Origin of the sequence: Tissierella sp. P1, assembly GCF_002266425.1 — a bacterium.
Lineage (GTDB): Bacteria > Bacillota > Clostridia > Tissierellales > Tissierellaceae > Tissierella > Tissierella carlieri.
Map to the genome: position 1 here is coordinate 1 of NZ_NPMN01000019.1, position 57,671 is coordinate 57,671.

Below are 57,671 nucleotides of genomic sequence, written 5' to 3' on the forward strand. Positions count from 1 at the left end.
GATTGTTTAAAATCATTAATTTAAAAGAGTAAGGCAGAAAAAGTAAATATTGTCATTTATAGGAGGGATTTATGAAAAGAGACAAGCTAGGTGAAATTGCTAAATTAGAAGCACAGAAATGTTTTCATGGAAATGTTATGGGGCTTGAGTCCAACATTGAGCCAATAATTAATTTATTTCCTAAATGGTCGCTAGGAAATTGGGATGGAAAATGGTGTGCTGCATTTGTTTATTACTGCTGTATGAAGGCTGGGTTTAATATTCCAGTAAAATTCCCCGATGAAAATATAAAATGTAATTTTGCAGGTTGCTCCGCATGGGAATCATGGGGCAGTCTGCCTGAAAATCAATTTTATTATCCAGCTGAAAATAATAGTTTTATTCCAAGTAAAGGAGACATTGTAATATTTAATAATGTTTTTTTAAATGAATCTCATGATCACATTGGTATAGTTCTGGAAAATTATGATAGCTATATAGTTGTCGCTGAAGGAAATATCAATAATGTATCTGGAACTGTAAAAAGAGATAAAAATAAAAATATAAGAGGATATATCAGAATACCTGATGATTATAATTTTGTGAAATAATAAAAGCTAGAAAATTATCTGAAGAAGGGTGACTCTATTGAAATATGAGATTAGAAGAGCTATGATAGATGATGCTGAATCTCTAGCGAATATTATCGTTGAAAGCTGGAGGTCAGCTTATTCTAGTATTATACCCGAGAATGAAATAAGCAAATTCCTAGATAAGCAAAGAAGACAACAGCAGTTTGAAAGATTTATTCAGGATGGAGAAATTGTTTTGATTGGAATTTACGACGGGATACCTTGTGGTTTAGCATTTGCAAATAAAGATAATGATGAGAAGCTAGAAGAGTGTGGCTCTATTTATTCAATATATTTCCTTGAAGAATACTGGGGAAAAGGATTAGCTACTAAGATAATGGATGTAGTTATAAGTATATTGAAAGATGAGGGTTGCGAAAGGGCTTCACTATGGTTTATGAAGAGAATGTAAGGGCAAGAGGATTTTATGAAAAGTACGGTTTCACATTTGATGGCACTAAAAAGCATAGTCATTTCTCCAATAAACCTATTGAACTAAGATATATATTGGATATATGAGAATAAGAAGAATAGCCATATAAAATTGTTATGATAGGGGGAATTTATAGTGAAAAAAATCGTGGCAAGATATTTCTATGTTCCAATTTGCCCAGAGTCATTTGCTTCTTTAGATCGTCTTCGTAATTTATTTTTGAAGTATAAAGAGCAGGTTGATTTTGAATCATTTAATGTTTTTGATTGTAAATTTGAATCATTATATTCTTGGTTTCCTAATGAAGAGGAAATAATAGAAAGTATTAGAGAAAATGGGACATCCCCACTTCTTTTTGGAAAGTTATTTATTCAAGGTAATGAAATAAAAGGTTTTCCTCCATCAAAGAAATTTATATCAAATGCTTTAAGAGAACACGGTATATCCTTCGAAGAGGAAGATTACAAATTTGATTATGGAGCGATCACTAAAGAGAGACTTAAATATGATATAGATAAATTTCAGATTAAGAAATATGATGGAAAACTCCTTAGGGATAGTTGTATTATTTGTACAAAATACAATCCATATCTAGATGAAAAATCATATCTTCCAGAGAATTGGGCTAAATATGAGCAATTAAAGAGAAGCTTTTTAAAAGAAAATCTAGAGAAGGGTAGCTTAGTTGGCTATATTGAATACTATAACGACGAGCCAGTAGGATTTATTGAGGCATTTCCATTAGAGATATCAAGAATGCTAGGATTTCCAATATCAAGTAAAAGTACTAATGGTGTTATGATTACCTGCCTTTCTGTTCGCCAAGAAATGAGTGGATATGGTGTAGCTTCAAGATTAATAGAATATCTTGAAGAAGAAGTAAAAAATAGAAAATATGAATCAATAGAAGTATTGTCATTTCCAAATGAACATAATTGGCAGCCTAAATCACTATATGAAAAAAAGGGTTACAAGAAAGTTAAGGAAATAAAGGAACTATGTATTATGAAAAAGGAATTGTAATAATTTCAATTAAAGCATAGTATAAACTATTTAATCCTTTATATTTTTTCATAAAGATTCATTGACTTTGACGTCGTGTCGTACCCTATACTTATTTATTAAGTAAGGAGGAATTTATATGGAATTAAAAACTATTAGCCAAGTTTCAAATGCTTTTAAAATTTCCACAAGAACACTTCGATATTATGAACAAATAGGGCTTTTAACCAGTTCAAAAAAAGAAGGATATGCATATCGCAGCTATGATGAGGAGGCAATTTTACGTTTGCAGCAAATTGTTATTTTGAGAAAGCTACGTATTCCATTAAAACAAATTGGCGATATATTGAATAACGAAGATGTTGTTCAAGCCATTGAGGTATTTAAACAAAATATAACTAATTTAGAAGATGAAATAGCGGCATTATCAACAATCAAAGTGATTCTAAACCGTCTTATTGAGACTTTGCAGAAGAAAACAAAGGTTAAATTGAAACTTGGCATATTAAGTGATGATTATATACTTGATGCAATTGATTCCTTATCCTTACAAAAAGTTAGTTTTAAGGAGGAAAAGTCAATGGAAGATTTAAACAAGGCAGCAGAAAGTTTATCAACACTTAAAAATGTTAGGATTGTTCACTTACCGCCATTTACAGTAGCCGCAAGTCATTATATCGGTGAAAATCCTGAGGAAAATGCAGGAAAGCAGCTAGAGGAGTTTGTAAAAGCAAGTAATCTCTATGAAATTAAACCAGATGCCCGTATATTTGGATTTAATCATCCTAACCCGTCAAAGGATAGACCTGATTATGGATATGAGGTGTGGGTCACGATTCCTGAAGATATGGAAGTACCGGCCCCCCTTGAGAAAAAACATTTCACTGGTGGACTATATGCAGCACATATGATAATTCTAGGAAATTTTCATGAGTGGGAGTGGCTATTAAATTGGGTTACTATTAACAATCCTAAATATGAAGCAAATTATGCTGATGATGGTGGAGAATGTATGGGAGGATTGCTTGAGGAACATCTTAATTACCTTTACTATTGTAACCTTAATTGGCCGGAAAGTGATGAACATCAGCTTGATTTACTATTTCCAATAAAATTGAAAGAGCAAAAATAGGATATGAGGGAGGCATTTACTCCCTCGCTATACTATTGTATATTTGAAAATAAATTTTAGGAGTATAAAGATGAAACATTCATTTAATATAACAATGCCAGATTATGAGAAAACTAGTAGAGTTTTTATTGAATTACCTTTCAATGTATGGAATTTATTTAATAAAAAAGGTGCAATGAGAGTTAAAGGAAGTATAAATGAAGTGCCGTATGAATGTGCTCTTATTCCAAGAGGAAATGGTGTTTATTTACTACCCATAAGTAAAAAGATAATTGAAAAATCAAGAATAAGTGTAGGAGATACTTTGAATATAAATATGGAATTAGCTGATAATAATGAAAACAATAGACCAAAAGTTAATGAATCAGGCGAATATAGAAGGATTGAATCAGTAAATTATGTCGAACAACCTAATGCCAGAGCCTGTGGACAAGCATGTATATCTATGCTTGCAGGAGTAGATGTGGGAGATGTAATGAAGGCTATGAATACTAAAGGGTCAACAAGTATTGGACAATTAATCGAAGCTTTAGATTATTATAAAATAAAACATTCTGGTACTAACAAGAGAATTTCTAAGAAAAATCCAAACTATTCAGAAGTATGTATTTTAACTGTCCATATGCCAAATTATAATCATTGGGTTTTGCATTTCAAAGGTAAGTTTTATGATCCAGAATTTGGAGTTCTTGAAGAGTGTCATCCAGATGGTAAAATAACATCATATTTGGAGATATATAAAGATTAAAAATTTAGTGAAGTACATTTGTTTCTTCGCTGAATAATCTATGAATTAACTATTATATGACATATTAGAAGTGATGGTTGAGCATTGTACAGAAGGTTTAACTATAGAAGAAAAATAGATATATGGAAAAATCGTTAAAAGTAAATGGAGGTTATAAAATGAGATACCCATTTGATTGTATAAGTGAATTAGTTTTTGTTAAAACAGAAATACAGAAGTCGGATATAATCTTAGTATCAGGGGGAAGTCATCCGCAATTGATGGAGAAAGCAGCAGAATTATATAATCATGGGTTAGCTTCATATGTACTACCAAGTGGAGGTTTCAATTTTAAAATACCAGAGTATAATTCAGAATGGGAATTTTTGAGATCAATAGGGGTAAGATTAGGCATACCAGAAGAAAAAATATTAAAGGAAGATCAAGCAAAACATACCTTTGACAATGCAGAATTTTCATGGAAAGTAATAAAAGAGAATAATTTGTCAGTGAAAAGTGCTATTTTAGTCTGTAAAGAATATCATTCAAGGCGTGCCCTTCTAACATATCAATTAGTATTCCCAAAGGATATAGAATTTTCTGTGGCATCTGTTCCAGACAAAAGAGAAATCACAAAAGATAATTGGTTTTTAGATGAAGAAAAGATAGACATAGTTATGGGTGAAGTGGTAAAGGTAGGTAAATATTTTAGGCAGTACATTAAAAAGTTTCAAGAAGAATGATGATGAATTAATATTAAAAGATGAAGATTACTAATATGCTTTATAGGATTGTGAAGTATAGTATAATATAATAAAAAAAAGTTTCATTTATTGAGAAAATCTAAAGAATGCAAGTCTAAGAACCGAATTATATAATATGGCTAACAATACTACAATAGAGAGGAGTGGTAATATAGAAGCAGTAAATATAGAAAGACCAAAAATATTATCTCCTGTAATTGCTAGCATTCCCCATGGATCATCTTGTATTACATCCGAAATGAAAAATAGTATGATACAAAATGCATTACTTACAAATAATGATTGGTTTTTAAATGATCTTTATGATTTTCTATATAAGCTAAATATTATAAAAATATCAGCTAATTATAGCAGATATGTAGTTGATGTTAATAGAAATATTAATAAAAAACATATAGAAGGAGATTATACAGAATCTTTAATTTATCATAAAACCACATTTAGTAAAAATATTTATGAAAATTCTTTACCAAATATAGTAGTTGAGAATAGGATAAAAGAATTTTATGAACCATATCATACTTGTTTATTAAATGAAATAAATAATAGCTTGAAAGAATGGGATAAAGTCTATTTGCTTGATTTACATAGTTTTTATGCACAATCCACAGCTGATGTTGTGCTAGGGACATGTGGTGGAAGTACATGTTCATATGAATTTTTTCATAGTGTTTATAAAGCTTTTGTTGACGAAGGTTTCACTGTGAAGGTTGACGAAAAGGGTCTTAAAGGAGGATATATAGTATCACATTATAGTTCAATAGAAAATGTTGAAGCTATACAAATTGAGATACGGTATACCACTTATATAGAGGATAGGTATTTTGGAGAAGAAGAGGTATATCATAAAGATGATATGCTATTTAATAAAACCAAAGAACGTTTAGAGAGGGTCTTGAAAAATATTATGAAAATAGTTGAAAAATAGATTGAGTATGAATTATTGATTTTTATCAATTATGAAAAAAGTAATTAGGTGGAAACTATTCTCAAACAAAGATATACTAGATTTATTATATATAATAAAGGATTAAATTATTTAAAGGGGTGAAAAGAATGAGATCAATTGATATGCACTGTGATACAATTTTAAGATTGATGGATGATAAAGAAAACCTAGAATTATATGAAAATCACTTAAGTATAGATATTAAGAAACTAAAAAAGGGAAATTCATTAGCTCAATTCTTTGCCATGTGGATAGATTTAAAAAAATCAGCTGATCCTTTGGAAACTTGTCTTGAGATGATTGATAAATTCTATATAGAGATTGAAAAAAACTCAGACAATATTTGTCTAGCAACTAATTATAGGGATATAATAAAAAATGATAATGAAGGAAAGATTTCTGCTGTTCTTGCTATAGAAGAAGGTGGAGCGATTAAAGGACAAATGCATAATTTAAGAAATTTCTATAGAATAGGAGTAAGAGCAATAACTCTTACATGGAACACGGCCAATGAAATAGGATACCCTAATATAAAAAAGAACTATAGAGATAGAGGATTAACTAGTTTTGGTGAAGAAATAGTATATGAGATGAATAAATTAGGCATGCTTATAGATGTTTCCCATCTCTCCGATAAAGGATTTTATGATGTAGTAAGATTAAGTTCAAAACCTTTTATAGCATCTCATTCAAATTCAAGGACTATAAAAGAACATTCTAGAAATCTGACAGATGATATGATAAAACTTCTATCAGAAAGTGGAGGGACAATGGGTATATGTTTTGAAAGAGATTTTCTAGGTGAAAGTGAGAATGCCAGAATAGAGGATATAATAAGACATATTAAGCATATTAGAAATATAGGAGGAATAGATGTAATAGCATTAGGTTCTGATTATGATGGTTCTCATCCAAATTGTGAAATAAACAATATAGGTGAGATAGAGAAGCTTATATTTGCATTAAAGGATAACAAATTCTCAGAGGATGAAATAGATAAAATATTTTATAAAAATGCACTAAGGGTAATTAAAGACGTGTTATAGTTCTAGAAGATAGTGTATTTTGAAATAGTATATTTAAAAGCTAGGTTGAAGATATTAGTATAGAAGTATAGACATGAAAGAATGTTAAATATATACTAATAGGTGAGGTGACTTAGTTTGAAGGATTATAGAAAGATGATTTTTGTTTCTTTAATAGTCGCATTAGCATCACAGGTTAATATTGGTCTAATAAATAGTGATTTTAGAGTCTCAGCAGGGATAATATTCTTTGTAGTATTTCTTTTTTACTATCATGAGTTAAGGCCAGTTTCAACTGGCATATTATCAGGTATAATGGTATATATTTTAAGACTGATAGTTTATTACATATCAAAAGGTCATATTAATGATGTAATAATTTCATATCAGCTAGAAATATTGTTCTATGCTTTTTATTCTATTATTTATTCTATACTAATAGGCTATGGAAATAAGAATAATATAAATTTTATATTTGTTGTTATGGTTATCAGTGACTTTGGTGCTAATCTTATAGAAATATTTGTAAGAGTGACAATAGATACATCTCCTTCTCCATGGAAGGTTGGCACAACATTGTTTCTTGTAAGTATAGTTCGTTCTGCTATAGTATGGCTGGTATTAAATGCACTTAAATACTATAGAATGTTTCTTATGAAGGAAGAACATGAAAATAGATATAAAAAATTATTATGGTTGACATCTCAGCTAAGAACAGAAATGTACTGGATTGAAAAGAATATGGACCATATAGAGAAGGTTATGTCTGAGTCATATGAATTATTTGAGAAGATAAATCTTAATGAAGATAATGAAAGCTGGGCAAATAGAGCTCTAACTATTGCTAGAGATGTGCATGAGATAAAGAAAGAGAATGGATTGGTAATCCGTGGTATGAAGGAAATTACGGAAAATGAGCTTAAAGATAAGGGTATGGATTTTAAAGATATTATTAGTATACTTTCTGAGACTATGAAGAGAGAAATAAGGAGATTAGATAAGGATATAAATCTTGTATTTAATATAGGAGAAAACTTTTATACTTCTAAACATTACTATCTTATGTCTATGCTTAGGAATCTCATTATGAATAGCATGGATGCAATACCTGATTCTCAAAAAGAAGCTAAGATCATTGTAAGTCATGAAATAGACCAAGAACAGCATCATTTTATAGTATCTGATAATGGAACTGGAATAGATGAAGAAGGGTTAAAGCATATTTTCTCACCTGGTTTTTCAACTAAGATAAACTATAATACAGGCGAAGTAAATAGAGGGCTTGGGTTAAGCATAGTTCAATATATAGTAGAGGAACAATTGGAGGGTAAAGTAAATGTTAGCTCCAAGATAGGAAATGGAACTAGCTTTTATATATCCATTCCAAGAAGAACATTGGAGGAAAATTTAAAATGAAAATATTTATAGTTGAAGATGACTTCAATATTATTAGAATTCTAGAAAAGATAATAATGGATAAAGAATTAGGAGACGTAATAGGAAGAGCTGATAATGGGATAACTGCTTTAGAAGAAATAGAATTATCGAAGCCAGATATTGTATTAGTTGACTTGCTGATGCCAGGCAAAGATGGTATTAGTTTAGTAAGGGAAGCAAAAACTATACATCCTGACATTCAGTACATTATGATTTCACAAGTATCTTCCAAGGATATGATTTCTAAAGCATATCAAAGTGGAGTAGAGTACTATATCTCAAAGCCTATTGATGCTATCGAGGTACAAACTGTAATTAATAAAGTTAAAGAAAAAATTGATATGAATAAGAAGCTAGCTCAAATACAAAGCTTATTTTCCGGTGAATCTGAAAATACTAAAGTGGAAGATAATGGGGTTAATAACATGCTAGGAGTAAAAAGAGTGATGCAGAGAATTGGTATCATTGGAGAATCAGGTAGTCAAGATATTCTTGATGTAGTTAAGTATTTAATTGACACAAATCAGACTATGGCTAATTTTACAGTCAAAGAGATTTGTGGTCATTTCACTGATAATCCTAAAACTATGGAGCAGAGAATTAGAAGAACAGCAACCATTGGGATGATTAATCTTGCAAACATAGGAATAGAAGATTATATGAATGAAATATTTACAGAATACTCTAATGGATTATATAATTTTGAACAGCTAAAAATAGAGATGGATTTCATTAGAGGAAAGGGTAAAAAGAGAGGGAAAGTAAACATAAAAAAATTTATAGATGGAATAGTTTACTATAGTAAGATTTAATAAAAATTTTAGATAAGATTAGTAATTTTATCTAATTTTTTTAATTTACATATATTTCTTTGAAAAAATTCTTGTTTCCGTTTGAAACTTTCCATGGGTATTTGAAGGTCGCAGGTTATAATTAGCCTAATATATACTTAATAAAATCAATATAGGGGGCTGATTATTAAAATGTTTAAAGAATTAGTAGGTTTTGTAAATACTATTCTGTGGGACTATGTATTGATATTTGGACTTATAGGTGTGGGTGTGTTCATGACTGTAAGACTTAGATTTCCACAGTTTACAAGATTATTTCCTGCGTTAAAGAAAATGATTCAAGGAATAATGAACAAGGAAGAAGTAGAAGAAGGTAAAATGACACCTTTTCAGGCTTTATCAACAGCTGTAGCAGCTCAAGTTGGTACAGGCAATATAGTAGGAGTAGCAACAGCAATAGCAGCAGGTGGTCCAGGAGCAGCCTTTTGGATGTTAATATCTGCATTCTTTGGAATGGCTACAATTTTTAGTGAATCTGTTTTAGCACAAAAATATAGAGAAACTAAAGATGGAGAATTAGTAGGAGGACCTGCATATTATATAAAAAATGGTTTAAAATCTAAAGGTTTAGCAACATTTTTCTCAATAACCTGCATCATTGCATTAGGCGTAGTTGGTATAATGGTACAATCAAACTCAGTAGCTGGGTCAGTTAGTAGTGCATTTGGCGTGCCGGTAATTGCAGTTACCATTGGACTTGCAATTGTAGTGGCACTTATATTAATGGGTGGAATGGGAAGAATAGCATCCTTTGCAGAAACTGTAGTTCCAATTATGGCTGGTGCTTATATTCTTGGAAGTTTAGTAATTATATTTATGAATCTTGGAAATTTTGTTCCAGCAGTAAAGAGTATTTTTATAGGAGCATTTTCACCGGGGGCAATAGGTGGAGGTGTACTTGGTATTACAGTACAACAGACTATAAGATTTGGTTTAGCTAGAGGACTTTTCTCAAATGAGGCAGGAATGGGTTCAACACCGCATTCACATGCAGTAGCTGATGCTAAGCATCCAGCAGAACAAGGGTTTACTGCTATGATAGGAGTATTTATATCAACATTTCTGATTTGTTTATCAACGGTAATGGTAAATCTTGCATCAGGTGCCTATAATGGAAATATTCCAGCAGCACAGATGGTTGAAGGTGCAACAATAATGACTCAAAATGGTTTTGCAGCAGGATTTGGTACATTTGGAGGAATGTTCTTATCAATATGTTTATCATTCTTCTCCCTTACTACAATAGTAGGATGGTATTTCTTTGCTGAATCAAATGTAAAAAATATATTAAGCACTAATTCTATAACAATAAATGCATTTAAAGGTATAGTACTTACAGCTTTAGTAATAGGTACTTTAATAGATCCAACATTTGTATGGGAATTGGCAGACATGTCTATGGGTATAATGGCAGTTCCTAATATAATAGCCTTAGTTCTATTATCTAAGGAAGTCAAATTTATTCTTGATGACTATGATTCAAAGGTACTAAGAGGAAATATCCATTGGGAATATGAATACCAAAATCTTGAGGAAAAGAAGGACAAGAAAAAATCAGTATTAAGAAAAGGATTGAGTACTACAATTTTAAAATAATAAATATTATGACACAGGGATATCCGGAAGGATACTTACACAGGTTTAATATCCCAAATCAAAAAGGTGGATAGCAAGAGCTATCTACCTTTTTGTATCTATTTGTTTAGTCTTACTATTGAGATGATATAGGAATTAGTTTATTGATTTGATATAATTAGTTTTAGTATAGTAGTAAATAGAGAGCTAAATTTAAGATAAAGTTACATAGAGTTTGAGCTATAGACTTGGAGGTGATTTTTTGAAAAAAGAAATAAAAATTGAGATATGTGTAGATTCCATTCAATCTGCTTTAGCAGCACAAAATGGAGGGGCTAGTAGGATAGAACTTTGCGACAATTTAATTGGAGGAGGAACTACTCCCAGTGCAGGGATGATTGAACTAGCTAGGAAATATCTAACCATTGATATAAATGTGATGATTCGTCCAAGAAGTGGTGATTTCTGTTATTCTCCCTTAGAGATTGAGGTAATGAAGAAGGATATAGAGATTGCTAAAAGGTATGGTGTGAAGGGTATAGTAATAGGAGTGCTCAAGCCTAATGGTGAGATAGACGTAAATATAATGAAAGAACTAATAGAATTATCTAGGCCTCTTACTGTTACATTTCATAGAGCCTTTGATATGACTAAAAATCCTTTTAAATCTTTAGATATACTTATTGATCTTGGTGTAGAAAGAATATTAACATCTGGGAAAGAAAGCAAGGCTATGCAAGGTATAGATTTAATCAGAGAATTAGTCAAAAGAGCAGAAGATAAAATAATTATTATGCCGGGATCAGGGGTTAGTGAGGAAAATGTAAGGTTCATAATCGACAGTACAGGGGCAGGAGAAATTCATTTATCTGCAAAGAAAAGAATAGAAAGTATCATGGAGTATAGAAATGACAGAGTAGATATGGGTGGAAGTTTAATAGTTTCTGAATATGATAATTATTTTACTTGTGAAGAATCTGTGAGGAATATAACTAAGATATTAAATAATATAAAATGATATGAGAGGTGTACATAATGAGTTGGGGAATAATAGGTACTTGGAGAATGGCTTTAGAAGGAATAATAGAAGCACAAAAATTATTAAAAGATGGGAAGTCATCCTTAGATGCTATTGAAATTGCGGTAAAAATGGTAGAAGATTGTCCAGAATATAGGTCTGTAGGTTATGGTGGATTACCAAATCGAGACTGTGAGGTTGAACTTGATGCAGCTTTTATGGATGGAGATACATTTTCTATTGGGGCTGTAGGAAGTATTAAGGATTTTAAAAATCCAATTTCGATTGCAAGAAAACTTATGGATGAAAGATATAATATATTTTTAGTAGGACAAGGTGCTGAGAGATACGCACATACAATGGAATTCCAGAGAACCAATATGCTTACAGATTATTCTAAGAAGGAGTGGGAAAAAAAGAAAAGTGAGATTAAGTTAGATAAACTTAAGGCATATGATGGACATGATACTGTTGGAATAGTTGGGCTAGATAGAAATGGAAAGATGGCTGTTGCCACATCTACCAGCGGTCTCTTTATGAAAAGACCTGGGAGGATTGGAGATTCACCATTATCTGGTTCAGGTTTTTATGCAGATAGCGAAATAGGGGCTGCTAGTGCCACTGGAGTAGGTGAAGATATAATGAAAGGCTGCATATCATATGAGATAGTGCGTCTTATGGAAGAGGGACTTCATCCGCAGGAGGCTGCGGAAAAAGCTGTAAATAAATTAAACCAAAAGCTAATTTCTAAAAGAGGAGGAGCAAAAGATATTTCCGTAGTATGTATGAATAATAAGGGAGAATGGGGTGTGGCAACAAATATAAATAAATTTTCCTTTGTAGTGGCTACCGAAACGGAAGAACCTACAGTATATATCGCCTCATTTTCAGATGGAAAAACAACCTACGTAAAAGCAACTCAAGAATGGATCGACACTCATACGGAGTAGGATAATAAAGAGGATCTCCATATGAAATTATAATCGATAAATTAGGGCAAAAAAAATCGAGATTATTTTCATAAATTAGTATATTCTAGAGTCTAAAGGAGGAAATAAGTAGGATGGAATGGATTAAACGTGTTAACAATGTAGTTGATTATATAGAAGAAAATCTTGATAAAGAAATTTCCTATGATGAAATTGCAAAACTTGCAGTATGTTCTGTATATAATTTTCAGAGAATGTTTTCCTATATTGCAGACCAATCTTTAAGTGAGTATATTAGAAACAGACGACTTACGTTAGCAGCTTTTCATATTTTGAATAGTAAGGAAAATATAATCGATATAGCAATGAAATACGGATATACTTCCCAAGATGCTTTTACCAGAGCTTTTAGAAAATTTCATGGTGTTCTTCCATCTAAAGTACGTACAGAGGTGGTTAGTCTCAAGACATGTCCGAGGATTTCCTTCCAAATAACGATTAAAGGAGGTAATCATATGAATTACCAAATTGAACAATGGCCAGCATTTACTATTTCAGGAATAAGAAAAAGAATAGAAACAGAAAAGGCTTTTCAAATAGTTCCCCAAATATGGGAAACGGCAGGTAGAGATGGTACAATGAAACGATTATTTGAGCTTTGGAGTCAGGCAGATATGCGTCCCGTAGGACTCCTTGGGATTAGTGCAGGAGGACAATGGGGAGATTCAGAGGAAATGGATTATTATTTAGGGGTAACTACTAATGTAGATGTAGCTGAATGTACGAAGGTCATTACTCCTGGAGATATGATTGAATTACGATTGCCTAAAGCTACATGGGTAATAATTGAAGCAAATGGAGCATTACCAGATTCTATTCAGAATACTTATAAAAGTTTTTATACAGAATGGCTGCCTAATTCAGGTTATGATTTAGATGATTTACCTGTAATAGAATCTTATTTACAGGATAATAGACAAGAAGTATGGATAGCAATCAAGCCAACTTTTAAATAGCGGGAGGAAGGAAATGCAATACACATTTAGGGGAAGTTTATTGAAAGAGGGAGCAAAGATGTTTATAAGTATTCCTTTCAATGTATGGGAGGTATTAGGTCAAAAAGGACTCATACCTGTGAATGTAACAATAAATGATTTTAATTTTGAATGCAAACTAGTTCCTAAAGGAAATGGCAACTATTATATACCAATTGTAAAGGATGTGTTGAAAATTATTAATTCAAGTGAAGAATTAGATATATCTTTTGAAGTTATATCGCATTTGACCCGTATCAATAATAATAGTCCATATAGTATAGAAGATCCAATAAGAAAGATAGATAGTATTGAGATTATTAAATCAGGAGATAGATTGTGCGGACAAGGTTGCGTTGCCATGCTTGCAGGAGTATCTATAGATGAAGTTATTACTTTAATGAAAGCAAAAACGTCTTTAAGTAAGGTAATAGAGGCATTAGATTATTATGGAATTGGACATTCAGATAAAATGGCTTATAAACTAAAGAAAGATCATAAGCTTCCAAAATGTTGTATTATAAATACAAGTGGACATCTGATACTTTTCTATGACGGGAAATATTACGATTCGAGTATAGGAATATTGGAGGACTTTGATTTAAATAAAATAACAGGATACTTAGAAATAATATTGTAGTAACCTAGGAGAATCTTTTAACTTACTCGTAAGAAAGGATAATATATATGAAGAAAAAAGTCTTAATAATGGGTGGAAGTTATTTTATTGGTAAAAAAATAGTTGATGTTTTTTGTGAAAATAAATATAATGTTTTCACTTTAAATCGTGGAACAAAAAAACAGGATTATGAAAATGTATATAATTTAATATGTGATAGAAATGATAGTGAGCAAATGGAAAAGGTTCTTTCTAAATATAAGTTTAATATTGTTGTAGATGTATCTGCCTTAAATAAAGCACAGGCAGAAATACTATTCAAATCTCTAAATAAACAAGAATTAGAATCTTTTGTATTTATTAGTTCAAGTGCTGTATATGATGTAGATAACTTGGTATTTCCTTTTAAAGAAAATGATTCATTAAAAGAAAATGCCTATTGGACATCTTACGGACAACATAAGATAGAAGCTGAAAATTACTATACTAACAATTTTAAAAATTCCTTTACAGATATTATTATTTTAAGACCTCCTTATGTTTATGGAGAAAATAACTATGCTCAAAGGGAGAGCTTTATTTTTGATCATATCTGTAAAGATAGGCCAATTATCATCTCAAGTCCCAAGACATATCTTCAATTTATCTACACTACAGATTTAGCTAATATTATTATAGAATTACTTAAAACAAAAAAACAAAATATTTCTATATTTAATGTTGGAAATAAGAAACCAGTTACTATTAAAGAATGGATTGAATATTGTGCAGAAGTAGTTGGTAAAGAAGCTAAAATAATTGAATATGATTATAAAACTAAAGGACGAAAAGAGAGAGATTTCTTTCCTTTTTTTGATTATAGTAATGTATTGGATACAAGTAAAATCAATTGTATTTATAGTGAAGAAACTGACTTTATGATAGGCTTAAAGAATAGTTATGATTGGTATTTAGAAAATAGAGACAGTATACCTTTTAAAGAAAATATTATACATAACGAAGATGAAATATTTAGAGAATTAGAAATTAATGGTATTAAATAATTTAAATAATGAAGAATACGTAGAAAGTTTAAATCTAAGATAGATGGGGAAGCCCATCTATCTTGTTTTGTATGTAAAAAAATATTCATAAAAGAAGGAATTTAGAAAAATTTGTAGAATAAGTATTAAAGGCAGAATAATAAGGATACTTCCGAAAGAATCGGTTTGTAAATTATGAAGGTTATATAGATAGTGATAGGAGTGTGCTATGAAAAAAACAATATTATTGATTACACCAGAGAATAGAGAAATAAACAAATTTAGAAAAAAACAAGTCAATAACTTTATTCAAATCACTATGCCTTATTTAGCAGGATTTATTGATGAGTCAAAATACGATATTATTCTTATAGATGAATATAATCAAAAAATACCTCTTGAAGATAGATTTGATTTAATAGCTATAACAGTAAATACTTCTAACGCCTCTCATTGTTATGAAGTGGCAACTAAATTTAGAAACAAAGGATGCAAAGTTGTTTTTGGAGGTCCCCACTCAACTCTTATGCCCGATGAAGCAATAAATTACTGTGATTATATTATAATAGGAGAAGCTGAAGAAACATGGCCTCAGTTTTTAGAAGATTTTTATGAAGATAAAGCAAAGAAACGATACAAGGCCGAATATGCAACAGCGTTAAAAGGAATTCCTTTTCCAAGGAGAGATCTTATAAAAGGAAGATATTTTACAAAAGGAGCAGTTTTTGCTACAAGGGGATGTCCTTATCAATGTAGTTATTGTAATTTAAAACAAATATATTTTAATTCTTTTAGGGTTCGTCCAATTGAAGAAGTTATTGAAGATATAAAAAGTATAGATAAGAAATATTTTGTTTTTTGGGATGATAATTTTTTTGGAGATATAGAATATGCTAAAAGGTTGATGAAAGAACTATCCAGACTTAATAAGAAATGGGCGGCCCAAGTTACATTGGAGAGATGTGAAGATGAAGAACTATTAAAATTAGCTAAAAAATCAGGATGTATATATTTTTTTGTTGGACTGGAATCATTTTCTGAAATGGGCTTGGCAAGTGTTAATAAAACAATTAATAATGTAGATAAGTATAAAAGAATAATAGATTTAATCCATAAAAATGGAATTTCTATTCAAGCAGGAATAATATTTGGCTTTGATACAGACACAAAGGATGTATTTAAAAAAACACTTGAAGCATGCAATAAGTTAGGTATTGATGGCGTTACTGTAAGTATATTGACTCCACTACCTAAAACACCCATATATGATCAATTGAAGAAAGAAAATAGATTGATATCAATGGATTGGATGTATTTTAATGGAAAAACAAGAGTAGCGTTTAAGCCTAAAAATATGACACCACAAGAGCTGTTTAATGGGTATATGTGGTTTAGAAAAGAATTTTATTCTATGAAATCAATAATTAAAAGACTATCAGCTTCAAAAACAAATATAATATATAATTTTATAGTAAATTTAGGCTATAAGTTTTCTATAAGGGAAACAAGACTTAACAATATTGATGTAAACAGGTACAATACTTAACGAGTTATTATAGTCTGTTTTAGTCAAACCAAGTTTTGAAATAATCCAAATTACAAGACACTGATATATTTTTATTTAATAATATAAATTACATTCTATATAGGAGGATTAATATTATGGAGCTAGATAATATAAAAAAGCATTGTGAGAGATTAGTTAAGCAAATTGATTTTTATGTTGGAGAGGGTAAAGGAAGAGAAATCCTCTCAGGTTTATGTAATGTTACCGGGGAGGAAACTCCCCAAGGATGTGCAAAATAGGCAAATGACGTGATTAGCAGATTAGAAGATAATATTGATTCTGAGAAGCTAATACTAATTAGACAAGAATGTGCTTGCGTTAAAACCAATAAATACTCTGCATATAACAAAAAATATTTCAAAGAGCTGCGTGAAAATAATACGGACGAAAATGAATATCTAAAAGCTGTTGCAAATTTTCTAAATGGCAGACCTCGTATCGGACAAAAGGTGGAATTCGTAGATGGAAAAATAATTACTCATATGGGAATAAAAAATTCTTGTGGCTGCTTTACTGTTAAAAACGGATGGGATAAGCCAGAATCAATTACGTGGTGTAGATGCTGTCAAGGAACGTTATATAGCGTTTACCAATTTGTACTTCCTGAGAAGGCATGTCATATGGATATAGTTGAGACACATGCCATAGATGGAAGCGATTGTGTATTTTCTACTTGGTATACAGAGAAATAAATTTGGAGGGATTTGCAATGAATAAGATTTTATCTAAAAGATTAAGATTATCTATTATAATTATATTAGTATTATTGGTTTTAACAGGCTGTATGCCAGGGGATGGCTCATATAGTTTAAAGAAACCAGCTAACTTTTTGTCAGGTATATGGCATGGCTGGATAGCACCTATCTCATTAATATTTTCAATAGGCAAGAATAATATTAGAATATATGAGTCAATAAATACTGGATTTTGGTATGATTTTGGATTTTATGTAGCTATAATAAGTGGATTTGGCGGATTATCTCTATCTAGAAAAAAGAGAAAAGGAGATTAAGAATAGGGGAAGAAATTTAAGGATAGATGGCATGAGCTATCTATCTTATTTCTATATATAAAGAAAAATCCTATAAAAAGAAGGAGTTCAGTAAGATTTATAGAATATTTATATAAGATAAATAGAGATAGAGTTTTCGATTAGGAATAATTCTAGAACTGTTATGTTTTTACTGATGATTTTACTTATTATTTTGTTATTTATAAACGAATCTGATATGATAGGCAAATATCAATTTAGTTAGAATGAAAAAGCAAGGAGGGAATTATATGAACAAGATAGTAGTGGTATACAAATCAAAATATGGTAGCACAAAAAAATATGCAGAGTGGATTGCTAAGGAATTAGAGGCTGATTTATTTGAATCCTCAGAGATAAAAGGCGAAAAGTTATCTGAATATGATTCAATAATATTTGGTGGTGGACTTTATGCCAGTGGTATTAATGGTATAGGAATTATTACAAAGAATTTTCAGGATTTAAAATCAAAAAACCTTATTATCTTTACTGTAGGGCTTGCTGCAACAGATGATAAAGACATTTTCAAACCAATTATTGAAAAGAATCTTACAGAAGAAATGCGTAAGGAAGTGAAAATTTTTCATTTGCGTGGGGGAATTGATTATAGCAAATTAAATTTTTTGCATAAATCCATGATGGCAATGCTTAAGAGAATGGTAGCTAATAAAAAGCCAGAGGAATTGTCAACAGAAGATAAAATGATGTTAGAAACATATGGTGAGAAGGTTGATTTCACCAATATAGAAGCCATAGAGCCATTAGTATCATATGTCAAAGAAATTAATTAGGGGGAAAAGATGAAAACATTATTTCTAACAGGTGGCAATAATGGAATTGGATATTATATGGTTAAGGAATGGCTACAGAATGGGAATTATGCGGCTGTACTTGACATGAATTGTGGTAATATTAACAGGTTAAAAGAAATCTATCCAGAATCTCTCCTAACTTTTGAGTCTGATGTATGTAATAAAGATTCAGTAAAGATTGCAGTTAATGATACAAATGCTAAATTTGGTAGTATAGATTATGCTGTGCATAATGCTTGTTTATGTTTATTTAAGAGCTTTGAAGAACATAGTAAGGAAGATTTTAGTAAAGTAATCGATGTAAATTTTTATGGAGCCATAAATCTAACAGAAGCTGTAATCCCTATCATGAAAAGCCAAAGACGAGGTAAAATCTGTTTTACAAGCTCAGGTGTAGGCATCACTGGATTTATAGACATAAGCTCATATGCATCTAGTAAGGGAGCAATAGAAGCTTTTGCTAAATGCATGAATATTGAATATGAAGATAGTGGTGTGACATTTCATATAATGCATCCTCCTTTGACTGATACAGAATCATCTTCACCACTTCCAATCCCAAAAGAATTTAAATCATCCCCTGAGAAAGTAGGAAAAGGGTTTGTTAAAAACATAGACGGCAAGAAATTCATCATTACTCCTTCATTTGGTGATAAAATATCAGTGAGACTTAGTTATGCTTTTTCATTGCCAATGGGAAGAATGCTTGTGAAAATGACGAAGAAAGCAAGAACAGATTTAAAGTAAAAATTAGGTAATATTTTATACTAAGAAATCAAGAGAAAAGAGGTGCATTAATGACAAAATTAATTTTTGTTAGGCATGGAGAGCCAGATTATTCAAAGGTAAGTGAACGGAAATATATAGGACATGGAAGAGATTTAGCAGAATTAACTCCACTTGGAAAAGAACAAGCTAGAAAAGCAGCTAGAGATAGATTATTAGATGGTTCAGAATTGATAGTTTCTTCTCCATATACAAGAGCTTTACAAACAGCAGCAATTATTTCTAAAGAACGAAACTTAGACATTGAGATAGAGCTAGATTTACATGAATGGCTGCCGGATTTAACATTTACATTTGACTCAGATGAATTTGCAATAAATGCCAGTAGAAAGTGTGCAGTTCATAAAGGGATATGTCCTGAGAATATAGAAAAGAAGTGGGAGAATTTAGAGAACTTGTTTATTAGAGCTAACGATAGTCTAAAGAAATATTTAGAGTATAATAAAATCATTGTTATAAGTCATGGTATGCTAATGAGACAGTTTAAATTTGAAAGACAGGTACCCTATTGTGGAATTATTGAAGTAGAATATGATGAAAATTTTCAATGGTGTGGTTTTATAGAGGAAGATTAATAGATTAGTATAAAATGATGATATGAAAGGAAGTGGTTATCTGAATGTATTAAAGCATATTTATGAAGAATTGTCCTTACTAGGACTATTCCATGATAAAATAAATGATTTAGAAGAGATTAGAGATAAAAATGGGATTTATCTTTATAGGATGAAATATAACGGTAAACATTTAGTAATTAAGTATTTTGAAAAAGACGAATTTAGAAGGGAAATTGAGTATTATAAAATATTAAAAAACCTAAATATACCTACAATAGAAGTAGTAGGATATACAGAAAACACTTTGCTATTAGAGGATTTAGATAGGAGTTTATATTATCGGTTAGGGATTGAATCTGATCTTTCAGATATAGAGGTAGCAAAAGCTCTTGCATTATGGTATAAAAAGTTGCATCATAAGGGAGCAAAGTTCTTAAAAAATAATGATAGAAGATTCTATAAGGAAACAGATTATATCACAAAAGAAAATATAGAATTGGTCATGAATAAGACAAATACTAAGGATAATAAAGTATGGAAACTTTTAATTGATAATTTAGATTTAATGTTTTTAAAAATCAAAGAATTTGAAGAAACCTTTACCTATAATGATTTTTATTGGACTAATCTAGTGGTTAGTAAGGACAAAAAAGAAGCCTTTATGTTTGATTACAACATGCTTGGTATAGGATTTAGATATAATGATGTAAGAAATGTTTGTTCTTCTTTATCAGATGAAGCTAGTAAGATATTTATAAAAGAATATGGCAGAATAAATCAAGAAGAGAAAGATATAGATGATGTTATTTCAACTTTAGTTAGTTTAGCACAAGCTTGTGAAAGAGATATATTTCCAAAGTGGGCACAGGAAGCACTGGATAAGGTCAATAATGGGAAGCTGTATAATGAAATTTTAAAAATACTTTAATATATAGGAGGGAGAAAAGTTTAGGGTTAAAAGATATGATTATTTGAGGAGGTAATTAAATGAAAAAAATAAGAATAGTTATTATTTTATGTATTATTACTATGGTGTGCAGTCCTATAAATCAAGTTTATGGTAATTCACAATTTGTAAGTAAAAATCAAATATTTTATGATATAAAAGGGAAACAAGAAAATAATAGTGAATTTGATAATGGCTCAAAGATAGAAAAGATAATAGTATCTGAGGAAAGTATAAATAATCTAGTTTTATTAGGAAAAGTATGGGGATATTTAAAATATTATCATCCTAATGTTGCAGAGGGAAAATATAATTGGGACTATGAATTATTTAGGATTCTGCCTAAGGTTATAGATGCAGATAAATCCACTAGGGATAAAAGCTTATATGATTGGATAGAGAGCCAAGGGGATTTTAAAATTAGAGATAGAGTCAAGCCAGTAGCAGAAGAGATCAAAGTAGCTGCAAATTTAGACTGGATAACAAACTCAAATTTATCAAATAATCTTGTCATACAGCTTACTAATATTAAAAATGCAGAAAGAAAAGGAATTAATCGTTATGTTAGTTTAGACTGGGGAGCTGGGAATCCAAATTTTCAAAATGAAAGGTCATATGAGGCAATGAAATACCCTGATGTTGGTTATCGATTGCTATCTTTATATAGGTATTGGAATATAATTGAATATTATTTTCCATACAAATATTTAATAGATGAAAATTGGGATGATGTTTTAAGGGAATTTATTCCTAAATTTATTAATTCTTCAAATGAATTAGAATATAATCTTACTGTTTTAGAGTTAATAGAAAGAGTTCATGATACACACGCAGATATCTTTGGTAATCCTACATTACAAAATTATTTTGGGGAAAATCTTGCACCAGTGAAAATAAATTTTATAGAAGGCAGACCAGTAGTTGTAGGATATTACAATGAGGCTCTAGGGAAAAAATCTGGATTTGAATTAGGAGATATAATTACTGGAATTAATAATAGAACTATTGAAAATATAGTTGAGGATAATTTGAAATATTACCCTGCATCTAATTATCCTACAAAGTTAAGAAATATGAGCAGTGATTTATTTATGACTAATGATGACTTTTTAAATGTTGAATTTATCCGTGGAGATAAAAAACAATCATCTAAACTTCAATGTTATCCTATAGATGAAATTTTTGACAATAAGCCTAAATTGAATAAAGATTATTTTAAACTTATAAATTCTAATATTGGCTATATTTATCCCGGAACCATAAAAAATGAATATATACCAGAGGTAATGTCTAAAGTAAAAGAGACAAAGGGATTGATAATCGATTTAAGATGTTATCCATCAGACTTTATTGTATTTACTTTAGGTAGTTATTTAATGCCTAAAAGCAGTGAATTTGTAAAATTTACTCAGGGTAATATATATGAGCCTGGTGTATTTCATATGAAGCAGCCTTTGAAAGTAGGGAAGAATAATCCAAACTATTATAAAGGAAAGGTAGTTATAATAGTAAATGAAACTACTCAGAGTAATGCTGAATATACTGCAATGGCATTTAGAGCAGCACCTAACGCAACAGTTATTGGCAGTACTACAGCTGGAGCAGATGGTAATGTATCAGAGATTTATCTTCCAGGAGGGATTTATACAATGATAAGCGGAATAGGAATATATTATCCTGATGGTGGTGAAACACAGCGAATAGGTATAGTCCCCGATATAGAAATACATCCAACTATTGAAGGAATAAAAGAAGGTAGAGATGAACTATTAGAAAAGGCAATTGAAATCATAAATGGGGAATAAAAAACAAAAAAACTATTTTAAAGGGGAATAAATATGCGACTAAAAGAAATAGAACAATATATATTAGAGTTATTTACTACTAAAGACAATGAGTATTTCTATGAAGAAAGTGGAATTACTGTAAGAGGCACAGAGGATGTAAAAAGAATTGGATATTGTACAAATTTAACACTTGATACCATAGAAGAAGCAAGAAGAAATAATGTTGACTTAATGATAACACATCATGATGCTTGGGAGTTCATATATGGACTCAAAGAAACTTGTAAAGAAAAACTCTTGGAATATAATATCTCACATTATTTTAATCATCTTCCATTAGATGACTGTGATTTTGGAACTAACAATTCTTTAATTGAGAAATTAGGATTACAAATAGTTGAAAGAACCCATGAAGCAGACGGATTCTTTTGTGGACGAATAGCAGAATTTAAAGAAGAGGTTATATTCGAAGAATTAGTTAAAAAACTAGAGAATATATTAGAAGAGCCGGTACAGTCATGGAAGTTTAAGGATAGAAGAATAAAAAGAATTGGTTTAGTCTGTGGAGGTGGAGGTTCTACTACAGCTGTTAGAGAAGCAGTTAAGCGAAATTGTGATGTTTATATAACAGGTGAAAAGGTGCTATATACTATTGAATATGCAAAGCTTGCAGGTATCAATTTAATAGTAGGAAGTCATACTTTTACGGAAGTATTTGGAGTTGAAAGTCTGGCTATGAAAATAAAAGATAAGTATAAGGATATAGAGATAGTTAGATTAAAGGAAGAACATCTAGAAGCAGTCAGAAATTCGATATAGATGCCTAAATTAAATATAAGAATTTAGGCGATATGAACTAGAGTTAAAACAATTTAATGTATCTGATGAAGTATTCATGGTGTGTGAATTGATAGATGGTAAACTAGATAGAATCAAGGGAGAGTTAAGGTATCCAGATACATTTTTTAAAATATAGATAAGACAATATATACATCAAAAATAAGGGGGCTTTTACATGGAAAAATTATTTGAAATAGCAGCTAGATTAGATGAAATGCAGACAAATTTAAGTAAGCTATCATGGGTTCAATATACATCAGGATATGATTTTGGAATAGAGAAAGCTTATAAAGAAATAAATGATTTTTTAGAGGACAAAAATAACTATGAGCTAGTATCAGAGTATATGAAAAGAGATCTAGATCCGGTGAATAGAAGAAGAGTAGAAATATTTTATAATACCATTAGATCATACCATCTAAGTGACGAGCTAAATGAATTAAATGAAAAGATTCAAAAGAAGACCAATGAACTTTCTATGATACTTAATACTTTTAGATTTAAATTAGATGGAAAAGAAGTTTCCAGTGTTGAGTTAACTCAAATACTATCTAATGAAGACAATAGAGAACTTAGGAAGAAGGCATATTTTGCAAGAAATCAAATCAATCAACCTTTGGTAGAGGGCGGATTTATAGATTTAATTAATATGAGGAAAGAATATGCTACTCTTTATGGAGATAAAGATTTTGTAGAATATAGTTTAAAGCAAAATGAATTAAGTCCAACTATATTTAACAATTGGGAAAATGAACTAAAGCCTTATATCGATAAATTAAATAGTAAAAGGCAAGAATATGCAAGGAAGTTTTTAAATGGTGATGAAATGATGCCATGGGATGAAGATTATATAATGGCTAAGATAGCTCCTATTCAAAATAGAACAGTAGATATGTCTAACTACTATGAGACATTAAGAAAATTCTTCCTAAACTTTGGATTAGATTTAGATAATTTTAATATTACTTATGATATTTTCTCAAGAAAGAACAAATCTGAATGGGGATATAATTTTCCTATAAAGGATGGTGTAGATTCTAGAATCCTTGCAAATGTGAAGAATAAATACCATGAATATAAGGTATTGCTTCATGAAACTGGACATGGAATACATTCCTTTCTGCTTAAACCAGAAGAGATATTATTAAATCAAGGAGTAAGTGGAATTATTGCAGAGGGTATAGCTAATTTATTTGGAGGCTTCTTATATGATGAAATGTTTTATAGAAATTTCTTTGATAAATCTGTAGAATTACAACTTAAGGAACTGGCTGAATATAATAAGCTAAATTATTTAAGATTTATAGGGAGTATATTCTTTGACCATGAATTATATAGAAATGAAATTAATTCATTACAAGATATAGAAAACTTATATTTTAAAGTATTTGAAGATTTATTCGGAGATAAACCATTTGATGATGCACCGCCATTTGCTTATAGAATCCATTATACAACTCATCCAATATATATGCATAACTACTTCATGGGAGATGTGACCTGCGAGATGATTAGAAAGGTTTTCTGTAAAAAATATGGCGTAAATAGTGTAACGGAGAAACCAAAGGAATTTGGAGACTTTTTAATCAATAAAGTAATTGATCCATCAGGATTATATAAGTATGAAGAATTATTTGCAAGAATAAGTGGAGAAGGGTTTTCTCTGAAATGGTATTTGGAATAAATCAAAGCGAAATTAAGATTATATAGGAGTGTTACTATGGAGTGTAATGGGGGAGCAGGAAAAAGAAAAGCTATTGCATATTGGAATAAATTCAGCAAACTAAAAAAAGTAAGTATAATCAGCATTGGATTATTTATATTAGGTAATATAAGTATATTTTTAGGATTGGCAAAAGGGGCTGACATTGGCTTAAGTCTTTCAAGACCATATGGGGCAACTTCTTGGGAGACTTCAAGGGAACTAATCTATGCTTGTACCTATGGTATTGTCAGCTTGGGGATTTCATTAATAATTGTATCAATAGTATTTATTACAATAGTTTTAATAAACTGGTTAAAGAGCGAATAGATGAGGGAATACTATGAAAAGATCAATTAAAGGCAGTAACAGAACTACTCAAATCATGATTATAGCATTAATTATACTTGAACAGGTCATAAAGATAATAGTCAAAGGTTACTATGGTGTAAAAATTCCAATAATAGAAAATATATTATACTTTGCACCTGTTTTAAATGACAACTATTCATATATAAATTCATTATTTAATCTTGGGTGGAATAGGTATTTTCATATAACTATAGTAGTATTTGTGTTGATTTTTAGCTACTATGCCTTTAAATATTTAGAAGTTAAGACTATAAATAATCCAATGATAAAAATATCAAAAATATTTTTATTCTCAGGAGCTATATCTTCCTTAATAGATAAAATTTTTTGGAATGGGAGTTTAGACTATATATTATTAAAAGGATTTTTCGTTTTTGACTTAAAGGATTGTTATTTAACTGTTTTTGAAGTGTTAGTAATTATGCTAGTAATAAAAAATTGGAAGAAAATTTCCAAGATAAATGAGATAGAGTTGTTAAAGGATTATATTGGATTTATCAAAAAGGATTTTCTATCAAGAGGAGAGTAGTTAAAAATTTTATTAATTATATTAAAAATTTACTGCCTGACTATGATTCAATAGTTAGGCAGTAATCCTTTGAATTTGTATATGATTAAGATTTGGTATTAAGGTCTATTTCTATAGGACCACCTATTTCTATACTATTAGTTTTTACAATAGAATCATAAACTAATATTTCTACACCATTTTCACTAGCAAGCTTAACAGCCTCAGAAAATTTACTGTCCATTTGCCAATTTAGTCTAAATATAGTGGGACCTTTCATCTGAATTAGAAAGAGAATTATTCCTCTATATCCTTGTTTTATTGCTTCAATCATCCCTAAGGCATGTTTAGTTCCTCTTTCCGTGGGTGCATCTGGAAACATGGAAATATAGTTGTTTTCTAAAGTCGCACCTTTTACCTCAATAAAGCCCTTTTGATCTTTAGATTCAAAATATATATCATATCTAGAATTTCCAAAGGTGACTTCTCTTTTTAAACTTATTAGACTTTCAAATCCGTTAATCTTATTTTCCTTAAGTGCTTGGAAGATTACAGAATTAGGAACTTGAGAATCTATATTTACTAGCATGTTTTCCTTCCAAACAGATATAAGGGAATATTTTGTCTTTCTATTAGGATTATGAGTACAGTCTTCTAATATTACCTTAGCTCCTGGTAAAAGTAACTCTTTACATCTTCCAGTATTTTTTACATGGACTGTTTCTTCTTTTCCATTTATTAGTACTTGTGCTATAAATCTATTAGGTCTTTTTAGAAAGACTCCTTCTATAATTTTTTTATATTTCATATGTTCTCCTCTTTATCTTTAAAATTCATTTATTATTTATTGTATCATTAAGGACAATATATATCAATTTTCCCAATAACAAGGAAATTTATTAAGAGTGAAGGCAACTTCTGTTCCCATAGTTAATATAATATCTATAACTATTATATTAGGGGTGAGGGAAATGAAATATATGTATATCGTAGATTATGAAGATGGATCTACACTTAAGGAAAAGGTTAATGAATGGATAAATGAAAACGAAGAAAATATACTAGAAATTATAGATATAGAATATAACCAAGAAGGAAATTTATACTTTGCAATAGTTTCATATTTAGAAAGAGGAAAGGAATAATTAAAAAAATATTGCTGGATAAAAGAAGGAATTTAGCAAAAAATGTAGAATAAAGTAATATATAATTTATGATAAAGGAGACTATAATGGAAAGATTTACACAAAACAGAAATTTTATGAAGTCTGGTTTTGCAGAAGATATATTCTCTGACCAGGAAAAAGAATTACCTCAACCACCACTACAAAAACCTTATGAGGATGGTTTCAAGGTATTCGAGTTACCTAGTATAAATAAAGATATAGTATTAAAGCAAGATGTACATAAGTGTATATCAGATAGGAAGACTCATCGTGAATACATCAAAAAAGCTTTAACAGTAGATGAACTATCATATCTTTTATGGGCAACTCAAAGAGTAAAAGAAATCAGGGGAGATAATTATGCCACAGTCAGGCCTGTTCCATCAGCTGGGGCAAGACATCCTTTTGAAACTTATTTAGCTGTTCAAAATGTAGAAGGGCTTAGAAAGGGCGTCTATAGGTATCTTGCAATGGAGCATAAGCTTTTATTTTTATATGAAGAGGAAGAAATAGCAGAGAAAATAACATCTGGAACTTTAGGACAAAAATTTGCTGGAACTGCAGCAGTTAATTTTATCTGGAGCTGCTTGCCTTATAGAGGGGAATGGAGATATGATAAACTTGCTCATAAGGTTATGCTTATAGATGCTGGCCATGTATGTCAGGCGTTATATATTGCCTGTGAGGCACTTGGATTAGGTACTTGTGCTATAGCTGCATATGATCAAGACTTTATGGATGAAATGATAAAAGTAGATGGAGAAGATGAGTTTGTAGTATATATGGCTCCAGTAGGTAGAATTTAGTGATAATATTATATCCCCCAGAGAATATCTGGGGGATAGTATTAAATTATTCAAGATTTATATATTAAATTGGGAAAATAAGTGATAAATACAATTTTTATAGAGAGATAATATTCTGCAATAATAGGAATTGTCCTTATTATTATGAATAATGGCAAACTTTAGAAAAAAGTCTTGCATTTAGTGATATCCATATGTTATTATAAGACAATTTACTTTTTAAAATCTAAATTTTATGAAGTAAAAAGGTATTAAATTTAATTAGATAGTATGAATAGGAGATGAGGAATATGGATTATGTTAAAGCTTATTATGATGAAAATTCTACTTTGGAGTGGGATAGACTTGATAATCCTTACTCAAGAATTGAATTTACTACTACAACTCATTTAATAGATAAATATTTTAAGAATATAAGTAATGTTATTGATATAGGTTCTGGACCAGGGAGATATTCTATAGAGCTTATAAAAAGAGGTTTTGATGTTTCACTACTGGATTTATCACAAAACTTACTTGATATAGCCAAAAAAATATAGAAAATATATCTAATAAAAAATATGACTATTTCTGTAAATCTGCACTTGAACTTGATTTTATAGAAGATGATGCATTTGAATATGCTTTAGTTTTAGGCCCTTTATATCATCTTCACAATGAAGAGGACAGGCTCAAGGTAATAAATGATACATATAGAATTTTAAAGCCTGGTGGTAGAGCTATAATAGCTTATATAAATACTTGGGGAGCACTAAAGGCAGCAGTTTATGAATTCCCAGATGTTTTTGAGGATATAGGCCATTTTGATAGATATCTAAATGGGAATATAAAGTTTAGTAAGGAAGAAAGTTTTACAGAAACCTTTTTTACTACAGCTGAACATGCAATCGTAGAAGTGTCAAAGAGTAAACTTAAGATAATATCTACAGCAGGAGCTGAAAGCTTTTTATCTGGATTAATAATGGATGTAAAGGATTTATATAAAAGAGACATTAACTTATACAATAAATTCATAAAAAAGGCAGCTGAATATAGCGAAGAAGAGCAATATAGAAATACTACAGAACATTTCTTAATTGTTGTAGAGAAATAATCTATGAAATTAAAATTAATTAAGCTTTTAAAGGACAACAAAAGAATTTCTATATTAGGAGAGGTGATATTTAATGACAAATAAGAAAATAAGAGATTATGGAATTAATATAGGTAATTTCACAATAGGAAGTAATAATTCTATTACTGATGTAAAGGGAGTAAAAGTAGGACATACAACTTTAGATGATGGAGTTATAAAGACTGGAGTAACTGCAATATTGCCACATCAAGGCAATATTTTTAAAGATAAGTTAATAGCAGCCTGTCATGTGATAAATGGATTTGGTAAATCTACTGGTCTTATTCAGATAGAAGAATTAGGTACTATAGAAACACCTATTATTCTTACCAATACACTTAGTGTTGGTATCGCTCATGAAACTTTAGTAAGGTATATTCTAGCTCAGAATGATGATATTGGCAGTACAACTGGTACTGTAAATCCAGTTATTTGTGAGTGTAATGATGGAGTGATAAATGATATTAGAGGCCTTCATGTGAAACAGGAACATATATATGAAGCTATAGAAAAATGTAATATTGAATTTGCTGAAGGAAATATCGGAGCTGGCACAGGTATGGTATGTTATGGATTAAAAGGTGGGATTGGTTCATCCTCTAGAATTGTTGAACTAGAAAATACTCAATATACAATAGGGGTGCTAGTCTTGAGTAATTTTGGCTCCTTGGAAGACTTTGTTTTAAATGGAGACCATATAGGTCCTAAACTAGTTGAAAAGACTAAAGAGATAGATACGACAGAAGATAAGGGATCTATAATTATAATATTAGCCACAGATATCCCTCTTTCATCCAGACAACTTAAGAGAATAATAAAAAGAGTTTATCCTGGAATATCTAGAACTGGAAGCTATACAGGTAATGGAAGTGGTGAAGTGGTTATAGGATTTTCAACAGCTAATATAATCAAGCATTATGAAGAGAATGATGTAATTGATATTAGAGTAATTAATGAAAACAAGATAAACAAAATTTTCAAAGCAACAGTTGAGGCCACTGAAGAGGCTATACTAAACTCATTAATATGCTCTACTAGTTCCATTGACAGAGATGGGAAACAAGTGTATTCCTTAAAAGATTTAATATAAGAAATTTCTCTAAAAGTACTATGTAAGATAGTTTTTTGAAACTCATGTAGGTTAAATTTTCTTTAAAAATGAAAAATAAGTGAGAACTTCCATATGGTATATAAAAAATATAGCCTATGTTAGATTTAAAATAAAAGATAGATTAGGAATAAGGATATAGTACACTCTAAAGTTATTGCGGAATGGGGGAAGGGAATTGAACCAAGAGGAAAGAATGTATGTTGTTGGAAGCCAGAAGATAACAATAGAAGAAGAGATAATTGGAAAAAGAATTCTAGATATTGGCGGCGGTGGAGAAGGTATAATGGGTTTATGTTATGGAGATAGGGTAATTGCCATCGATCCAAGGAAAGATGAATTAGAAGAAGCACCAGATGGACCATTAAAAATAGTTATGGATGCAAGAGAATTATCTTTTCTAAAAAATTCATTCGATGCTGTAACGTCATTTTTTACATTGATGTATATTAATAAAGATGATCATGAAAAGGTATTTAAAGAAATATATAGAGTATTAAAGGATAATGGAGAATTTATTTTATGGGATGCCATAATACCAGAATATGATGGCAGTATAAAAGATATTTTCGTAATCCAGCTTGAAATAGATACCCCCATTAAAATAATTAAGACTGGCTATGGGATTTCAAGAAAGGATAAAGATCAAGATGTTGAATATTTCATCAGTATTGGAGAAAACCTTGGCTTTGAAGCAATAAAAGTACAATCTCAAGATAAAGTATTTAAAATAATATTTAGAAAATAGAAAGATGATAGGTGAAAGATTAATAAAAGATAAGAGGTGAAAAAACTATGAAAAGAATTGGTGTTATAGGTGCTATGGCTTTGGAAATTGAGTTGTTAAAAAACAATATAAACATTAATACAAGTAAAAATATTGCTGGATTTGATTTTTTCTTAGGTGATATAGATAATAAAGATGTAATCATAACTCGCTGCGGAGAAGGTAAAGTAAATGCAGCCTCATGTACACAGATTTTAATCGATAGATTTGGTGTAGATAGTATTATAAATACCGGGATTGCTGGTGGATTACATGAGTCAGTTAAAATCTGTGATGTAGTAATATCTAGTAATGTGACACATCACGATGTAAGAAAGGCCCAGATGGAAAATTGTTTTCCTTATAGGGAGTGTTTTCAAGCTGATGAAAGGTTAATTGAATCTGCTGTCAAAGCATGTGAATCACATCATAGTGAAGACTGGAATTATCATGTTGGAAGAATAGTAAGTGGAGAAAGCTTTATTCAAGATAGTAAAATAAAGAAAAATCTACTTAGAGACTATTCACCACATTGTGTTGAAATGGAAGGCTCTGCAATAGGACATGTTGCTTATATAAATAAGATACCTTTTGTGGTCATCAGAAGTATATCAGATAACGCTGATGATGAGGCTACAATTAGTTATAATGCCTTTGAAACTATTGCGGCTAATAAATCAGCAGAGATAGTTTTAAGTATGATACAAATGTTGTAGGCAAGAAATATTTCTAAGTATAAAAATTGGAGTGAAATATAATGGTACAATTAAAGCTGAAAAATGGACAGAATTTAATTATTAGGACAGCAAAGAAGGAAGACGCCTTGAACCTAATAAATTACATAAATAAAATAGGTGGAGAATCAGATTTTCTTACATTTGGTGACAATGAATTTGATATATCCATTGAGAAAGAAGAAGTTATACTTGAAAGTTATATAGATGGAGAAAATAAGATATACCTTATAGCTGAAATTGAAAATAAAATAGTCGGAAGTTTAAATTATAGTGGAGGTATTCGGCAAAGGACTAAGCATACGGGAGAATTTGGAATTAGTGTTGCTAAAAAATACTGGGGACTAGGAATAGGAAAAGAGTTAATTAGATATATGATAGATTGGGCTAAAAAAGGTAATGTAGTGAGAAAAATTAATTTAAGAGTAAGAGAAGATAATGAAACAGCTATAAATCTATATACAAAATTAGGCTTTAAAAAAGAAGGGATTATATCTAGGGATTTCCATGTCGGCGGTAAGTACTATAGCTCTATATTTATGGGATTGGAAATTGATTAGATATTATGATCTTTAGCGTTAGTGATTTACTTTATATATAAATTTAAAATAAATTGTAAAGGAAGGATTAGGATGAAGCTTAAATTCGGTAATTGCTCGGTGCAGTTTATAATATCTGATAGCAGATTGTATCGAGCAGATTAATTAGTTATCAGTAAACTGCACTTTTTAGAAAACATTTAATATATTTTAAAAGGAGTGTAGTTTTATGAATTTAGAAAAATTAAAAGAAACTTGGAGATATGAAGAACAATATTCATTTAAAGGTTGGGATTTCTCTCATATAAATAATCGTATGGAAGAAGAAACACTACCATGGGACTATAAAAAAATAGTTAAGTCATATGTTAATGAAGAAAAAATATTACTTGATATGGGAACTGGTGGAGGGGAATTTCTTTTATCTTTAAACCCAACAGAAGGAAAAACTTATGCAACAGAAAGTTATTTTCCTAATATAGAACTTTGCAAAGAAATATTAACTCCTCATGGGATTGAGGTAAGACCAGTTTATGATGACGGCAATTTGCCATTTGAGGATGATTACTTTGATATTGTAATAAATAGACATGAATCTTTTTGTCTATCAGAGGTTAATCGTATTTTAAAACCAGATGGAATTTTTATTACTCAGCAGGTCGGAGGTATGAATAATAGAGAGATATCAAAGTTTTTACTAGGAGAGTATCCTAATACAACTGATATTGAATTGAATCTTGATAAAATCTTGATGGAAGCAAAAAATACTGGAATGAAAATTATTGATGCAGGAGAATATTTTCCAAAAACATATTTTCACGATATAGGAGCATTTGTATTTTACGCAAGAATAATTGAATGGGAATTTCCAGGTTTTTCAGTAGAAAGATGTTTTGATAAACTTATTGAGTTACAAGCTAAGCTAGAAAAACGAGGATATATAGAAATATTAGAACATAGGTATTTTTTAATAGCAGAAAAATAATGACTTAGGAAAATTAACATGACTTTCAAAAGGCTTAGCTAGATAAGGCTAAGTCTTTGAAGTACTTAGATATATATAACTCAATATCATAATAATAAATTTAGTAGTAGCAAGCAACGGAGCAAGTTATTTATATAATATTTAGAATTTAAAATGGGGGAAAAATGATGAAGGATAAGAGAATAGATATAGGAGTTAAGGCATTAATTTTTAATAACGATAAATTTTTAGTGATGCATAATAAAGGAGTAGAAGAGGATCTATGGGAACTGCCAGGGGGACGTATGGAATTTGGTGAAACAGCAGAAGAAACTTTAAAACGAGAAATGCTGGAAGAAACCGGATTAGCAGTTAAGCCAATAAAGTTACTAGACACATGGAGCTTAATTAGAGAAGACTATCAAATTGCAGGCATCATTTACTTATGTCAATTTGAAGAAGGAGAAGTGAGATTATCAGATGAACATGATGCATTTAAATGGATTAGTACAGATGAGGAATCACTGCAAATGATGTATGATGATTTTAAAATAAGAATGTTAAATTGGAATTGGGATGAAATTAGAGGGGGAAATTATGTATATAGAGTTAGATAAGGATGAGTATCAAATTGTAAGAAAATATTTTAATTTTAATTTTCAGATTCCTGCTGTAGCAGTTATCAATAAAGATTTTCCAGGAAAGATTTATGTAGATAATAAAGAAAATCCTAAAGGGATAATTGTGTGGGCTATATCAAGATGGGCTTATGCGTATTTTGAACTAGAAAATTTAAAAAGGAATAGAGAATTTTTTAAAGAGCTTATGATAAAAGAAATAGCACCTATTATAGATAGCTTAAAAGAGCAGTATTTTGAAGTGTATTCCCTGAATGATGATTATGATAAAATATTAGAAGAAGAAATAGAAGGGTTTTATCTATATAATAAACACTATGAAAATACATTTATCTTAAATGAAGAAAAATTTAATGGATTAGGTCTGAAAAATACTGATGGAGATGTACTGGAAAAGAGTTTTCCAATTATACCAGAAGAATATAAGAATCATTTTAAAATAACTGGGATGAATAAAGAAACAGAGGGCATGATTTTCATAGTTGAGGAGAAAACAGTATCTCAGTGTGTAAATAACGGATTTGAATATGATAACAAATACTTTATAGACCTTGATACTTTTAATGAAAAAGAAAGAAATAAAGGTTATGCGTCAATAGTAGCATATGAATTAATAAAAAAACAAAAAAATAAAGGTATGAAACCGCTCTGGGAAACTAGGGAAGACAATATACCGTCTTTACGGGTAGCTGAAAAACTTGGATTTGAAAAATCAGAAAGATATCCTGTGTATATATGGAAGAAAGCAATTAAGAAGTAAAGAAATTTGCCTAATGTTATGCTAGGTAAAAATAATAAATGCTTGGGAGATATAATATGGTGAAGTTTACTTTAGTTAAAGAAGAAGATATTAAGAAAATCAGTGATTTTATAGCAAGATTAAATAGAAAAGAAGAAAGTCATATTGCTTATTGTGGTGATGATAGTGAAGAAATAGAGAATTCATTAAAAGAAGATATAACGGATATTCAATTTGATAAAAGTTTTGTAATTGCTACAGAAGAAAATAAAATAGTTGGTGTATTAGGATTTGATGCAGATATGGAAAGGAATAATGCTGAAATCTGGGGACCTTTTATCGAGAATGGGAAATGGAGCATTGCAACTGATATGTGGGACAAGATGTTACAATTGATTCCTAAGGAAATAGTAACGACTAGTATGTTTGTCAATAATAAAAATTATAATTGCCTAAAGTTAGCAGATATCCTTGGTTTTAGTAAAAATAGTGAAGAAATCATATTGGAATTTAAAAGAAGTGATTTAAATAATTTAGATGAAGTATGTTTGATAGAATTGGCTGTAGAGGATTTTGAATCTATGAAAGAGCTTCATGATAAAACTTTTCCCAATACCTATTATGATGGAGAAGAAATAATATCACGATTAAATAATCATAGAAAAGTATTTGTCTGTAAAGAAGCTAAGGAATTAACTGGATATATTTATGTTGAGGCTGAGCCTGAATTTGATGAAGGAAGTATTGAATTTTTTGCAGTGAATGAATCACAAAGGGGTAAAGGAATAGGATGTTATTTATTAACCATGGCATTAAGATGGCTATTTTCATTTAATTCTATAGATTCTATTAATCTTTGCGTTAATTCAAAAAATGAAAAGGCAATTAATCTATATAAAATGGCAGGTTTTAAAGAAAAACACCAGTTAAGTTACTTTATAAAGAGGGGATAGGAGGAGCTACATGAAATTGATTCTAATATTTGGACCACAAGCAGTTGGCAAAATGACAGTTGGACAGGAACTTGAAAAAATAACTGGACTAAAGCTTTTTCATAATCATATGACAATTGAATTGGTATCCCATTTTTTTAGCTATGGTTCAAAGGAAGGAAAAAGGTTAGTCAGTTTATTTCGCCAAGAAATATTTGAAGAAGTAGCAAAGAGTGATTTGGAAGGATTAATATTTACCTATGTATGGGCATTTGATATGCAAGAGGATTGGGATTATATAGATAAGGTATGTAATATTTTTCAATCTAGAGGTGGCGAAGTATACTTTGTAGAGCTAGATGCAGAGTTAGAGGAAAGATTAGAGCGGAATAGAAGTCCTCTTAGATTAGAACATAAACCAACTAAGAGAGATATAGAGTTTTCAGAAAGAGATTTAATAAGCACAATGGAGAAACATAGGCTGAATTCAATAGAGGATGAAATTAAAAAGGAAAATTATATTAGAATAAATAATACAGAGTTAAGTCCATTAGAAGTAGCCCAAATGATTAAAAAGAGGTTTGAATTATAAATGCACTGAGTATAAATATAGTTAAGGTTATAACTTAGCAGAAAGAATGGAGGGACATAATTGAAAATATATATAACTAGACACGGTGAAACCAAATGGAATAAAGAAGGAAGAATGCAGGGATGGCAGAATTCTGACTTAATCGAAAATGGTGTTGAAGGTGCGAAAAAACTTGGATATAGATTAAGAGATATCGATTTTGATTGTATATATTGCAGTCCTTTAGGTAGGGCTGTAGCTACAGCAGAGTATATTAGACAAGATAAAGATACAGAAATAATTTTAGTTGATTCTCTTAGGGAGATGGGATTTGGAAAATGGGAGGGAATGGAGCATGATACTATAAAGGAATTGTATCCGACAGAACATTTTAATTTTTGGAATAGACCCCATTTATATAGTCCAATTGAAGGAGAAAGTTTTGAGGAGTTATTTGAAAGAGTGAAAGGTATATTAAATCAGATAATTAGCAATTCATCATTAGAGAATGTTTTAATAGTATCTCATGCAGTTGTTATTAAGGCAATTTATGCTATTATAAAAAAATATCCTTTAGAAGAGCTATGGACTCCTCCTTTTTTACAAGGTACTTCACTTACTATAGTTGAAGTGGAAGAGAATGAAATCAATATCATATTGGAAGCTGATACTTCCCATCTAGAATAATGGGAGAATGGAGGGATAATTAATGTTTAGGCATGTAATTGATGATAATATTGAATTAAGATTAGTTGACATGGATCATTCAGAGGAGATGTTTAAATCAATTGATTCAAATAGAGAACATTTGAGAAAATATTTACCATGGGTTGATATTACTAAATCTTCAGATGATACGAAAGCATTTATAGAAAGCAGTAAAAAGCAATATGCTGCAAATAATGGTTTTAATGCTGGTATATGGTATAAGGGAGAGTTTGCAGGTGTTATAGGATATCACGATATAAATCATAGTAAAAAAGAAGTGAGTATAGGCTATTGGTTAGATGAAAAATATATAGGTAAAGGAATAATGACAAAAGCATGTAGGGAATTTATTGATTATGCATTCAATACCTTGGAATTAAATAGAGTAGAAATTAGATGTGCAGAAGATAACCTTAAGAGCAGAGCTATTCCAGAGAGACTTGGATTTACTAAGGAGGGTGTAATCCGAGATGGAGAATTGCTTAATCATGGCTATGTAGACTGTGTTGTCTATGGAATATTGAGAAGAGAATGGAATAGGTAGCATTACCAAATTAAATCTTATAAGGGGGTTACATTATGGCAAAGTTAGTTAATCTGCAAATTAATCAACTTCCAGAAGTTAGAATCATAGGTAAAGCTGTATATTTGGAGATGGATATGAAAGAAAATCCTATTCCTGAATTTTGGGAGAAGTGTTTTGAAGATGGTACTTTTACTAGATTAGAAGAGCTAAAAGAATATCATATTGACAGTTCTTATGTCGGTTGGATGGGTGATTGGGGAATAGATAATGGAAAATTCACATACATTTGCGGCATGCTTATGAAAACAGAAGCTCCTGTACCAGAGGGATTTATTTATAGAGATATTCCTTCTTCAAAAGTAGCCATAGGATGGATTCAAGGACTAGAAAAGGATGTTTATCCAGTATCCCATGAGTTTACACAAAAGGCAATGGAAGAAAAAGGATATAGGTTAGATGAATCTGCTTCTTGGTGTATGGAACTATATAGTTGCCCAAGATTTACAACCCCAATGGATAATGGAGAAATAATTTTAGATTATTATATACCCTGTAAGACAGTATAAATTAGATAATAGAAATATCCTATATTCTTAAATATTTGGAGCAAGACATGTGAAAGGATATGATTGTAGTGGAAACATTTAACAATATAAATAATGAAAAGACTAATCAGCCTAAGTATATAGATATAGATACAGATTTACGTTTAAGGAAATTTGATGGTAAATTTGATTTTGCCTTGGAATGGTATAAAGACGAAGAAACAGTGAAACTAGTAGATGGAGAAGATGCTGAGTTATATGATACTGATAGACTTAAAAGGATGTATGATTATTTAAATGATAAGGGAGAACTGTATTTTATTGAGGTTAATATAGGCAATGAATATACCCCAATAGGAGATGTGACATTTTGGAAAGAAGATATGCCAATAGTAATAGGAAATAAAAATTATTGGGGGAAAGGAATAGGATACAAAGTTATTAAGGCCTTAATACAGAGAGCAAAGATACTGGATTATGATAAAATATATGTTAATGAAATATATTCATATAATATAGCATCACAAAAAATCTTTGAAAAAGCAGGATTTAGAAAGTACAAAGAAAATAAAAATGGATATTCCTATATTTTAGAATTAAAATGATGATCTATAAATTTAAAATTGAAGAAATTACAAATTAGTGTAAAATTAGAGAAGCATTTTATAACATAATAAAGATGGGGATTTTATAAAAGGAATGAATAGAGTAATAATTGCTTTAGCTATAAGGGGGAAATATAACTAATAATAAAAACTGAAATATTAATATATGAAACACAATAGATAGCAATTGCTATCTATTTTTTTATTTATTTATTGAATAATGAAGATGAAAGTGCTAACAATATTTATAACATAATGGGAAGGGCGTTGTTTTAAATGCTGATTAGTTATTTTATGAGGAAAATTGTATTTTGGCAAAATCATAATAATCGAGAACATGATAATGAGGATTATTTAGATAAAGACATATCAAGTAATTTAGAAGAAAATATAGAATTTTTTAAGGCGATTTTAGGTAATAGTAATGATATAAAATACATGAATTCATGTTTGGTGATTGCTGTGAGTTTAATGGAGCACTAATATATATTGATGGACTTGTAAATAATCTTGAAATTACAGAGAGCATATTAAAACCTATTATATTAAATAAAGATTTTAAAGAAGATATGATGGAAAATTTAAAGATAAGAGATTTTAAAAAATGTATTATTTGTTCAGGAGATATTGGGGAAAGCAACAGATATTCAGATTTATTTAAAGGATGTCTTTCAGGAAATACAATATTATTAGTAGATAAGTTATCTACAGGATTAATTGTTAGTACAAAAGGATGGGAGAAAAGAAGTGTTACAGAACCTCAGACAGAATCTGTAGTTAGAGGACCAAGGGAAGGCTTTACTGAAGATTTTAGGACAAATACCTCTCTTCTAAGAAGAAGAATTAAAAGTCCTAGATTCAAAATGGAAAATATGATAATTGGGAAAAAAACATACACACATATATGCATTGCATATATAGAAGGAATAGTAAAACCAGAAGTGCTTCAAAAGCTAAGAGATAGATTAAGGAATATAGATGTGGACTCTATAATAGATTCAAGTTATATAGAAGAATATGTAGAGGATTATCCATTTTCAATATTTTCAACAATAGGATATAGTGAAAAACCTGATGTGATTGCTGCCAAAATACTTGAAGGACGTGTTGCTATAGTAGTAGATGGGAGTCCTTTTGTACTAACAGTTCCAATGCTATTTGTAGAAAGTTTTCAAACAGCAGAGGATTATTATGTAAGACCAATATATGCATCTATCATTAGAATGATGAGATTCTTTGCATATTTCATTGCAATATTTGCAGTTCCAGGTTTTATTGCATTAACGACTTTTCATCAAGAATTAATTCCAACAACTCTTTTATTTACAGTAGCAAATGCTAGAGAGGGAACCCCATTTCCAGCTTTATTAGAAGCATTAATAATGGTAATATCCTTTGAAATATTGAGGGAAGCTGGTTTGAGATTACCTCGTCCTGTGGGTCAAGCAATTAGTATAGTAGGTGCTTTAGTCATGGGAGATGCTGCAGTATCTGCTGGAATAGTGGGGGCACCTATGGTTATAACTGTTGCAATAGCAGCTGTAGCTGGATTTATAATACCAGAACAATCAGATTCTATCTCTATACTTAGGATAATTATGATGATACTAGCATCTGTATTGGGAGGATTTGGGATAGCCATAGGATTTTTAGGTATGCTTGTACATCTATCTATATTGGAACCTTTTGGTATACCATATTTTGCATCTATAGAATTTTCAAAAGATCAACAGGATAGTTTTGTTAGATTACCACTTTGGATCATGGAGGATAGACCAGAGGAATTAACTTATATAGACAAGAATAGGAAAAAAACTTTTATTCCTCCAGACGGAGAAAATAATAAAGAAAAATAGAGGGCAGCATATGAAAATAAAAAAAACAAAATTATTTAAAATCATTATAATTATATCAATTGGATTTATTCTAGTAGGGTGCTGGGATAAGAAAGAATTGGATACTATTTCAATAGTAACTGGTGTTGGTATAGATGCAGCAAATGATGAGGATAAAATTGATCTTATATTGCAAGTAGGAAAAATAAACAAAAGTAATTCTGATTCATTTAGAGGTGAAAGTGTTACTGATGATTCAATAATTTTGGCAACAGAAGATAAAGGTATATTATCTGCCATAGATAAGCTTCAGAAGCAAACTACTAGAGATTTATTTATGCATCATAATCAAGTAGTTATATTTGGAAAAGAGCAGACAATAAAAGGAATTCAGCCTTATATAGATGCACTTCTCAGACAACATGATATGCGAATGGAAACCTTAGTATTTATGGCAGAAGGTAAGGCTAAGGATATTCTTCGTAACACTATGGAGCAGGAAAAGATATCTTCTTTAGGAATTACTAGAATGGTTGAAGCGGCTAATAGGTATTATGAATCTTATTCAATTAGAATACTGGATCTTACCTCTATGATAATTGATAAAACTACAGCTCCTGTGATTCCTATAGTGAAATTACAGGATAATGGAGAATATTTAAGGCTATTTTTATCTGGATTGGCTGTTCTTAATGATGGAAAACTCATTGGTCAATTAAATGAAACCGAAACTAGGGGATATACTTGGATTATGGATAAATTTAAAAATACTTTTATAGAGGTAAATATAAAAGAGGGTTTTTCAAACCTAGATATAACCAATATTAAGCATAAGATGAAACCTGAAATTAGAAATGGAGGTGAATTAGTGATATCCTTGGAGATTATTGGAGATATAATAATTTCTGAGATACAAGGATTTAATAATATGACTGTGAAAGAGGTAACAGACATATTAGTGGAAGAAGGGAAAAAAACAATAAATAAAGAGATACAAGCTTGTTTGAATAAAAGTCAAGAGTTAAACGCAGATTTTCTAAGATTCGGTGTGGAATTCTATAAAAGATTTCCTAAAGAATCAGAGCAAATAAAAAATGATTGGGATAGTATGTATCCAGAAATTAAATTATCTACAAATATTAAATTAAATTTAATAGATACTGGTAAGATTGTAAATTCTTTAAATATGAAAGAGGGAAATTAGATGCAAATAGACAAAGGGAAAATTTCAGGGATTCAATTTATGTTTACTGTAGCTTGTTTTATACAATCTTCATCTTTGCTGACATCGTTTTTTACATCTATAACAAAGCAAGACTCGTGGATAGTTGTGATATTAGGCTTTGTAATGTCAATACCTTCTTTACTGATATACACATACATTATGAAAATATTTCCAGATAGAAATTTAATGGAGATTAATAATATAGTTTTCGGTCCTATTATAGGAAAAGTGGTTTCAGTTCTGTATTTATGGTTTTTCTTAACATTATCCGCTTTAAATACAAAGGACTTGGGAGACTTTGTACAAAAAACAACAATGCAAAATACTCCCCCCATAATTATTTTAGTAGTATTTATTTTATTATGTGCTTGGGCGGTAAGAAACGGAGTAAAAGTTGTGACTAGATATAGTATGTTTTTTACATTAATTGCAATATTAATAGTTCTATCGACAATTTTTTTTACTATAAACCAAATGAAAATAGATAATTTTTTACCTATGTTAGAACAACCTAAAATGGTATATATTCAGGGGACTCATATTATATCAACTATTCCTTTTGGAGAACTTATAGTGTTTTTAATGATTAATCCAAACTTAGAAATTGAGCCTAAGAAAAGAAGAAAATATTTTTTTTATGGATTTATAGTCGGAGGTCTGACTCTATTAACTATAGTTCTTAGAGATACGGCAGTACTAGGAAATACAATAAAGATATTTGCTTTACCACCTTTTGAAACTCTTCGGTTGATAAGTATACATTCTGCACTGAGTAGAGTGGAAGTTCTTTTTGCAGTTAGTCTAATTATGCTTATGTTTTTTAAAATTTGTATATTATACTATGTTACAGTTATGAGCATTGCATATATATTTAAACTACAATCATTTAAATCTTTGGTCATAAGTGTAGGAATAATTATTATAATATATTCCTTTAATATATATCCTTCAATAATAGCACATATTAATTCAGCAAGTAAAACAGCTCCGTTTGAATGGTTTATGTTTGAAACCATTTTACCGCTTATTACCATAATGGTTGCTAGAATTAGAAAATTACCTAAATTGAAAAAAGGAATGATTTAATGTTATATGTGTTAGTAGTATTTATAATAATAGGATTTATGGATTTGGGAGGATTAATAAAATCAAATAAAAAAAAAGAATTTAAAGTAACTCTTTTAGTAATTGCTGTAGCTTTCATTTTATCTACTCTATATGCATTAGATTATAGATTGCCTAGCCCCATGCTTGCATTAGACAAATTTGTCAGAGAAGTGTTAGGATTAGGGTATTAATAAATAACTATAAAAATTGGTTCTTGATACCAAATTTTATAGTTATTTATTTTTAGATACTTTTATTAAATTCTTCAGCAAGTATTGCCAAAATATTGTATAATTTAGACAATGACTGCTATCTTAGTTTGTTAAGGGGGAGATTCTAATGAATATAGAAACCTTTTCAGAGGCATTGACTAAAGTTTATATTGATAATCCATGTAGAATTCAGGCTACTGCTTTATGGAAAACACTTGAACAAATTGGTAATTTCCATAGCAATTTTACAATAGAAAAAGATGAGGTGAAAAGCCTAAAGCTTTGGAATAAAAGAATGTTACATACATTTTGGAATACAAATAAAAATTATATAGATGAGCAAGATTTAGGGCAATTTAATATGATTCTGGTTCATCAATCTCAATTTAATGACAATATAAAAGAACAATTCCCAAATAAAAAATCATATTTCAAGCTGCTACATAATAATAAAGATATTATAGATATCAGTATACCAGAAAACTATTATATTAGAGAAGTTGATATTAATACAGAGATACAAATGGTTTCAGATTTAATATGTAATTGTTATGATGATATCAAGCCAAATGTGGACGAAGTACTAAAATGGACGAAACATCCTGTATTTCATAATAATTTATGGATATGGATAATAGAGAAAAAAATAGAAAAGCCAGTTGCACTTGGAATTGCTGAACTAGATATGAATATTAAAGAAGGAGCATTAGAGTGGATCCAGGTATTACCATCTTATCATGGAAATAAACTAGGTAAGGTATTGGTTATAGAGCTATTGAAACGGTTAGAACCATATGCTGACTTTACTATAGTCTCAGGAGAAGTAGATAACATAACCAATCCGGAAAGGCTATACAGAAGTTGTGGGTTTGTTGGAGATGATACTTGGCATATTATGAGAAGATGACATAGATTAACTCTATCAATAGGGAAGAAGATTATGAGTAATATAGCAACAAAGGTGAGTAATTTCACAAAGTCTTATGGAGACTTTATAGCTGTAGATGATATAAGTTTTGAAATAAAATAATGGATATGTATTAATGATTATCAACAAATATAAATCTCTCTTTTAATCCTATAATTTCTTTGTATTTATCTATAGCCTTTGATATAATAAGTTTTTATTTATCTTGGTATCTATTTAAATTAGAGAATAAAATATCAAAATCTAAAGGAAATATAAGAGATTTAGGTGCATTAATACCCTTTATTTTAGATCAATATTTTTATAACGAATAGGAAGTTCTACTTAATTCTTTATATCAAGAACTTGATCTAAATGAGTTTGAGGTAGATTGCTGAAATCTTTGATTTGGTGCAAGTTACTTATGCAGTAGCCAAGAAAAACTACCTATAATGCTTTGTAGAAGCTTTTATTATTAGAATTTATATATTTGGAGGAATTTTTATGATAATTTGGATTAATGGAGCATTTGGAAGCGGAAAAACCAATGCAGCATATGAATTAAATAGGCGGATAGAGAATTCATATGTATATGATCCAGAAGAAATAGGGTATTTTATTAGAGATAATATACCTAAAGAATTGAAACTAAATGATTTTCAAGACTTTCCAATTTGGAGAGACTTTAATTATCAAATGCTTGAATATATGAGCAAACATTATAATGGTATTATCATTGTACCCATGACAATGACAAGTGATTTATATTATAATGAAATACTGGAAAGATTAAGGCAAAGAGGTGCTAATATTAAACACTTTACTCTGATGGCTGATAAAGAAACATTAGTTAAAAGATTAAGAAAAAGAGGAGAGGGTAAGAATTCATGGGCTGCTAAACAAATAGACAGATGTATAAATTCTTTAGATAATCCTACTTTTAAAGAGCATATTGACACAAACAAAATGACAGTTTATGAAGTAGTTGATTATATAGGTAAGTCGTGTGAGGTGGATTTGTTACCTGATAATAGAAACTTAACTAGGAAAAAACTAGATAAGTTTAAAATATGGCTTAGACATATGAGACTATTGAAGTAACATTATAAAGTACCCGAATGGTTGCTCAATCAAGGTCAATTGGTGTAAAATTATAGAAAGTAGGGAACTCTATGAAAGCATATGTAGGAATTAAATATTATAAAGATTATAGAAATATGGCAATTATTGATAAGATTTCATCAGCTCTTGAAAAAGTAGGATATAAGACTAGTTGTATTGTCAGAGATATACAAAACAATGGCCAAGTTGAATATAGTCCATATGAGCTAATGCAATTAACCTTTAAGGAAATTGATGAATGTGATTTAGTTATTATTGAATTAAGTGAAAAGGGAGTAGGTCTAGGTATTGAAGCGGGATATGCTTTTGCACGAGGTATACCAATTATTACCGTAGCCAAGCAGGGGTCAGATATATCTGAGACATTAGAAGGCATATCTAAAAAGTACTTTTCTATGATGATGGTCAAGAAATGGATGGGTTATTTAATAAATTTGTATAAATAAAATGTAATAGGTAAATGGAGGTAATATTGTGTATGATATTATAATCATAGGCGGCGGACCAGCAGGAGCAACATTAGCAAGGTTAATTGGAAAAGATTATAAGGTCCTAGTATTAGAAAGAAGGGATTTTCAGGAAAGTTACGAATATAACAGAGTGAAGCCCTGTGGCGGATTAATAGCACCAGACGCTCAATTAATGCTGGCAAAGTTTGGATTAGGTGTGCCTAAGTCTGTTCTTATGAGTCCTCAGCTATTTGCAGTTCGTGTTTTAGATTTTGACAATTCCAATGAAAGATATTATCAGAGAAACTATATTAACATAGATAGAGAAGGATTTGATAAATGGCTAGCTAGTTTGATACCATCCCAGACCGACATTATCTATAATTGTATGTATAAATCTTATAAGACTACTGATGATGGTGTTATAGTAAAGTTTATTTACAATGGAAAAGAATGTGAAGAGAAGGCAAAGATAATAGTCGGTGCAGATGGAGCATTTTCAAAAGTCAGGAAACAAGGATTTAAGAGTTTCCCCGATCCTAACATTTACATATCTATACAAGAATGGTTTAAGACTGATTGTGATTTAGATTATTATGGTGCAATCTTTGATAGGGAGATAACTGATTTTTATTCTTGGACTATTCCAAAAGAAGATCATCTGATTGTAGGTTCTGCATTAAGGCCAAATGACAATGTGCATAAAAAGTTTCAATTATTAAAGGAAAAATTAAAAAAACAGGGATTTAGATTAGAGAATAGTATTAAGATAGAAGGAACACATTTATTAAGACCTAAGAAATCAAATCAAGTATGCACTGGTAACAATCAAATTGCATTAATTGGAGAAGCTGCTGGTTTTATAAGCTAGCTCTGCTGAGGGATTAAGTTATGCTTTTAGAAGTTCCTTAGCACTTGCAAAGGCATTAAGAGAAGATTTTTCCAAATATAATATATTATATAACTCCTACACTAAATCATTGCTATGGAATATTAGAATGAAGAATATAAAGATCCCTGCTATGTACAATAAACATTTAAGAAATCTTATTATGAAGACAGGAGTGTTAAGCGTTAAAGTAGAAAATTTCGAAAAAAGATATTAAGATGATATAGGCATAAGGTAGATGAGAAGATAGGAGAAGAAGATTTAATTCAACCAACAGATTTTGAAGTACTAGATAGTTCCTTTGAACTTATTAAATACATTGAAAATGAAGGTGAGAGAGGCTTTTTAGTGAGATATGTTTTTAAAAAGGAATAAAGGGAAAAACGGGGAAAGCAGCTTTAATAGCCCAGATATAGGGTATAAAATAAAGCAGAGGTGATATTATGAGTTTATTAAGAAGTATTTTTGGACCAAGTCAAGAAGAAATATGGAGTCAATTTGCAAATGAGATAGGAGCAGATTTTATAAATGAGGGATTTTGGAAATCCAAAAAGGTAGTTGCTAGATTTGAAAATTGGGTGGTTACATTGGATACATATACACAATCCACTGGAAAAACAAGTACAACATACACTAGGATAAGAGCACCTTATGTAAATAAAGATGGGTTTAATTTTAAGATATATAAAAGTGGATGGTTTAGTGAAATAGGAAAAACTTTAGGTATGCAGGATGTAGAAATAGGATATGCAGAATTTGATGAGAAATTTATTATAAAAGGAAATGATGAGGCAAAACTAATAGAACTATTTTCAAGTGATAAGATTCGTGAACTTATAAGTTCTCAAGATAATATATATCTTGAAGTAAAAAATGATGAAGGTTGGTTTGGTACGGATTTTCCAGAAGGAGTTGATGAGCTTTATTTCCAAACCATGGGAGTAATTAAAGATATTGAAAGACTTAAGAGTTTATATATGCTATTTGCGTTGGTATTAGACAAACTTTGTATAATGGGTTCGGCATATGAGGAAGGCCCAGAGATTACATTGAAGTAAAAGACAAATATAGCTAGTATTATATTTGGAAGCTGATATTTCATATTTAGAATGATAGTATTGTTAAATTCCAAAACATGAGAAAAGAGGGAGAAAATGTTTTTTGTATTTGGAATATCTACAAAGGAAAAGAGTATTGATTTTGTTCAAACTATGATATGTCCAAATTGTAGTTCTTATGGGCGATTGGAAGTTTTTATGACTTATACATATTTTAGTTTGTTTTTCATTCCAATTTTTAAATGGAATAAAAAAATATTATGTAAGAAGTACTTGTTGTGGTAGTCTATTTACTATAAATGAAGATTTAGGGAAAGCTATTGAAAGAGGAGAAAAGAGTAGGATTGATGAATCTGAATTATATCCTATAAATATAAATTATAATAAGGAGCAAGTTTGTCCAAATTGTAATTATTCAATTGATACTGATTTTGAGTATTGTCCTAAATGCGGAAGAAAGCTTTAATAAGGTGTTATAGGAAAATATAGAAAATATGATATTATGAATTTAGATGAAATATGGGGGGAGAGCTGTGTGGAATAAATTAGATAAACCATGGCAAGAAGCTTTTAAGTTAGCATGGGAAGCTTATAAAAGAGGAACAATACCAATTGGATGTGTAATCACATCAAAAGATGGCAATATAGTATCTAGAGGGAAAAATCAGATTTTTGATGAAATAAGTGACAATTCAATTGCAGGAACTAATATGGCTCATGCTGAGATAAATGCAATGCTAGGATTGAGAGAGAATAATCATCCTGATATAAGAAGTTACATATTATATACAACTACAGAGCCTTGTCCCATGTGTTTTGGTACAATGGTCATGATGAATATACGAAACATACAATACGGAGCACAAGATAGATTTGCAGGTGCTGTATCATTAAACGATAAACTTGATTATATTAAAAATAAGAAAATAGTCGCGAAAAAGGAGAAGATGAGATAGAAGTTTTCCAGCTAATATTACAAGCTGCTTATGAATATGAGCGCAAACATCCTAGAATGGAAGATATATTAAATACATGGAGAGAAACGAATAATCTAGCTATAGATTTTGGAAAAGAGCTAAATAGAATTGGATATTTCCTACAGGCATCTAAAGATAATAAAGATATCGAGGAAGTATACAATGATGTGATAGAAAAATACTTAGAACAAGTGACATGTCCTATTTGCGGTAAGAATAATAATTGTAGACATAGTAAAGAATGCTGGTGTCATAATGTTATAATACCAAAGGGAATTTTAGATATAATTCCTGAAGATAAAAAGGGAAAGGCTTGCATATGCAAATCTTGCATTGATAAATATAGGAGTTGATAATGTGACTATAGAAAAATTAAAATCAATAATTAATGATAGTGACAATATTATATTTTTCGGAGGTGCAGGAGTATCTACTGAAAGTCATATACCTGATTTCAGATCTACAGCGGGTCTTTATAATACCTCTAAGAATTTAAAGTATCCTCCTGAATATATGTTAAGTCATACATGCTATAAAAGAGATACTGAAGATTTTTTTAAGTTTTATAGAACCAAAATGATATATACAGAAGCAAGACCAAACTTAGCACATATTACATTGGCAGAACTAGAGAGAAGAGGAAAACTTAAAGCTATAATTACACAAAATATTGATGGGCTTCATCAGATGGCAGGGGCAAAGAATGTACTAGAACTTCATGGTTCAGTGCATAGAAATTATTGTGATAGATGTAATAAATTCTTTTCCTTAGATTATGTACTTAGATCTCATCTAGTACCTATGTGTGATATATGTGGCGGAATCGTAAAACCAGATGTAGTTCTTTATGAAGAAAGCTTAAATATGAATATATTAAATAAAGCCATAGAATATATTAGGAATGCTGACGTTTTAATAGTAGGTGGCACATCTCTAACAGTTTATCCAGCTGCAAGTTTAGTTGAATATTATAGAGGAAATAAATTAATTTTAATCAACAAATCCGAGACACAATATGATAGAAGAGCTTTACTTAACTTTAATAGTAGCATAGGAGAAGTATTTGGCAGTATATCATAAAATAAAGATTAAAATTAAAACGCTATAAAGGAGTAGGCGAAGATGATAAAATATTTATTAAAAACATCCTAATCATGTAAAAATAGCTGAATATATGAGAAAAGTAAGAGAGTCTAGAGTAGTAGTTGATTATGAAATATAAGGAGATTTTCAATGAATCAAGTCATAAAATTATTAGAGGAAATTATTTTTAGTGATGAAATAATATATGGAGTACTTAGTAATTTAAGAAAGAAAGATGAGGACTGCTTCAATAAAGTAACCATAAAACCTGTACTTATAAGAGAAGAAATAAAACTGCAATTCGTGTATGAATATAAAAACAAAGTATTGCATAAAAATCTCGATGCTTCGGAAGCGATAAAGGAAATCGAAAATCTATTAATACAAAGTTTTAGGCAGGGAGTAATTTTTACAAGGGAAGCAGATTATCAGATATTGATAAATAAGAAAGGGAAAGCTTCTATTTTAAAAAAGAAGCCTACAAAAGAGAAAGCAGACCTATCACATAATAGAAAAAAGTCTTATATAATTGAAGATGGAGAAGCAGTTGACTTCCTAATAAGACTAGGCGTAATGAATGAAAAAGGTAAAGTAGTTTCTAAAAGATACGATAAGTTTAGGCAGATAAATAGATTTCTAGAGATGGTAGCTGATGTTATCTCAAAGATAGATAAGGATAAAACATTAAATATAATAGATTTTGGATGTGGAAAATCATATTTAACTTTTGCATTATATTATTATCTAGTAAATATTTTAGGTTTAGATGTAAATATAATAGGTCTTGACTTGAAAGAAGATGTAATTAATTTTTGCAACGAAGTAGCAATTGATTTAAATTATGATAGATTAAAATTTGTTTATGGGGATATTAAAGATTATGAAGCATTTAGTAATGTAGATATGGTTGTTACTCTTCATGCTTGCGATATTGCTACTGATGCAGCGTTAGTTAAGGCTGTAAATTGGGAGGCAGAGGCTATTCTTTCGGTACCTTGTTGTCAGCATGAAATCTATGATAAAATTGACAATGTAACATTAGAACCAATGTTAAAGCATGGAATAATAAAGGAAAAGTTAGCATCTTTAGTGACAGATAGTCTAAGAGCCAATGTTTTAGAAATTTTAGGTTATCAAGTACAATTGCTGGAATTCATAGATATGGAACATACGCCTAAAAATATATTGATAAGGGCAGTAAAAAATAACGATAAGGATAATAAAGAATATATAGATAAATACATGAAGTTTAAAGAATTCTGGGGATTAAGAGATTTATATATTGAAAAAGAGTTTGGAGAGAGATTAGAGTCACAGCTAAATAAATAGACTATTAAAGATCCTAATATTAGGGTCTTTAATCTATTTAGAGAGTTGTAAAGCTAAATAATTGTTTGATAATGTCGATAGTAATTATATTAACAATCATTTATACAATCAGAGAAAGAGGAGATAAAATGAAGAGAATTAGTACAAGAATCGTAATAACAGTTCTAAGCTGTGCTATAGCAATGTCTATGCTAGTTGGTGTGACTAGTATATTTAGGAGTACAAGTGTAATAGAAAAGGAGATGAAGTCTGCCCTCGATTATCAGACACAACTCTATATGAAAGATTATAATTTAAATTTAGCTTTTTATGAAACGACAGCAACTGCTATATATCAAAATATTGATACTACTATTGATATAAATAGATTATATGAAGAAGGATATCTTTCTAACTATAGTGACACCTTTTTAGGACCAATAGTAGCGAGAATGACCAAAGATGCTAAAGAATCTCTTGGAATATTTATAGCATTTGATTCTAAATATACTGGAAGAACAGAAGGAATATGGGCTCACTTTGATGAAAAGGGAAATGTGAAAAAGGCACTACCTACAGGATTTACTAGTAAAGATGAAAATAATCCAAAATTTTCTTGGTATTTTGATTGCATAAAACTAGGTAAGGGATTATGGAGTGATATGTATATTAGTAATGCCAACTTAAATGTAATTACATATTCGATGCCTATTATTATCAATAATACACCTATTGGTGCAATAGGCATAGACCTTAGTGTAGAAGAATTGGTAAATACTGTTAAAAATATAAAGCTATATGATACAGGATATGCTTTCTTGCTCAATAAGGATTATGATTACTTGATTCATCCAACATTAGATAGTAGTAGTAATTTGAAAAACATGAATGATGGAGAATATAGTTATATCGCAGATGAAATAGAGAGTAAAGGTGCAGGAGTGACAGATGTTGAATTTGGAGGTGAAGGAAAAGTTATGGCTTTTTCAAAGCTATATGATGATAAAATTATAATCATGACTGTACCAAAAGACGAAATATTAAAGGAAATGTATAATACTATTTATATTATCTTAGGGGTTGTTCTTATAGCAGCAGTATTAACAACTTTTATTTCTTTTGTTTTGGGAAAAAAGATTTCTAATCCAATAGTGTTTTCAGCAGAGATATTGAATACGACATCTAAGTTGGATTTAACTCATATTGAAGAAACTAAGGAAATAAGGGATCTACTTAATAGAAAAGACGAAGTGGGTTCTATATTTAGAGCTACTGGGGCTTTGAGGGAAGAAATGAGAAAAGCAATAAAAGCAATAGAAGATACTACAATAAATATTGTAGAAAATACTGCTAGCCTGACTACAGCTACTCATGAAACTACTCAATCGATAAATGATATGGCTAAAACTGTAGAAGAACTAGCACAAGCTTCTATGGGACAAGCTGAAGATGCAGAAACAGGTTCGGAAAAATTATATAGATTAGCTAATGAAATAAAGGCAGCAGTAGAAAACGGTGAAACATTAGTAGAAAGCTCAGCAAAGGCTCAAAGAATAAGTGAAGAAGGCTCGAAATCTATGGAGAATATGGTAGAGAAATTCAATATAACAAATAAATCTACTCTTATGGTTGCAGAGAATATCAACTCTCTATCAGAAAAATCTCAATCCATTGGAAGTATATTAAATACTATAATTAGTATTTCCGAACAAACGAACCTATTGGCCTTAAATGCTGCAATAGAAGCAGCTAGGGCGGGTGAGGCAGGAAGAGGATTTGCTGTAGTAGCAGAAGAAATAAGAAAATTATCAGAGCAAACAGGTCACGCTACTAAGAGTATAGAAGATATATTAAATGCAATTCAATCTGAAGTTGAAACCACAAAGGTAAGTATGGATGAATCAGAGGAATCATTAAATGATGCAAATAATACTTTAGAACAAGTTAAAAAAAGCTTTGATGAAATATATAAAGCCATATTAATATCTATGGAAGCTATAAAACAATTAGATGAAAGATTAGAAGTAGTAGATAATGAAAAAGAAGATGTAATACTAGCTATTCAAAGCATATCTTCTGTAACGGAAGAGACTGCAGCATCTACAGAAGAATTATCAGCTTCTATGGAGGAACAGGCTGCAACAATGGAAACTGTAGCTAATAATACAAATAATTTATCCAATACTATACAAAAGTTAAATGAATTAGTCAACAGATTTAAATTATAGTAATAAGCTATAAAAAGGCTGAGCTAGAGAGTTTCCATTAGCTCAGTTTTCTTCTTAAACTATATTATCAATTTTGGCTGCTAAAATAAAATCATTTTCATGAAGTCCTTTAATTTTATGGGTCCAAAGTTTTAAAACCACCTTACCCCAAGAAAGATATATATCAGGATGATGCCCTTCCTTTTCAGCTAGTTCACCTACCTTATTGGTAAAATTTAATGCCTCTATAAAGTCTTTAAATTTATATGTCTTTTCGATGTATTTTCTTTCTATTACTTGCCAACCATCTTTAAGATTTTTCAAATAATCATAAATCTCCTCTTGATTTAAAGGAGCTGCACCTATGTTACAGGGAATACACTTTTTAGATAATAAATCATTCATATAAACACCTCCGACATAAGAAATTACTTTTATTCTATCTATACCCAATAATAAGAGATAAAAAGCTTCTATTGAAAGATTATAGGTAGTTTTACTGTAATCCATCGAGGTGAATTTTTCATAAAATTAAAAGTAAATCAGACTTTTCTATGGATTATGAAAAGTTATAATATGTAAATTTATTACTGGCAGAAGAAGATTTAATTTTTTTGTAACATCTTGTATAATAGCAATATGATATAATAAAGAGAAATTAGGTATAATTTGTACAATTACATGAATACGCGGAGGACAAAAGATGAAGAAGATAGTTTTTATTATAGTAGCTATTGTGCTTACAGCAACTGTAATAGGAATCATAAAAAGATCAGAAGATAATGTAGATGATTTTCTATCAAATTCCAATAATTTTTCTTTAGACGAATCTATTCAGAGGGAAGATTCAGTTGATGAAATAGTCTCTGATTTCTCTATTAAAGTTGAGGATAAATATATATCAATAACAGAACACCATAACAACTTAAGTAGTATACTAGGTACTCCAATATCAGAAGAAATCGAAATATTAGGTGAAGAATCTGATACATTTAATGGTTCTTGCATTAAAACCTTAACTTATGATGGTTTAATAATAGAAGAGTTTTCACCAGAAAAAGCAGGAAATGGTGGTTTCTGGATTTTATCTATGACGGTTACAAATGAAAATTATTCTACAGAGAAGGGGTTAACTATAGGAGATAAGTTAGATAAGATAAAAGAACTTTATGGAAATGTTGAAATCTTAAAAGATGGAAGAACAGATTCGAATAACTGTGCTTATATATTTAAAGATGATGTTGAACCTAACTTTATTGTATTTGAAGTTGAAGATGGAATTACTAATGAAATAAGAATTTATCATGAGCTACAATAATTTATATTAGTAATATGATATAATAAAGGAAAATTTAGGAGGGGTATTATGTATAGATATTCACCATTTGATACATTCTCAATTATGGGGGCTATTTTCCCAATATTTTTTTTATTGGTTTTTGGTATTATTATATTTACTATTATAAAAGGAATTAGTGAATGGAGTTCAAATAATAAACAACCAGTTCTAACAGTAGTAGCTAAACTAGTTACTAAAAGAACTAATACTTCACATCATAATAACCATAATAATATGCATTCGTCTACTAACACATCTTATTATGCTACCTTTGAAGTTGAATCTGGAGATAGGATGGAGTTTCATATATCAGGTAAGGAATATGGAATGTTAGTTGAAGGTGATATTGGAAAACTTACATTTCAGGGAACTAGATATCATGGATTTGAAAGGATTGGATCAAGTGATGAAGAATAATTTATCTATAACTAGTTATAAAAAAGCAAATAAGAGCTTTTTAAGGGAAGTATTGGAGTGGATAATGACTATTGGAATTACAATTATAGTAACTTTATTTGTTTTAGGAAATATATTTTCTATGACTGAGGTAAACGGAGAGTCTATGGAGCCAAGTTTTGCTGATGGTGAGAAAATATTCATTTATAAGCTTCGCTATAGTTTTTCTCAACCTAAGGCAGGTGAAATAGCAATTCTTAGTAAGTCTCAGAGTAAAAAAGGAATAATTATCAATACTATTACAGAAGGCAAAGATATTATTGATAATATTTATAGTAAGATTACAAAGAATATAGAAGTAAAGTATATAATAAAAAGAGTAATAGCTGTACCAGGAGATATTGTAGATATTAAAGATGGGAATGTAACTGTAAATGGACAAAAACTAGAGGAAAGTTATGCAAGAGGACAAACCTTTGAAAATTCGAATTTTTCTTATCCTTTAACCATTCCAGAAAACAAGGTATTTGTTTTAGGAGATAATAGAGAAAATAGTACTGACAGCAGGATATTAGGATTAATAGATTATGAACAGATTAAAGGAAAAGTAGTATTTAGGTTATAGCCTGTTAAAAGAATCGGGAAGATAGGATAAGTTTTACAATAAAGTAAAAATAATTATTGTATATTTAAATTTTTAATGGAGTTGATATAATGAAAATCGATAACTGGGTTAAAGTTATATTGGATGCCCTTTATGATGGAGTATTAATAGCAGATGATAAGGGAGTTGTAAAATATATAAACCCAGCCTATACTAGGATAACTAAAGTAGAATTTGAAGATATAGTAGATAAACCATTATCAGAAACTAGACCTGGTGCTCGTTTGCCTTCTGTTATTGAGAGTGGTAAGCAAATATTAGGAGCACCAAGAAAAGTTGGGGATGTTGAATATATTGTGAATATGGCTCCTATAATAGAAAGTGGAAAAATTATTGGTGGAATTTCTATAGCAAATGAAATAGGTGATCTTTACAAATTATCTGAAGAATTAAGAAAGTCTAATTCTACTATAAAAAAGCTAGAAGAGCGTATGAAAGGCATTGAGAAAGCACGTTATTCTTTTAAGGATATTATATCAGTAGATAAAAAATCTATAGATACGAAAAATTTAGCTGTCAAGATAGCCAATACAGATTCTAATGTATTGATTACTGGGGAAAGTGGGACTGGTAAGGAGCTATATGCACATGCTATACATAATGCAAGCAATCGTCAAAATGGTCCCTTTATAGCTATAAATAGTGCTACTTTCGATGGAAATTTGTTAGAATCTGAACTTTTTGGATATGAAGAAGGAGCTTTTACTGGAGCGAAAAAGGGTGGTAAAATAGGTTTATTTGAGTTGGCAAATGGAGGAACTATTTTTTTAGATGAAATAGGAGAAATGCAACTTGGCCTCCAAGCTAAATTGTTAAGAGTTCTTCAAGAAAAGACTATTAGAAGAATAGGCGGCTTAGAAGAAATAGATATAGATGTAAGAGTAATTGCCGCTACTAATAGAAACTTAGAACAGATGATCAAAGAAAATAAGTTTAGAGAAGATTTGTTCTATAGGATAGCAATTTTTCCAATAAATGTACTTCCTTTAAAAGAAAGAAAAGAAGATATTAGACATTTTATTGACTTCTTTTTAAATAGTATCTCCTATAAAATGAAAAGGGCTACGAATATTTGTCCTGAGGCAGAAGACATACTTATTAATTATTCCTGGCCTGGAAATGTAAGGGAGTTAAAAAATGCTCTAGAATTTGCTGCAAATATGACTGAGGATTTTAACATCCGAGAAGAACATTTGCCGAAGATAATTCAGATTCAAAGTGTAAAAAATAATCTAGCGAAACTAAAGCCTATGGAAGAGGTAGTGAGACAGGCTGAGTTGGCTGAGATTGAAAAAGCTTTATCTATATATGGACATGATGTGGAGGGGAAGAATAAGGCTGCTGAAGCTCTTGGAATTTCATTAGCAACCCTTTATAACAAAATGAAACAGGCTTCTTTCTAATTTTATAGAAAGAAGCCTGCTTTTTTATAAGAATTTAGAAATTCATTTATACGGTATTAAGGATTAGTTGAACTCCTTCAATGATTAAGGGTAGTTGATATAATTCTAATAATTTAGAATTATATCCATTATTAAATTTAGTTTTTGAACAATTTTGTTGAAACTTGGATATTAATTTATTTATTAATAATAATTTAAATTTAAAAAACATGTAAATATCAAGGATTTCAAATATTATTCTAGAAACTATCTAATACTTGGCATAATGTTTGCAATATTTAGTGGACAAATGAAATTATTATTTAGGAGGTATAGTATGTTAGCATTATTAGGTTTATTAACTATTGTTGTTTTACTAGTTCTTATTATGACCAAGAAGGCATCTCCTGTTGTAGCTTTAATAGTGGTGCCTGCAGTAGCGGCTGTAATTGGCGGATTTGGTGGCGAACTTAATACATTTATTACAGATGGAATCAAAGCTATTGCCCCTACAGGTACAATGTTTATTTTTGCAATTTTATTCTTTGGTGTTTTAACTGATGCGGGAACTTTTGACCCTATAATTAAAAAAATCTTAAAAGTAGTTGGAAGTGATCCTGTAAAGATAGCAATAGGAACTGCTGTATTAGCTATGCTTGTTCATTTAGACGGATCAGGTGCTGTTACTTTTTTAGTAACTATTCCTGCAATGCTTCCTGTATACGATGCACTAGGAATGCAAAGAAGCACTTTAGCAACTATAGTTGCATTAGCTGCAGGTACAATGAATATTGTGCCATGGGGTGGACCAACTCTAAGAGCTGCCTCATCTTTAAATGTACCTGTTACTGAACTTTTTAATCCTATGTTAGTTCCAGTATTAGTTGGTTTGTTGTTTGTGATTTTCATATCTTATAGATTAGGTGTTAAAGAGAAAAAAAGAATTGGCAATGTTCAATTAAAAGACATTGAAACAACTACATCTGTAGATGAAGAAAAAGCAAAACTTGCAAGA

General features: G+C 30.0%; 68 protein-coding genes and 2 pseudogenes (1 of these 70 running past the window's edge). 68 read left to right on the forward strand and 2 right to left on the reverse strand.

The window, feature by feature from the left end; translation table 11 throughout:
• Window positions 1–71 precede the first annotated feature (71 nt).
• From CIW83_RS13805 to CIW83_RS13940, 29 genes are all read left to right on the forward strand, one after another.
• Window positions 72–590 carry a CHAP domain-containing protein gene (locus tag CIW83_RS13805; protein WP_094902139.1) on the forward strand — a complete coding sequence of 173 codons (519 nt, stop codon included), beginning with the start codon at window positions 72–74 and terminating at the stop codon, window positions 588–590.
• A gap of 37 nt (window positions 591–627) precedes the next feature.
• Entirely contained in the window at window positions 628–1,023 is a 396-nt protein-coding gene (locus CIW83_RS13810) for a GNAT family N-acetyltransferase (protein ID WP_094902141.1), read from the forward strand.
• Between the two features lie 156 nt (window positions 1,024–1,179).
• Window positions 1,180–2,067 (forward strand): GNAT family N-acetyltransferase, encoded by an 888-nt coding sequence (locus CIW83_RS13815; protein ID WP_158220128.1) that lies wholly within the window; start codon window positions 1,180–1,182, stop codon window positions 2,065–2,067.
• 118 nt (window positions 2,068–2,185) lie between these two features.
• Window positions 2,186–3,178 (forward strand): effector binding domain-containing protein, encoded by a 993-nt coding sequence (locus tag CIW83_RS13820; RefSeq protein WP_094902145.1) that lies wholly within the window; start codon window positions 2,186–2,188, stop codon window positions 3,176–3,178.
• 70 nt (window positions 3,179–3,248) lie between these two features.
• Window positions 3,249–3,926, forward strand: a complete 678-nt coding sequence (locus tag CIW83_RS13825; protein WP_094902147.1) for a DUF1905 domain-containing protein — start codon at window positions 3,249–3,251, stop codon at window positions 3,924–3,926.
• Window positions 3,927–4,084: 158 nt separating this feature from the next.
• Window positions 4,085–4,648, forward strand: coding sequence for a YdcF family protein (locus CIW83_RS13830; RefSeq protein ID WP_094902149.1), 564 nt, complete (start codon window positions 4,085–4,087; stop codon window positions 4,646–4,648).
• Window positions 4,649–4,784: 136 nt separating this feature from the next.
• The gene (locus tag CIW83_RS13835; protein ID WP_094902151.1) at window positions 4,785–5,597 is read left to right on the forward strand and encodes an N-formylglutamate amidohydrolase; all 813 of its coding nucleotides are present in this window, start codon (window positions 4,785–4,787) and stop codon (window positions 5,595–5,597) included.
• A 128-nt stretch (window positions 5,598–5,725) separates the two neighbouring features.
• Window positions 5,726–6,664 (forward strand): dipeptidase, encoded by a 939-nt coding sequence (locus tag CIW83_RS13840; protein WP_094902153.1) that lies wholly within the window; start codon window positions 5,726–5,728, stop codon window positions 6,662–6,664.
• 117 nt (window positions 6,665–6,781) lie between these two features.
• Window positions 6,782–8,059, forward strand: coding sequence for an ATP-binding protein (locus tag CIW83_RS13845; protein WP_235601345.1), 1,278 nt, complete (start codon window positions 6,782–6,784; stop codon window positions 8,057–8,059).
• Window positions 8,056–8,892: a response regulator gene (locus CIW83_RS13850; protein ID WP_094902155.1), complete on the forward strand. Its 837-nt coding sequence runs from the start codon at window positions 8,056–8,058 to the stop codon at window positions 8,890–8,892. The genes CIW83_RS13845 and CIW83_RS13850 overlap by 4 nt, the downstream gene beginning before the upstream one ends.
• 171 nt (window positions 8,893–9,063) lie before the next feature.
• On the forward strand, window positions 9,064–10,527 hold the full coding sequence (locus tag CIW83_RS13855; RefSeq protein WP_162288520.1) for a sodium:alanine symporter family protein: 1,464 nt from the start codon (window positions 9,064–9,066) through the stop codon (window positions 10,525–10,527).
• A 241-nt stretch (window positions 10,528–10,768) separates the two neighbouring features.
• Window positions 10,769–11,524, forward strand: coding sequence for a copper homeostasis protein CutC (locus CIW83_RS13860; RefSeq protein WP_201259890.1), 756 nt, complete (start codon window positions 10,769–10,771; stop codon window positions 11,522–11,524).
• 17 nt (window positions 11,525–11,541) lie between these two features.
• A complete protein-coding gene (locus CIW83_RS13865) occupies window positions 11,542–12,474 on the forward strand; it encodes a N(4)-(beta-N-acetylglucosaminyl)-L-asparaginase (RefSeq protein WP_094902159.1) in 933 nt (310 codons plus the stop codon).
• 113 nt (window positions 12,475–12,587) lie between these two features.
• The gene (locus CIW83_RS13870; protein ID WP_094902161.1) at window positions 12,588–13,469 is read left to right on the forward strand and encodes an AraC family transcriptional regulator; all 882 of its coding nucleotides are present in this window, start codon (window positions 12,588–12,590) and stop codon (window positions 13,467–13,469) included.
• 13 nt (window positions 13,470–13,482) lie between these two features.
• Window positions 13,483–14,127, forward strand: a complete 645-nt coding sequence (locus CIW83_RS13875; RefSeq protein WP_094902163.1) for a DUF1905 domain-containing protein — start codon at window positions 13,483–13,485, stop codon at window positions 14,125–14,127.
• Between the two features lie 47 nt (window positions 14,128–14,174).
• Window positions 14,175–15,149, forward strand: a complete 975-nt coding sequence (locus CIW83_RS13880) for an NAD-dependent epimerase/dehydratase family protein (protein ID WP_094902165.1) — start codon at window positions 14,175–14,177, stop codon at window positions 15,147–15,149.
• A gap of 208 nt (window positions 15,150–15,357) precedes the next feature.
• Entirely contained in the window at window positions 15,358–16,674 is a 1,317-nt protein-coding gene (locus CIW83_RS13885) for a radical SAM protein (protein WP_094902167.1), read from the forward strand.
• A 116-nt stretch (window positions 16,675–16,790) separates the two neighbouring features.
• Window positions 16,791–16,934: a hypothetical protein gene (locus CIW83_RS22310; protein ID WP_158220129.1), complete on the forward strand. Its 144-nt coding sequence runs from the start codon at window positions 16,791–16,793 to the stop codon at window positions 16,932–16,934.
• A 9-nt stretch (window positions 16,935–16,943) separates the two neighbouring features.
• Entirely contained in the window at window positions 16,944–17,387 is a 444-nt protein-coding gene (locus tag CIW83_RS13890; protein ID WP_094902169.1) for a hypothetical protein, read from the forward strand.
• A gap of 17 nt (window positions 17,388–17,404) precedes the next feature.
• Window positions 17,405–17,707, forward strand: coding sequence for a hypothetical protein (locus CIW83_RS13895; RefSeq protein WP_094902171.1), 303 nt, complete (start codon window positions 17,405–17,407; stop codon window positions 17,705–17,707).
• Between the two features lie 269 nt (window positions 17,708–17,976).
• Window positions 17,977–18,516 carry a flavodoxin domain-containing protein gene (locus tag CIW83_RS13900; RefSeq protein WP_094902173.1) on the forward strand — a complete coding sequence of 180 codons (540 nt, stop codon included), beginning with the start codon at window positions 17,977–17,979 and terminating at the stop codon, window positions 18,514–18,516.
• A 9-nt stretch (window positions 18,517–18,525) separates the two neighbouring features.
• On the forward strand, window positions 18,526–19,284 hold the full coding sequence (locus CIW83_RS13905; protein WP_094902175.1) for an SDR family oxidoreductase: 759 nt from the start codon (window positions 18,526–18,528) through the stop codon (window positions 19,282–19,284).
• Between the two features lie 50 nt (window positions 19,285–19,334).
• The gene (locus CIW83_RS13910; RefSeq protein ID WP_094902177.1) at window positions 19,335–19,898 is read left to right on the forward strand and encodes a histidine phosphatase family protein; all 564 of its coding nucleotides are present in this window, start codon (window positions 19,335–19,337) and stop codon (window positions 19,896–19,898) included.
• 22 nt (window positions 19,899–19,920) lie between these two features.
• Window positions 19,921–20,808 (forward strand): phosphotransferase, encoded by an 888-nt coding sequence (locus CIW83_RS13915; RefSeq protein ID WP_094902179.1) that lies wholly within the window; start codon window positions 19,921–19,923, stop codon window positions 20,806–20,808.
• Between the two features lie 59 nt (window positions 20,809–20,867).
• Window positions 20,868–22,631: a S41 family peptidase gene (locus tag CIW83_RS13920; RefSeq protein ID WP_094902181.1), complete on the forward strand. Its 1,764-nt coding sequence runs from the start codon at window positions 20,868–20,870 to the stop codon at window positions 22,629–22,631.
• Between the two features lie 33 nt (window positions 22,632–22,664).
• Window positions 22,665–23,432 (forward strand): Nif3-like dinuclear metal center hexameric protein, encoded by a 768-nt coding sequence (locus CIW83_RS13925; RefSeq protein ID WP_094902183.1) that lies wholly within the window; start codon window positions 22,665–22,667, stop codon window positions 23,430–23,432.
• A 196-nt stretch (window positions 23,433–23,628) separates the two neighbouring features.
• The gene (locus tag CIW83_RS13930) at window positions 23,629–25,137 is read left to right on the forward strand and encodes a M3 family metallopeptidase (RefSeq protein ID WP_094902185.1); all 1,509 of its coding nucleotides are present in this window, start codon (window positions 23,629–23,631) and stop codon (window positions 25,135–25,137) included.
• Window positions 25,138–25,173: 36 nt separating this feature from the next.
• Window positions 25,174–25,485 (forward strand): hypothetical protein, encoded by a 312-nt coding sequence (locus CIW83_RS13935; protein ID WP_094902187.1) that lies wholly within the window; start codon window positions 25,174–25,176, stop codon window positions 25,483–25,485.
• 13 nt (window positions 25,486–25,498) lie between these two features.
• Window positions 25,499–26,056, forward strand: a complete 558-nt coding sequence (locus CIW83_RS13940) for a signal peptidase II (RefSeq protein ID WP_094902189.1) — start codon at window positions 25,499–25,501, stop codon at window positions 26,054–26,056.
• An 85-nt stretch (window positions 26,057–26,141) separates the two neighbouring features.
• Here CIW83_RS13940 and sfsA read toward each other — a convergent pair whose 3' ends face one another.
• Window positions 26,142–26,843, reverse strand: coding sequence for a DNA/RNA nuclease SfsA (sfsA, locus tag CIW83_RS13945; protein WP_094902191.1), 702 nt, complete (start codon window positions 26,841–26,843; stop codon window positions 26,142–26,144).
• A gap of 163 nt (window positions 26,844–27,006) precedes the next feature.
• On the opposite strand from sfsA, the gene CIW83_RS22315 reads away from it, so the two are divergent.
• The 34 genes and pseudogenes from CIW83_RS22315 (at window position 27,007) to CIW83_RS14100 (ending at window position 52,896) form a co-directional block, all read left to right on the forward strand.
• A complete protein-coding gene (locus CIW83_RS22315; RefSeq protein WP_158220130.1) occupies window positions 27,007–27,180 on the forward strand; it encodes a hypothetical protein in 174 nt (57 codons plus the stop codon).
• Between the two features lie 86 nt (window positions 27,181–27,266).
• Entirely contained in the window at window positions 27,267–28,007 is a 741-nt protein-coding gene (locus CIW83_RS13955) for a SagB/ThcOx family dehydrogenase (protein WP_094902195.1), read from the forward strand.
• 290 nt (window positions 28,008–28,297) lie between these two features.
• Window positions 28,298–28,546: a bifunctional 2-polyprenyl-6-hydroxyphenol methylase/3-demethylubiquinol 3-O-methyltransferase UbiG gene (locus CIW83_RS23055; RefSeq protein ID WP_201259892.1), complete on the forward strand. Its 249-nt coding sequence runs from the start codon at window positions 28,298–28,300 to the stop codon at window positions 28,544–28,546.
• Between the two features lie 5 nt (window positions 28,547–28,551).
• Window positions 28,552–28,722, forward strand: a pseudogene (locus tag CIW83_RS24915) (class I SAM-dependent methyltransferase); the annotation flags it as partial.
• Between the two features lie 180 nt (window positions 28,723–28,902).
• Entirely contained in the window at window positions 28,903–29,100 is a 198-nt protein-coding gene (locus CIW83_RS23810; protein ID WP_235601346.1) for a hypothetical protein, read from the forward strand.
• Window positions 29,101–29,173: 73 nt separating this feature from the next.
• On the forward strand, window positions 29,174–30,211 hold the full coding sequence (locus tag CIW83_RS13965; RefSeq protein ID WP_094902197.1) for a P1 family peptidase: 1,038 nt from the start codon (window positions 29,174–29,176) through the stop codon (window positions 30,209–30,211).
• 196 nt (window positions 30,212–30,407) lie between these two features.
• Window positions 30,408–30,977 (forward strand): class I SAM-dependent methyltransferase, encoded by a 570-nt coding sequence (locus tag CIW83_RS13970; protein WP_094902199.1) that lies wholly within the window; start codon window positions 30,408–30,410, stop codon window positions 30,975–30,977.
• A gap of 47 nt (window positions 30,978–31,024) precedes the next feature.
• A complete protein-coding gene (locus CIW83_RS13975) occupies window positions 31,025–31,711 on the forward strand; it encodes a 5'-methylthioadenosine/adenosylhomocysteine nucleosidase (protein ID WP_094902201.1) in 687 nt (228 codons plus the stop codon).
• Window positions 31,712–31,752: 41 nt separating this feature from the next.
• Window positions 31,753–32,289, forward strand: a complete 537-nt coding sequence (locus CIW83_RS13980; protein ID WP_094902203.1) for a GNAT family N-acetyltransferase — start codon at window positions 31,753–31,755, stop codon at window positions 32,287–32,289.
• A 208-nt stretch (window positions 32,290–32,497) separates the two neighbouring features.
• Window positions 32,498–33,253, forward strand: coding sequence for a class I SAM-dependent methyltransferase (locus CIW83_RS13985; protein WP_094902205.1), 756 nt, complete (start codon window positions 32,498–32,500; stop codon window positions 33,251–33,253).
• 167 nt (window positions 33,254–33,420) lie between these two features.
• Entirely contained in the window at window positions 33,421–33,849 is a 429-nt protein-coding gene (locus CIW83_RS13990; protein WP_158220131.1) for an NUDIX domain-containing protein, read from the forward strand.
• Entirely contained in the window at window positions 33,830–34,630 is an 801-nt protein-coding gene (locus tag CIW83_RS13995) for a GNAT family N-acetyltransferase (RefSeq protein WP_158220132.1), read from the forward strand. The genes CIW83_RS13990 and CIW83_RS13995 overlap by 20 nt, the downstream gene beginning before the upstream one ends.
• Before the next feature lie 56 nt (window positions 34,631–34,686).
• The gene (locus CIW83_RS14000; RefSeq protein WP_094902211.1) at window positions 34,687–35,562 is read left to right on the forward strand and encodes a GNAT family N-acetyltransferase; all 876 of its coding nucleotides are present in this window, start codon (window positions 34,687–34,689) and stop codon (window positions 35,560–35,562) included.
• A 10-nt stretch (window positions 35,563–35,572) separates the two neighbouring features.
• On the forward strand, window positions 35,573–36,133 hold the full coding sequence (locus tag CIW83_RS14005) for an AAA family ATPase (RefSeq protein WP_094902213.1): 561 nt from the start codon (window positions 35,573–35,575) through the stop codon (window positions 36,131–36,133).
• Window positions 36,134–36,193: 60 nt separating this feature from the next.
• On the forward strand, window positions 36,194–36,799 hold the full coding sequence (locus CIW83_RS14010) for a histidine phosphatase family protein (RefSeq protein WP_094902215.1): 606 nt from the start codon (window positions 36,194–36,196) through the stop codon (window positions 36,797–36,799).
• A 22-nt stretch (window positions 36,800–36,821) separates the two neighbouring features.
• On the forward strand, window positions 36,822–37,364 hold the full coding sequence (locus tag CIW83_RS14015) for a GNAT family N-acetyltransferase (RefSeq protein WP_094902217.1): 543 nt from the start codon (window positions 36,822–36,824) through the stop codon (window positions 37,362–37,364).
• A 35-nt stretch (window positions 37,365–37,399) separates the two neighbouring features.
• Window positions 37,400–37,912, forward strand: coding sequence for a GyrI-like domain-containing protein (locus tag CIW83_RS14020; protein WP_094902219.1), 513 nt, complete (start codon window positions 37,400–37,402; stop codon window positions 37,910–37,912).
• Between the two features lie 68 nt (window positions 37,913–37,980).
• A complete protein-coding gene (locus tag CIW83_RS14025) occupies window positions 37,981–38,496 on the forward strand; it encodes a GNAT family N-acetyltransferase (protein WP_158220133.1) in 516 nt (171 codons plus the stop codon).
• 276 nt (window positions 38,497–38,772) lie between these two features.
• Window positions 38,773–38,979 carry a hypothetical protein gene (locus tag CIW83_RS23060; protein ID WP_201259893.1) on the forward strand — a complete coding sequence of 69 codons (207 nt, stop codon included), beginning with the start codon at window positions 38,773–38,775 and terminating at the stop codon, window positions 38,977–38,979.
• Window positions 38,943–40,352: a spore germination protein gene (locus CIW83_RS14030; RefSeq protein WP_201259894.1), complete on the forward strand. Its 1,410-nt coding sequence runs from the start codon at window positions 38,943–38,945 to the stop codon at window positions 40,350–40,352. The genes CIW83_RS23060 and CIW83_RS14030 overlap by 37 nt, the downstream gene beginning before the upstream one ends.
• A 10-nt stretch (window positions 40,353–40,362) precedes the next feature.
• Entirely contained in the window at window positions 40,363–41,535 is a 1,173-nt protein-coding gene (locus tag CIW83_RS14035) for a Ger(x)C family spore germination protein (RefSeq protein ID WP_094902223.1), read from the forward strand.
• Window positions 41,536–42,642 (forward strand): endospore germination permease, encoded by a 1,107-nt coding sequence (locus tag CIW83_RS14040; RefSeq protein WP_094902226.1) that lies wholly within the window; start codon window positions 41,536–41,538, stop codon window positions 42,640–42,642.
• Window positions 42,642–42,854, forward strand: coding sequence for a hypothetical protein (locus CIW83_RS14045; RefSeq protein ID WP_094902228.1), 213 nt, complete (start codon window positions 42,642–42,644; stop codon window positions 42,852–42,854). Before CIW83_RS14040 ends, CIW83_RS14045 begins: the two co-directional genes overlap by 1 nt.
• Before the next feature lie 148 nt (window positions 42,855–43,002).
• The gene (locus CIW83_RS14050) at window positions 43,003–43,782 is read left to right on the forward strand and encodes a GNAT family N-acetyltransferase (protein WP_094902230.1); all 780 of its coding nucleotides are present in this window, start codon (window positions 43,003–43,005) and stop codon (window positions 43,780–43,782) included.
• A gap of 504 nt (window positions 43,783–44,286) precedes the next feature.
• Window positions 44,287–44,883, forward strand: a complete 597-nt coding sequence (locus CIW83_RS14055) for an AAA family ATPase (protein WP_094902232.1) — start codon at window positions 44,287–44,289, stop codon at window positions 44,881–44,883.
• Window positions 44,884–44,954: 71 nt separating this feature from the next.
• Window positions 44,955–45,350: a hypothetical protein gene (locus CIW83_RS14060; protein ID WP_201259895.1), complete on the forward strand. Its 396-nt coding sequence runs from the start codon at window positions 44,955–44,957 to the stop codon at window positions 45,348–45,350.
• 28 nt (window positions 45,351–45,378) lie between these two features.
• Window positions 45,379–46,224 (forward strand): FAD-binding protein, encoded by an 846-nt coding sequence (locus tag CIW83_RS14065; protein ID WP_201259896.1) that lies wholly within the window; start codon window positions 45,379–45,381, stop codon window positions 46,222–46,224.
• Between the two features lie 461 nt (window positions 46,225–46,685).
• Window positions 46,686–47,300 (forward strand): DUF3137 domain-containing protein, encoded by a 615-nt coding sequence (locus tag CIW83_RS14070; RefSeq protein WP_094902234.1) that lies wholly within the window; start codon window positions 46,686–46,688, stop codon window positions 47,298–47,300.
• 153 nt (window positions 47,301–47,453) lie between these two features.
• Window positions 47,454–47,766, forward strand: a pseudogene (locus tag CIW83_RS24920) (zinc ribbon domain-containing protein).
• A 67-nt stretch (window positions 47,767–47,833) separates the two neighbouring features.
• Window positions 47,834–48,256, forward strand: a complete 423-nt coding sequence (locus CIW83_RS14080) for a nucleoside deaminase (protein ID WP_158220134.1) — start codon at window positions 47,834–47,836, stop codon at window positions 48,254–48,256.
• Window positions 48,257–48,312: 56 nt separating this feature from the next.
• Window positions 48,313–48,630 (forward strand): cysteine-rich CWC family protein, encoded by a 318-nt coding sequence (locus CIW83_RS14085; RefSeq protein WP_094902238.1) that lies wholly within the window; start codon window positions 48,313–48,315, stop codon window positions 48,628–48,630.
• A 4-nt stretch (window positions 48,631–48,634) separates the two neighbouring features.
• Window positions 48,635–49,357 carry an NAD-dependent protein deacylase gene (locus CIW83_RS14090; protein ID WP_094902240.1) on the forward strand — a complete coding sequence of 241 codons (723 nt, stop codon included), beginning with the start codon at window positions 48,635–48,637 and terminating at the stop codon, window positions 49,355–49,357.
• Between the two features lie 153 nt (window positions 49,358–49,510).
• A complete protein-coding gene (locus tag CIW83_RS14095) occupies window positions 49,511–50,689 on the forward strand; it encodes an SAM-dependent methyltransferase (RefSeq protein WP_094902242.1) in 1,179 nt (392 codons plus the stop codon).
• 128 nt (window positions 50,690–50,817) lie between these two features.
• Window positions 50,818–52,896 (forward strand): methyl-accepting chemotaxis protein, encoded by a 2,079-nt coding sequence (locus CIW83_RS14100; protein ID WP_158220135.1) that lies wholly within the window; start codon window positions 50,818–50,820, stop codon window positions 52,894–52,896.
• Between the two features lie 54 nt (window positions 52,897–52,950).
• Here CIW83_RS14100 and CIW83_RS14105 read toward each other — a convergent pair whose 3' ends face one another.
• Window positions 52,951–53,280, reverse strand: coding sequence for a 4a-hydroxytetrahydrobiopterin dehydratase (locus CIW83_RS14105; protein WP_094902246.1), 330 nt, complete (start codon window positions 53,278–53,280; stop codon window positions 52,951–52,953).
• Between the two features lie 298 nt (window positions 53,281–53,578).
• On the opposite strand from CIW83_RS14105, the gene CIW83_RS14110 reads away from it, so the two are divergent.
• The 5 genes from CIW83_RS14110 to CIW83_RS14130 all read left to right on the forward strand — a co-directional run.
• A complete protein-coding gene (locus tag CIW83_RS14110) occupies window positions 53,579–54,193 on the forward strand; it encodes a hypothetical protein (protein WP_094902248.1) in 615 nt (204 codons plus the stop codon).
• A 48-nt stretch (window positions 54,194–54,241) separates the two neighbouring features.
• A complete protein-coding gene (locus CIW83_RS14115; protein ID WP_094902250.1) occupies window positions 54,242–54,631 on the forward strand; it encodes a DUF2500 domain-containing protein in 390 nt (129 codons plus the stop codon).
• A complete protein-coding gene (gene lepB, locus CIW83_RS14120) occupies window positions 54,621–55,235 on the forward strand; it encodes a signal peptidase I (RefSeq protein ID WP_235601348.1) in 615 nt (204 codons plus the stop codon). Before CIW83_RS14115 ends, lepB begins: the two co-directional genes overlap by 11 nt.
• Before the next feature lie 89 nt (window positions 55,236–55,324).
• Window positions 55,325–56,677 (forward strand): sigma-54-dependent Fis family transcriptional regulator, encoded by a 1,353-nt coding sequence (locus CIW83_RS14125; RefSeq protein WP_094902254.1) that lies wholly within the window; start codon window positions 55,325–55,327, stop codon window positions 56,675–56,677.
• A 316-nt stretch (window positions 56,678–56,993) separates the two neighbouring features.
• Window positions 56,994–57,671, forward strand: the 5' portion of a protein-coding gene (locus CIW83_RS14130; protein WP_094902256.1) for a CitMHS family transporter. 618 nt of this gene lie beyond the right edge of the window; 678 of the gene's 1,296 nt are visible here — the first part of the coding sequence; the start codon lies at window positions 56,994–56,996; the stop codon falls past the right edge of the window.

Excerpts from the sequence above, each read along its gene's own strand:
- CIW83_RS23060 (WP_201259893.1), top strand. The coding sequence starts at position 38,773 with ATGCTGATTAGTTATTTTATGAGGAAAATTGTATTTTGGCAAAATCAT.
- CIW83_RS14005 (WP_094902213.1), top strand. The coding sequence starts at position 35,573 with ATGAAATTGATTCTAATATTTGGACCACAAGCAGTTGGCAAAATGACA.
- CIW83_RS13895 (WP_094902171.1), top strand. The coding sequence starts at position 17,405 with ATGAATAAGATTTTATCTAAAAGATTAAGATTATCTATTATAATTATA.
- CIW83_RS13865 (WP_094902159.1), top strand. The coding sequence starts at position 11,542 with ATGAGTTGGGGAATAATAGGTACTTGGAGAATGGCTTTAGAAGGAATA.
- CIW83_RS22310 (WP_158220129.1), top strand. The coding sequence starts at position 16,791 with ATGGAGCTAGATAATATAAAAAAGCATTGTGAGAGATTAGTTAAGCAA.
- CIW83_RS13885 (WP_094902167.1), top strand. The coding sequence starts at position 15,358 with ATGAAAAAAACAATATTATTGATTACACCAGAGAATAGAGAAATAAAC.
- CIW83_RS14040 (WP_094902226.1), top strand. The coding sequence starts at position 41,536 with ATGCAAATAGACAAAGGGAAAATTTCAGGGATTCAATTTATGTTTACT.
- CIW83_RS14125 (WP_094902254.1), top strand. The coding sequence starts at position 55,325 with ATGAAAATCGATAACTGGGTTAAAGTTATATTGGATGCCCTTTATGAT.
- CIW83_RS13985 (WP_094902205.1), top strand. The coding sequence starts at position 32,498 with ATGAATTTAGAAAAATTAAAAGAAACTTGGAGATATGAAGAACAATAT.
- CIW83_RS14015 (WP_094902217.1), top strand. The coding sequence starts at position 36,822 with ATGTTTAGGCATGTAATTGATGATAATATTGAATTAAGATTAGTTGAC.
- CIW83_RS14105 (WP_094902246.1), bottom strand. The coding sequence starts at position 53,280 with ATGAATGATTTATTATCTAAAAAGTGTATTCCCTGTAACATAGGTGCA.
- CIW83_RS13840 (WP_094902153.1), top strand. The coding sequence starts at position 5,726 with ATGAGATCAATTGATATGCACTGTGATACAATTTTAAGATTGATGGAT.
- CIW83_RS13820 (WP_094902145.1), top strand. The coding sequence starts at position 2,186 with ATGGAATTAAAAACTATTAGCCAAGTTTCAAATGCTTTTAAAATTTCC.
- CIW83_RS22315 (WP_158220130.1), top strand. The coding sequence starts at position 27,007 with ATGAAATATATGTATATCGTAGATTATGAAGATGGATCTACACTTAAG.
- CIW83_RS13825 (WP_094902147.1), top strand. The coding sequence starts at position 3,249 with ATGAAACATTCATTTAATATAACAATGCCAGATTATGAGAAAACTAGT.
- CIW83_RS13935 (WP_094902187.1), top strand. The coding sequence starts at position 25,174 with ATGGAGTGTAATGGGGGAGCAGGAAAAAGAAAAGCTATTGCATATTGG.
- CIW83_RS13855 (WP_162288520.1), top strand. The coding sequence starts at position 9,064 with ATGTTTAAAGAATTAGTAGGTTTTGTAAATACTATTCTGTGGGACTAT.
- CIW83_RS14050 (WP_094902230.1), top strand. The coding sequence starts at position 43,003 with ATGAATATAGAAACCTTTTCAGAGGCATTGACTAAAGTTTATATTGAT.
- CIW83_RS13835 (WP_094902151.1), top strand. The coding sequence starts at position 4,785 with ATGGCTAACAATACTACAATAGAGAGGAGTGGTAATATAGAAGCAGTA.
- CIW83_RS13850 (WP_094902155.1), top strand. The coding sequence starts at position 8,056 with ATGAAAATATTTATAGTTGAAGATGACTTCAATATTATTAGAATTCTA.
- CIW83_RS14110 (WP_094902248.1), top strand. The coding sequence starts at position 53,579 with ATGAAGAAGATAGTTTTTATTATAGTAGCTATTGTGCTTACAGCAACT.
- lepB (WP_235601348.1), top strand. The coding sequence starts at position 54,621 with ATGAAGAATAATTTATCTATAACTAGTTATAAAAAAGCAAATAAGAGC.
- sfsA (WP_094902191.1), bottom strand. The coding sequence starts at position 26,843 with ATGAAATATAAAAAAATTATAGAAGGAGTCTTTCTAAAAAGACCTAAT.
- CIW83_RS14100 (WP_158220135.1), top strand. The coding sequence starts at position 50,818 with ATGAAGAGAATTAGTACAAGAATCGTAATAACAGTTCTAAGCTGTGCT.
- CIW83_RS14115 (WP_094902250.1), top strand. The coding sequence starts at position 54,242 with ATGTATAGATATTCACCATTTGATACATTCTCAATTATGGGGGCTATT.
- CIW83_RS13870 (WP_094902161.1), top strand. The coding sequence starts at position 12,588 with ATGGAATGGATTAAACGTGTTAACAATGTAGTTGATTATATAGAAGAA.
- CIW83_RS14000 (WP_094902211.1), top strand. The coding sequence starts at position 34,687 with ATGGTGAAGTTTACTTTAGTTAAAGAAGAAGATATTAAGAAAATCAGT.
- CIW83_RS14030 (WP_201259894.1), top strand. The coding sequence starts at position 38,943 with ATGTTTGGTGATTGCTGTGAGTTTAATGGAGCACTAATATATATTGAT.
- CIW83_RS13940 (WP_094902189.1), top strand. The coding sequence starts at position 25,499 with ATGAAAAGATCAATTAAAGGCAGTAACAGAACTACTCAAATCATGATT.
- CIW83_RS13905 (WP_094902175.1), top strand. The coding sequence starts at position 18,526 with ATGAAAACATTATTTCTAACAGGTGGCAATAATGGAATTGGATATTAT.
- CIW83_RS14095 (WP_094902242.1), top strand. The coding sequence starts at position 49,511 with ATGAATCAAGTCATAAAATTATTAGAGGAAATTATTTTTAGTGATGAA.
- CIW83_RS23055 (WP_201259892.1), top strand. The coding sequence starts at position 28,298 with ATGGATTATGTTAAAGCTTATTATGATGAAAATTCTACTTTGGAGTGG.
- CIW83_RS14055 (WP_094902232.1), top strand. The coding sequence starts at position 44,287 with ATGATAATTTGGATTAATGGAGCATTTGGAAGCGGAAAAACCAATGCA.
- CIW83_RS13915 (WP_094902179.1), top strand. The coding sequence starts at position 19,921 with ATGAAAGGAAGTGGTTATCTGAATGTATTAAAGCATATTTATGAAGAA.
- CIW83_RS14045 (WP_094902228.1), top strand. The coding sequence starts at position 42,642 with ATGTTATATGTGTTAGTAGTATTTATAATAATAGGATTTATGGATTTG.
- CIW83_RS13975 (WP_094902201.1), top strand. The coding sequence starts at position 31,025 with ATGAAAAGAATTGGTGTTATAGGTGCTATGGCTTTGGAAATTGAGTTG.
- CIW83_RS13900 (WP_094902173.1), top strand. The coding sequence starts at position 17,977 with ATGAACAAGATAGTAGTGGTATACAAATCAAAATATGGTAGCACAAAA.
- CIW83_RS14070 (WP_094902234.1), top strand. The coding sequence starts at position 46,686 with ATGAGTTTATTAAGAAGTATTTTTGGACCAAGTCAAGAAGAAATATGG.
- CIW83_RS14035 (WP_094902223.1), top strand. The coding sequence starts at position 40,363 with ATGAAAATAAAAAAAACAAAATTATTTAAAATCATTATAATTATATCA.
- CIW83_RS14020 (WP_094902219.1), top strand. The coding sequence starts at position 37,400 with ATGGCAAAGTTAGTTAATCTGCAAATTAATCAACTTCCAGAAGTTAGA.
- CIW83_RS13980 (WP_094902203.1), top strand. The coding sequence starts at position 31,753 with ATGGTACAATTAAAGCTGAAAAATGGACAGAATTTAATTATTAGGACA.
- CIW83_RS13990 (WP_158220131.1), top strand. The coding sequence starts at position 33,421 with ATGAAGGATAAGAGAATAGATATAGGAGTTAAGGCATTAATTTTTAAT.
- CIW83_RS13805 (WP_094902139.1), top strand. The coding sequence starts at position 72 with ATGAAAAGAGACAAGCTAGGTGAAATTGCTAAATTAGAAGCACAGAAA.
- CIW83_RS13830 (WP_094902149.1), top strand. The coding sequence starts at position 4,085 with ATGAGATACCCATTTGATTGTATAAGTGAATTAGTTTTTGTTAAAACA.
- CIW83_RS13920 (WP_094902181.1), top strand. The coding sequence starts at position 20,868 with ATGAAAAAAATAAGAATAGTTATTATTTTATGTATTATTACTATGGTG.
- CIW83_RS14085 (WP_094902238.1), top strand. The coding sequence starts at position 48,313 with ATGGAAGATATATTAAATACATGGAGAGAAACGAATAATCTAGCTATA.
- CIW83_RS13965 (WP_094902197.1), top strand. The coding sequence starts at position 29,174 with ATGACAAATAAGAAAATAAGAGATTATGGAATTAATATAGGTAATTTC.
- CIW83_RS13930 (WP_094902185.1), top strand. The coding sequence starts at position 23,629 with ATGGAAAAATTATTTGAAATAGCAGCTAGATTAGATGAAATGCAGACA.
- CIW83_RS13910 (WP_094902177.1), top strand. The coding sequence starts at position 19,335 with ATGACAAAATTAATTTTTGTTAGGCATGGAGAGCCAGATTATTCAAAG.
- CIW83_RS13875 (WP_094902163.1), top strand. The coding sequence starts at position 13,483 with ATGCAATACACATTTAGGGGAAGTTTATTGAAAGAGGGAGCAAAGATG.
- CIW83_RS13925 (WP_094902183.1), top strand. The coding sequence starts at position 22,665 with ATGCGACTAAAAGAAATAGAACAATATATATTAGAGTTATTTACTACT.
- CIW83_RS13955 (WP_094902195.1), top strand. The coding sequence starts at position 27,267 with ATGGAAAGATTTACACAAAACAGAAATTTTATGAAGTCTGGTTTTGCA.
- CIW83_RS13995 (WP_158220132.1), top strand. The coding sequence starts at position 33,830 with ATGTATATAGAGTTAGATAAGGATGAGTATCAAATTGTAAGAAAATAT.
- CIW83_RS14060 (WP_201259895.1), top strand. The coding sequence starts at position 44,955 with ATGAAAGCATATGTAGGAATTAAATATTATAAAGATTATAGAAATATG.
- CIW83_RS13880 (WP_094902165.1), top strand. The coding sequence starts at position 14,175 with ATGAAGAAAAAAGTCTTAATAATGGGTGGAAGTTATTTTATTGGTAAA.